The sequence below is a fragment of the Exiguobacterium sp. SH5S4 genome, assembly GCF_004337045.1.
Lineage (GTDB): Bacteria > Bacillota > Bacilli > Exiguobacteriales > Exiguobacteriaceae > Exiguobacterium > Exiguobacterium aurantiacum_A.
Genome location: NZ_SJUQ01000006.1, coordinates 57,068 through 108,050 on the forward strand (window position 1 = coordinate 57,068; position 50,983 = coordinate 108,050).

The 50,983-nt window shown below is 54.3% G+C and carries 48 protein-coding genes, 1 other RNA gene, 1 pseudogene and 1 other annotated feature (1 of these 51 only partly in view); of the genes and pseudogenes, 12 read left to right on the plus strand and 38 right to left on the minus strand.

Going from position 1 to position 50,983, the window contains the following annotated elements; translation table 11 throughout:
* The 12 genes from EVJ32_RS05495 to EVJ32_RS05550 all read right to left on the minus strand — a co-directional run.
* A protein-coding gene (locus EVJ32_RS05495; RefSeq protein WP_131457313.1) for a beta-ketoacyl-ACP synthase III crosses the window boundary here: on the minus strand, window positions 1-350 show its 5' end (the start). The gene continues 610 nt to the left of window position 1, outside the view; the window shows 350 of its 960 coding nt (coding positions 1-350); the start codon lies at window positions 348-350; its stop codon lies off the left edge, out of view.
* Between the two features lie 76 nt (window positions 351-426).
* Window positions 427-1,131: a 5'-methylthioadenosine/S-adenosylhomocysteine nucleosidase gene (gene mtnN, locus EVJ32_RS05500; RefSeq protein ID WP_070327645.1), complete on the minus strand. Its 705-nt coding sequence runs from the start codon at window positions 1,129-1,131 to the stop codon at window positions 427-429.
* Between the two features lie 56 nt (window positions 1,132-1,187).
* Window positions 1,188-1,661: a transcription elongation factor GreA gene (gene greA / locus EVJ32_RS05505; RefSeq protein ID WP_131457315.1), complete on the minus strand. Its 474-nt coding sequence runs from the start codon at window positions 1,659-1,661 to the stop codon at window positions 1,188-1,190.
* A 63-nt stretch (window positions 1,662-1,724) separates the two neighbouring features.
* Window positions 1,725-2,363: a uridine kinase gene (gene udk, locus EVJ32_RS05510; protein WP_131457317.1), complete on the minus strand. Its 639-nt coding sequence runs from the start codon at window positions 2,361-2,363 to the stop codon at window positions 1,725-1,727.
* Between the two features lie 16 nt (window positions 2,364-2,379).
* Window positions 2,380-3,021 carry an O-methyltransferase gene (locus tag EVJ32_RS05515; RefSeq protein ID WP_131457319.1) on the minus strand — a complete coding sequence of 214 codons (642 nt, stop codon included), beginning with the start codon at window positions 3,019-3,021 and terminating at the stop codon, window positions 2,380-2,382.
* Window positions 3,022-3,087: 66 nt separating this feature from the next.
* Window positions 3,088-4,227 carry an endolytic transglycosylase MltG gene (gene mltG / locus EVJ32_RS05520; protein ID WP_131457321.1) on the minus strand — a complete coding sequence of 380 codons (1,140 nt, stop codon included), beginning with the start codon at window positions 4,225-4,227 and terminating at the stop codon, window positions 3,088-3,090.
* A gap of 69 nt (window positions 4,228-4,296) precedes the next feature.
* Window positions 4,297-4,593, minus strand: a complete 297-nt coding sequence (locus tag EVJ32_RS05525) for a DUF1292 domain-containing protein (protein WP_016508787.1) — start codon at window positions 4,591-4,593, stop codon at window positions 4,297-4,299.
* Between the two features lie 13 nt (window positions 4,594-4,606).
* Complete coding sequence (ruvX, locus tag EVJ32_RS05530; protein WP_070327649.1) at window positions 4,607-5,029, minus strand: Holliday junction resolvase RuvX; 423 nt, start codon at window positions 5,027-5,029, stop codon at window positions 4,607-4,609.
* A 1-nt stretch (window position 5,030) separates the two neighbouring features.
* The gene (locus EVJ32_RS05535; protein ID WP_035386073.1) at window positions 5,031-5,297 is read right to left on the minus strand and encodes an IreB family regulatory phosphoprotein; all 267 of its coding nucleotides are present in this window, start codon (window positions 5,295-5,297) and stop codon (window positions 5,031-5,033) included.
* A gap of 37 nt (window positions 5,298-5,334) precedes the next feature.
* Window positions 5,335-7,977 carry an alanine--tRNA ligase gene (gene alaS, locus EVJ32_RS05540; RefSeq protein WP_131457323.1) on the minus strand — a complete coding sequence of 881 codons (2,643 nt, stop codon included), beginning with the start codon at window positions 7,975-7,977 and terminating at the stop codon, window positions 5,335-5,337.
* Between the two features lie 310 nt (window positions 7,978-8,287).
* Window positions 8,288-10,498: an SF1B family DNA helicase RecD2 gene (recD2, locus tag EVJ32_RS05545; RefSeq protein ID WP_201738310.1), complete on the minus strand. Its 2,211-nt coding sequence runs from the start codon at window positions 10,496-10,498 to the stop codon at window positions 8,288-8,290.
* Window positions 10,499-10,565: 67 nt separating this feature from the next.
* A complete protein-coding gene (locus tag EVJ32_RS05550) occupies window positions 10,566-11,252 on the minus strand; it encodes a magnesium and cobalt transport protein CorA (RefSeq protein WP_131457325.1) in 687 nt (228 codons plus the stop codon).
* Window positions 11,253-11,370: 118 nt separating this feature from the next.
* On the opposite strand from EVJ32_RS05550, the gene EVJ32_RS05555 reads away from it, so the two are divergent.
* Both EVJ32_RS05555 and EVJ32_RS05560 read left to right on the plus strand, forming a co-directional pair.
* Window positions 11,371-11,919, plus strand: a complete 549-nt coding sequence (locus tag EVJ32_RS05555) for a VOC family protein (protein WP_236639485.1) — start codon at window positions 11,371-11,373, stop codon at window positions 11,917-11,919.
* A 62-nt stretch (window positions 11,920-11,981) separates the two neighbouring features.
* Window positions 11,982-12,257 carry a hypothetical protein gene (locus EVJ32_RS05560; RefSeq protein ID WP_131457329.1) on the plus strand — a complete coding sequence of 92 codons (276 nt, stop codon included), beginning with the start codon at window positions 11,982-11,984 and terminating at the stop codon, window positions 12,255-12,257.
* Window positions 12,258-12,319: 62 nt separating this feature from the next.
* Here EVJ32_RS05560 and EVJ32_RS05565 read toward each other — a convergent pair whose 3' ends face one another.
* The 4 genes from EVJ32_RS05565 to cymR are packed head-to-tail and all read right to left on the minus strand — an operon-like array spanning window position 12,320 to window position 15,673.
* Entirely contained in the window at window positions 12,320-12,985 is a 666-nt protein-coding gene (locus tag EVJ32_RS05565) for a tetratricopeptide repeat protein (protein ID WP_201740685.1), read from the minus strand.
* A gap of 4 nt (window positions 12,986-12,989) precedes the next feature.
* On the minus strand, window positions 12,990-14,111 hold the full coding sequence (gene mnmA, locus EVJ32_RS05570) for a tRNA 2-thiouridine(34) synthase MnmA (RefSeq protein ID WP_131457333.1): 1,122 nt from the start codon (window positions 14,109-14,111) through the stop codon (window positions 12,990-12,992).
* On the minus strand, window positions 14,112-15,248 hold the full coding sequence (locus EVJ32_RS05575; RefSeq protein ID WP_131457335.1) for a cysteine desulfurase family protein: 1,137 nt from the start codon (window positions 15,246-15,248) through the stop codon (window positions 14,112-14,114).
* A gap of 17 nt (window positions 15,249-15,265) precedes the next feature.
* Window positions 15,266-15,673: a cysteine metabolism transcriptional regulator CymR gene (gene cymR / locus EVJ32_RS05580; protein WP_070327658.1), complete on the minus strand. Its 408-nt coding sequence runs from the start codon at window positions 15,671-15,673 to the stop codon at window positions 15,266-15,268.
* A gap of 60 nt (window positions 15,674-15,733) precedes the next feature.
* On the opposite strand from cymR, the gene EVJ32_RS05585 reads away from it, so the two are divergent.
* The gene (locus EVJ32_RS05585; RefSeq protein ID WP_131457337.1) at window positions 15,734-17,041 is read left to right on the plus strand and encodes a replication-associated recombination protein A; all 1,308 of its coding nucleotides are present in this window, start codon (window positions 15,734-15,736) and stop codon (window positions 17,039-17,041) included.
* A 25-nt stretch (window positions 17,042-17,066) separates the two neighbouring features.
* Here EVJ32_RS05585 and EVJ32_RS05590 read toward each other — a convergent pair whose 3' ends face one another.
* The 3 genes from EVJ32_RS05590 to EVJ32_RS05600 form a co-directional block, all read right to left on the minus strand.
* Entirely contained in the window at window positions 17,067-17,834 is a 768-nt protein-coding gene (locus EVJ32_RS05590) for a tRNA threonylcarbamoyladenosine dehydratase (RefSeq protein ID WP_131457339.1), read from the minus strand.
* A 95-nt stretch (window positions 17,835-17,929) separates the two neighbouring features.
* A non-coding RNA gene (ssrS, locus tag EVJ32_RS05595) (6S RNA) lies at window positions 17,930-18,116 on the minus strand.
* A 75-nt stretch (window positions 18,117-18,191) separates the two neighbouring features.
* Window positions 18,192-19,406, minus strand: coding sequence for a DASH family cryptochrome (locus EVJ32_RS05600; RefSeq protein WP_131457341.1), 1,215 nt, complete (start codon window positions 19,404-19,406; stop codon window positions 18,192-18,194).
* A 344-nt stretch (window positions 19,407-19,750) separates the two neighbouring features.
* Here EVJ32_RS05600 and EVJ32_RS05605 point away from each other — a divergent pair, with 344 nt between their 5' ends.
* Complete coding sequence (locus EVJ32_RS05605) at window positions 19,751-20,398, plus strand: YczE/YyaS/YitT family protein (RefSeq protein ID WP_131457343.1); 648 nt, start codon at window positions 19,751-19,753, stop codon at window positions 20,396-20,398.
* A 50-nt stretch (window positions 20,399-20,448) separates the two neighbouring features.
* On the opposite strand, the gene EVJ32_RS05610 is transcribed toward EVJ32_RS05605, so the two are convergent.
* A complete protein-coding gene (locus tag EVJ32_RS05610) occupies window positions 20,449-21,483 on the minus strand; it encodes a zinc-binding dehydrogenase (protein WP_131457346.1) in 1,035 nt (344 codons plus the stop codon).
* Between the two features lie 98 nt (window positions 21,484-21,581).
* On the minus strand, window positions 21,582-23,294 hold the full coding sequence (locus tag EVJ32_RS05615; protein WP_131457348.1) for an ABC transporter ATP-binding protein: 1,713 nt from the start codon (window positions 23,292-23,294) through the stop codon (window positions 21,582-21,584).
* 118 nt (window positions 23,295-23,412) lie between these two features.
* Between EVJ32_RS05615 and EVJ32_RS05620 the strand changes: the two genes are divergently transcribed.
* Window positions 23,413-23,763: an iron-sulfur cluster biosynthesis family protein gene (locus EVJ32_RS05620; protein ID WP_131457351.1), complete on the plus strand. Its 351-nt coding sequence runs from the start codon at window positions 23,413-23,415 to the stop codon at window positions 23,761-23,763.
* On the plus strand, window positions 23,760-23,951 hold the full coding sequence (locus EVJ32_RS05625) for a hypothetical protein (RefSeq protein WP_070327666.1): 192 nt from the start codon (window positions 23,760-23,762) through the stop codon (window positions 23,949-23,951). Before EVJ32_RS05620 ends, EVJ32_RS05625 begins: the two co-directional genes overlap by 4 nt.
* A 33-nt stretch (window positions 23,952-23,984) precedes the next feature.
* Here the strand turns inward: EVJ32_RS05625 and aspS are convergent, their stop codons facing one another.
* From aspS to secD, 7 genes and pseudogenes are all read right to left on the minus strand, one after another.
* Window positions 23,985-25,763, minus strand: a complete 1,779-nt coding sequence (aspS, locus tag EVJ32_RS05630; protein ID WP_131457353.1) for an aspartate--tRNA ligase — start codon at window positions 25,761-25,763, stop codon at window positions 23,985-23,987.
* Window positions 25,760-27,040, minus strand: a complete 1,281-nt coding sequence (gene hisS, locus EVJ32_RS05635) for a histidine--tRNA ligase (RefSeq protein WP_131443437.1) — start codon at window positions 27,038-27,040, stop codon at window positions 25,760-25,762. Before hisS ends, aspS begins: the two co-directional genes overlap by 4 nt.
* Window positions 27,041-27,079: 39 nt before the next feature.
* Window positions 27,080-27,314: a binding site (T-box leader), on the minus strand.
* A gap of 38 nt (window positions 27,315-27,352) precedes the next feature.
* Window positions 27,353-27,796: a D-aminoacyl-tRNA deacylase gene (dtd, locus tag EVJ32_RS05640; protein WP_131457355.1), complete on the minus strand. Its 444-nt coding sequence runs from the start codon at window positions 27,794-27,796 to the stop codon at window positions 27,353-27,355.
* 17 nt (window positions 27,797-27,813) lie between these two features.
* Window positions 27,814-30,003: a RelA/SpoT family protein gene (locus EVJ32_RS05645; RefSeq protein ID WP_131457357.1), complete on the minus strand. Its 2,190-nt coding sequence runs from the start codon at window positions 30,001-30,003 to the stop codon at window positions 27,814-27,816.
* 187 nt (window positions 30,004-30,190) lie between these two features.
* Window positions 30,191-30,709, minus strand: a complete 519-nt coding sequence (locus EVJ32_RS05650; protein ID WP_016508814.1) for an adenine phosphoribosyltransferase — start codon at window positions 30,707-30,709, stop codon at window positions 30,191-30,193.
* 1 nt (window position 30,710) lies between these two features.
* Window positions 30,711-33,008, minus strand: a complete 2,298-nt coding sequence (recJ, locus tag EVJ32_RS05655) for a single-stranded-DNA-specific exonuclease RecJ (RefSeq protein WP_131457359.1) — start codon at window positions 33,006-33,008, stop codon at window positions 30,711-30,713.
* Between the two features lie 102 nt (window positions 33,009-33,110).
* Window positions 33,111-35,331, minus strand: a pseudogene (gene secD / locus EVJ32_RS16370) (protein translocase subunit SecD).
* Between the two features lie 218 nt (window positions 35,332-35,549).
* Between secD and zupT the strand changes: the two are divergent.
* Window positions 35,550-36,410 carry a zinc transporter ZupT gene (zupT, locus tag EVJ32_RS05665; protein WP_131457361.1) on the plus strand — a complete coding sequence of 287 codons (861 nt, stop codon included), beginning with the start codon at window positions 35,550-35,552 and terminating at the stop codon, window positions 36,408-36,410.
* A gap of 124 nt (window positions 36,411-36,534) precedes the next feature.
* On the opposite strand, the gene EVJ32_RS05670 is transcribed toward zupT, so the two are convergent.
* Both EVJ32_RS05670 and EVJ32_RS05675 read right to left on the minus strand, forming a co-directional pair.
* Entirely contained in the window at window positions 36,535-36,831 is a 297-nt protein-coding gene (locus EVJ32_RS05670) for a hypothetical protein (RefSeq protein WP_131457363.1), read from the minus strand.
* Between the two features lie 14 nt (window positions 36,832-36,845).
* Entirely contained in the window at window positions 36,846-38,618 is a 1,773-nt protein-coding gene (locus EVJ32_RS05675; protein WP_131457365.1) for a methyl-accepting chemotaxis protein, read from the minus strand.
* A gap of 176 nt (window positions 38,619-38,794) precedes the next feature.
* On the opposite strand from EVJ32_RS05675, the gene EVJ32_RS05680 reads away from it, so the two are divergent.
* On the plus strand, window positions 38,795-39,949 hold the full coding sequence (locus EVJ32_RS05680; protein ID WP_131457367.1) for an FAD-dependent oxidoreductase: 1,155 nt from the start codon (window positions 38,795-38,797) through the stop codon (window positions 39,947-39,949).
* Window positions 39,950-39,975: 26 nt separating this feature from the next.
* Here the strand turns inward: EVJ32_RS05680 and yajC are convergent, their stop codons facing one another.
* The 8 genes from yajC to EVJ32_RS05720 all read right to left on the minus strand — a co-directional run bounded on the left by yajC (window position 39,976) and on the right by EVJ32_RS05720 (window position 47,517).
* Entirely contained in the window at window positions 39,976-40,254 is a 279-nt protein-coding gene (gene yajC / locus EVJ32_RS05685; RefSeq protein ID WP_070327676.1) for a preprotein translocase subunit YajC, read from the minus strand.
* A gap of 82 nt (window positions 40,255-40,336) precedes the next feature.
* Entirely contained in the window at window positions 40,337-41,482 is a 1,146-nt protein-coding gene (gene tgt, locus EVJ32_RS05690; RefSeq protein ID WP_070327677.1) for a tRNA guanosine(34) transglycosylase Tgt, read from the minus strand.
* Entirely contained in the window at window positions 41,479-42,522 is a 1,044-nt protein-coding gene (queA, locus tag EVJ32_RS05695; RefSeq protein ID WP_131457389.1) for a tRNA preQ1(34) S-adenosylmethionine ribosyltransferase-isomerase QueA, read from the minus strand. The genes tgt and queA overlap by 4 nt, the downstream gene beginning before the upstream one ends.
* 18 nt (window positions 42,523-42,540) lie before the next feature.
* Complete coding sequence (gene ruvB / locus EVJ32_RS05700; RefSeq protein ID WP_071399448.1) at window positions 42,541-43,536, minus strand: Holliday junction branch migration DNA helicase RuvB; 996 nt, start codon at window positions 43,534-43,536, stop codon at window positions 42,541-42,543.
* A 10-nt stretch (window positions 43,537-43,546) separates the two neighbouring features.
* A complete protein-coding gene (gene ruvA / locus EVJ32_RS05705) occupies window positions 43,547-44,134 on the minus strand; it encodes a Holliday junction branch migration protein RuvA (RefSeq protein ID WP_070327680.1) in 588 nt (195 codons plus the stop codon).
* 84 nt (window positions 44,135-44,218) lie between these two features.
* Window positions 44,219-45,298 carry a quinolinate synthase NadA gene (nadA, locus tag EVJ32_RS05710; RefSeq protein ID WP_131443440.1) on the minus strand — a complete coding sequence of 360 codons (1,080 nt, stop codon included), beginning with the start codon at window positions 45,296-45,298 and terminating at the stop codon, window positions 44,219-44,221.
* Window positions 45,261-46,130, minus strand: a complete 870-nt coding sequence (nadC, locus tag EVJ32_RS05715) for a carboxylating nicotinate-nucleotide diphosphorylase (protein WP_131457369.1) — start codon at window positions 46,128-46,130, stop codon at window positions 45,261-45,263. The genes nadA and nadC overlap by 38 nt, the downstream gene beginning before the upstream one ends.
* Window positions 46,084-47,517 (minus strand): L-aspartate oxidase, encoded by a 1,434-nt coding sequence (locus tag EVJ32_RS05720; RefSeq protein ID WP_236639486.1) that lies wholly within the window; start codon window positions 47,515-47,517, stop codon window positions 46,084-46,086. Before EVJ32_RS05720 ends, nadC begins: the two co-directional genes overlap by 47 nt.
* Window positions 47,518-47,612: 95 nt before the next feature.
* On the opposite strand from EVJ32_RS05720, the gene EVJ32_RS05725 reads away from it, so the two are divergent.
* From EVJ32_RS05725 to EVJ32_RS05740, 4 genes are all read left to right on the plus strand, one after another.
* Window positions 47,613-48,743, plus strand: a complete 1,131-nt coding sequence (locus tag EVJ32_RS05725) for a cysteine desulfurase family protein (protein WP_236639487.1) — start codon at window positions 47,613-47,615, stop codon at window positions 48,741-48,743.
* Window positions 48,721-49,260, plus strand: a complete 540-nt coding sequence (locus EVJ32_RS05730; RefSeq protein ID WP_070327684.1) for a transcription repressor NadR — start codon at window positions 48,721-48,723, stop codon at window positions 49,258-49,260. Before EVJ32_RS05725 ends, EVJ32_RS05730 begins: the two co-directional genes overlap by 23 nt.
* A 106-nt stretch (window positions 49,261-49,366) precedes the next feature.
* Window positions 49,367-49,948 (plus strand): DedA family protein, encoded by a 582-nt coding sequence (locus tag EVJ32_RS05735; protein ID WP_131457373.1) that lies wholly within the window; start codon window positions 49,367-49,369, stop codon window positions 49,946-49,948.
* A 125-nt stretch (window positions 49,949-50,073) separates the two neighbouring features.
* On the plus strand, window positions 50,074-50,850 hold the full coding sequence (locus EVJ32_RS05740; RefSeq protein WP_070327686.1) for an NUDIX domain-containing protein: 777 nt from the start codon (window positions 50,074-50,076) through the stop codon (window positions 50,848-50,850).
* The last annotated feature ends 133 nt before the right edge of the window (window positions 50,851-50,983 follow it).

Below are 50,983 nucleotides of genomic sequence, written 5' to 3' on the forward strand. Positions count from 1 at the left end.
GCGAAGATGAAGCCGCTACAGGCGGCGCTGACGTCAAATGCGACGGCACGTTTCGCGCCTAAGTTCGCTTGGACGAGACAAGCTGTCGCCGGGAATGATGGTGCCGTCGCCGTCGCGCAGACGATCGCGTCGATGTCCTCGATCACAACCCCTGCGCTCGCAAGCGCCCGTTTAGCGGCCCGAGTCGCCATGTCTGCTACCGACATGTCCGCATCGGCCAAATGACGCGCCTCGATCCCGGTCCGGGTCCGAATCCATTCGTCGCTCGTATCCATACGTTTTTCCAAATCGACGTTCGTGACCCGGTTATCCGGAAGGAATGAACCGATGCCGATGATTCCAATGTTCATAGCTATAACCCCTATTCTTAGTATCTGGTACTAATATAAGGGAATGAAAAAGGGATGTCAACGCATCCCTCTCGAATTATTCACTTTGTCCGAGCCGTTTCGTGACCGCCATGACCATTTTCGCCGAGTTGATCGATGCCGTCTCTAAAAATTCATCGAACGACAAGTTCGCCTCTTCGTCGGCGCTGTCTGAGATTGAACGTGTGACGACGAACGGTACTCCGAACTGGTGGCACGTCTGGGCGATCGGGGCCGCTTCCATTTCAACGGCTGCGACACCATCAAAATGTCCTAAAATTTCCGCGACTCGTTTTGAATCGTTGATGAATGAGTCACCTGTGACGATCAGCCCGGTGTGGACGTTCACATCGTGCAAGCTCTCAATGACTTCCTTACAGACGTCCATCAAGTGCGCGTCCGCTTTATAGGCAGCAGGCATGCCCGGAACTTGGCCGTACTCATAGCCGAACGCTGTCACGTCGACATCGTGGTGGCGGACTTCCGTCGAGACGACGACGTCGCCGACTTTCATCCCTTTCTTGAAGCCACCGGCAGAACCGGTGTTGATAACGACATCTGGTTTGAACTTGTCGAGCAAGAGCGTCGTCCCGATGGCCGCGTTCACTTTTCCAATCCCTGACTTTAAGATGACGACCTGGACGTTGCCAAGGTATCCTTCATAGAAGTGATAGTTCGCAATCTCTGTATCCGTCCGTTCTGTCAATTCGTTACGAAGCAAGTTCACTTCTTCTTCCATCGCCCCGATGATTCCGATTTTCATGTGATAGCCTCCTCAGAAAGAGAGCGACCTCCAATTGGATGCCGCTCTTTTAGTCATTATTTGATTTCTTTAATTTCGACGACCATGTCGCCACCAGGTGTTTGCACGTTCACGATGTCTCCGACGGTACGACCGAGAAGCGCTTTCGCGATCGGTGATTCGTTCGAGATTTTCCCTGTGAACGGGTCAGCCTCGGCACTACCGACGATTGTATATGTTTCGTCTTCATTGTCTGCTTGAATGAAGAACGTCACCGTCTTCCCGATTGCGACCATTGAATTGTCCGCGACATCACCTTTGATGATGACGGCGTTACGAAGCATCTCTTCAAGTTGTGCGATACGTCCTTCGACCATAGCCTGCTCTTCTTTCGCTGCATCGTACTCAGCGTTCTCAGACAAGTCTCCGAAGTCACGGGCAATCTTAATGCTTTCAACGACTTCTTTACGGCGTACCGTCTTCAGTTCATTCAATTCATGTTCAATCTTTTCTTGTCCTTCTAACGTCATGTAATGTTGCTTTTCAGCCATATCCGTCACTCCTTCATTGTCTCCTAGTATATTACAGCAAATCAGAATTGAAAACGATTTATTTTAGTAGGCCCGATTGCGTTCCGTAAGCACCCAGCGGATCTTCGTCACGAGCAGATCGATGGCGACAAAATTCTCGCCGCCTTCAGGGACGATGATGTCTGCGTAACGCTTCGTCGGCTCGCAAAATTGCAAGTGCATCGGACGGACAACGTTCGTATATTGGGCGACGACCGAATCAATCGAGCGTCCCCGCTCGTTAAGATCGCGTTGCATCCGGCGTAAAATTCGGACGTCGGCGTCTGTGTCGACGAACACTTTAATATCCATCAACTCACGAAGACGGTCGTCCTCGAGTGCTAAAATCCCTTCGACGATGACGACGTCGACCGGTTGGATCGAAATCGTCTCGTCCGAACGTGTATGGGCGGCATAATCGTAAACCGGCTTCTCGATCGCTTGATGATTTTGCAACTGCTTGATCTGTTCAATCAACAAATCGTTGTCGAATGCGAACGGGTGGTCATAGTTCGTCTTATACCGCTCTTCCATCGTCATTTCTGACTGGTCTTTATAGTAGGCGTCTTGCTCGATCATGACGACCGATTGTCCTTTGAACGCATCCACGAGTGCACGGGCGACGGTCGTCTTTCCAGATCCAGTCCCACCGGCCACGCCGATAATGACGGGTTTATGTTGCATCAAAGTTAAATCCTCCTCATCGTAATTTACGACTGATTGCTAGGCCATCACCGAGAGGCAAAATCGCGGTGTGATAATCGGTCCGTGCCATCAATTGCTCAGTAAACTGTTTTACGAGACGGACGAGCCGGCGTCTCCGACGGTCAAGAACTGACACGTCTTCGAGCAGGACGTCTCCTCTCAAAAACAAATTATCGCTGTAAATAGTACCACCAATTGGTACTAAAGCGCCATACCCATCAAAGAATTTTTGATATTGGCCTTTGGCTGCATCGATGAAAACCGCATCAAACGATCCTTCAATCGATCCAATCAGTTCGACCGCATCGCCGTGAATGACGGTGATCCGGTCCGAGACGCCCGACCGTCCGATAAAGCCGAGCGCTTCCTCGTAACGACGTGCGTTGCGTTCGATTGTAACGATCTCGGCCTCTGGCAACAGCTCAGCCATGCGGATCGCACTGTATCCGATCGCCGTCCCGACTTCAAGTATACGCTGCGGCCGTTGCATCGCGAGCAACGATAATAACACCTCTGAGCCGGTCAAGTCCATGATCGGCACGTGATGAACGCGCGCGAACTCTTCCATCTCCGCTAAGAGCGGTGACCGGTTTAAAATCAAGTCCTCCACGTATCCTTCATAGGATGAATGTTCCACGTCTTACACCTCTTACTCTCTATTCATTCAAACGACCGGAAGCCAAGGCCTCCGGTCGCATATCTATCAGTTGTTTGCTTCTTCGAACGCTTCCCATTCGGGGCGATATTTGTTGACGTTCTGTTGATGTGCCTCATATGTCACTTCAAACAGAACTTCTCCGCTCGGGAAACCTTCGCGAGGCGGCCGTGCGTAGAAATAAACGTTGTCTGTATCGTTCGGGTTGAGCGTCGCTACGAACGCATCACGACTGACCGAGGCGATCGGACCAATCGGGATCCCAGGGTAACGGTATGTGTTATACAGTGAATCGTTTTGCAAATCATTGAACGACGTGAAAATTGACGTCTCGCCCGTTCCGTACCAAACGGTCGGGTCGGATTGCAACTTCATCCCGTCCGCAAGCCGGTTCTCAAATACGCCGGCAATCTCTTGACGGTCTTCTGTCGATACTGCTTCTTTTTCGATGACGGAAGCGAGGGCGAGCGTCTCGTGGAACGTACGTCCTGACGCCTCGACAGTATCAGCATACTCGAGATAAAGCTGTTCGGTCGGCTTGAGCATCTCATCGATGATTTGTGTGAGCGTGACACCTTTGTCGAACTCATACGTGGCCGGGAACAAGTAGCCTTCGAGCGGGTGATAAATCCCTTCTGCTAACACTTCTTCGGTCAACATCTCGTGTTCGGCGACGAGTGAACGGATATATTCCTGATCGCTCAGCTGTGCCGAAATCTCTTCTTTCGGAATTTCAGCCACGTTGGCGAGCCGCGCGATGACTTGATCGATTGTGAATCCTTCTGGAATGACGAGTTTGATGTCAGGTACGACGATCACTTTACCCGTCTTCAGCGTGGCGATCAACTCGTCAAGTGACTGTGACGGAGACAGCGTATACGTCCCCGCTTGGAACGATGACTCATTTTTAAACCGTGTGTATAAACGGAAAATCGTGCTACTCCTCACAAGTCCATTCTCTTCGAGCAGTTCGCCAATATAACCTGAGCCTGCACCGAGCGGAACCTCGACTTCGACTGTTTCGGACGAAGCGGGATCGATCGGCTCAAGTGACCGCTTTACGAATGCATACGAGACAGCGGCGCCCGTGGCGATGACAAGAAGAAAGACAGCAAGAATAATAACCGTGATGCGGCGAACGATCCGGCTACGTGCACGCTTCTCATCAGGCATCGATGGATGGTTCATGCGTGTTCTCCCCTGTTCTTCTGTATGAAGATGGGCGACGAGGGTTCACCCTAGCCGCCCGTCCACTTATTAGTCTAATCCGACTTCGTCGTTGACGATGTCGAACGCTTCCATCACTTCTTCAAAGTCGTCATCATCTTCGACGAGTTTCAAGATGAACTCACCATCTTCAAGTTCTTCGATTTCAAACGCGTAAACTTCGATTGTATCTTCATCTTCCGATTCTGGGTTACCGACTGGTTCGAGGACGACAAACGTCTTTTTCGAACGGTCGCTCGTCATACGGAAAATTTCTGCAAATAAATGCTCGTCTCCATTTTCATCTGGAATACGGTACATTTCTTCTTCACGACGGATTTCTGCCATGCGTAGTTCCTCCTTATTTCCCTGGACGATCCAGGTAATTTTGTAAAATCATGACGGCTGCCATCTTATCGATGACGGCCTTTCTCTTTTTACGGCTGACGTCTGCTGAAATGAGCATCCGCTCCGCTTGCATCGTCGTTAAACGTTCGTCGACGAGAACTGTCGGCAAACCAGTCGCCTCGGTGAGGGCGGCGGCAAACGCCTGTGACGCCTCACCCCGAGGACCGATCGTTGCGTTCATATTCTTCGGAAGACCAACGACGACTTCTTTCACATCGTACTGCTCGATAATCGGTCGAAGCAAACGAACAGCCTGTTCAAAGTCGGGTTCCGTCCAATAGACCGTCTCCACACCTTGCGCCGTCCAACCCATGAGATCGCTCACTGCGACCCCAATCGTCTTCGAACCGACATCAAGCCCCATAACTCGCTTCATATTAGTCCTCTTTCCGATCGTTCAAATACGATTTGACCAACTCTTCGAGCAGTTCATCTCGCTCAATTTTGCGAATCAAGTTTCGCGCATCGTTATGACGCGGAATGTAGGCAGGGTCACCTGACAACAAGTATCCGACGATTTGATTGATCGGTTGGTAGCCTTTTTCCTCGAGTGCTTGATACACCGTGATCAGTGTCTCCCGAGTATTGGCTCGATTATCATCTTCTGGAAAATTGAATTGCATCGTGCGATCCATTTGGCTCACAAGAATCCACCTCTTTCCGTTTGCACTTCACATTCTATTATGCCAGTGATTGAACGTAATGTGAAGCAAACTTCAATGCTTCGTCCAGTTTTGTCGCATCACGACCTCCGGCTTGCGCCATATCAGGACGGCCGCCGCCGCCTCCACCGCAACGAGTCGCGACTTCTTTAATCAATTTCCCGGCGTGGAAACCGCGGTCGTTCAAGTCTTTTGTCACACCTGCGACGAGGTTGACCTTGTCGCCGTTCGCTGATCCGAGAATAATGACGGCTGATCCAAGTTTTCCTTTCAACTCGTCGACCATGCCCCGGAGCGCATCCATATCTTGTCCGTCGACACGTTTAGCGATCAATTGGACGTCGCCGTACGTCTCGATCGAATCTGTGAGCGTTGACGCCTCGATGTTCGCAAGTTTGGCTTTCAACGACTCGGTCGCCCGTTCCGTCTCTTTCATTTCAACTTGAAGCGCTTGGACGCGAGTAGGCACTTCGAACGGTTTCGTCTTCAACAGTTTCGCAGCCGCTTCAAGCGTCTCGATATGTTGGTTCATGACTTCATACGCGCCAGCGCCTGTGACTGCCTCGATCCGGCGAGTCCCGGCCCCGATACCTGACTCAGACAAAATTTTGAACAACCCGATTTCAGCCGTGTTGGCGACGTGGCAACCTCCGCATAGCTCGACCGAGTAATCACCGGCCGCGACGACGCGGACGACGTCCCCGTACTTCTCTCCGAACAGCGCCATCGCTCCCTTCGCTTTTGCGTCGGCGATGTTCATCTCTTCGATATCGACACTGATCGATGCCCAAATCTTCTCGTTCACTTGACGTTCGATCGACTGGAGTTCTTCCGCTGTCACTTGACCGAAGTGCGAGAAGTCGAAGCGGAGACGGTCCGGTGTCACGAGGGATCCGGCTTGATTGACGTGCTCACCGAGCGTGTCTTTCAAAGCGCGGTGCAACAAGTGCGTCGCCGTATGGTTCTTGATGATCGCTTGGCGCTCGTCTTTATCGACCGTAGCTGTCACCGCGACCTCAGCCTTGGCGATTCCTGAATCGACGACGACCGCATGCAAGTTTTGACCGTTCGGTGCTTTTGATACACCCGTGACGCGCAAGACGAAGTCCGTCCCGACGATTCGGCCTTTGTCACCGACTTGACCGCCGCTCTCGGCGTAGAACGGGGTGTGGTCAAGGATGACTTGCGCCTCTTCTCCTGCCGCGACGACGTCCGCAAGCTCGCCGTTATGAATCAAGCTGACGATTTTCGCTTCAGACTCAAGGTCCGTGTACCCGACGAATGATGACGGGAGCTTGATGTCAGCGAGGACACCGGATTGAATTTGCATCGACTCGACGTCAGCACGCGCCGTACGGGCCCGTTCACGTTGTGCGTTCATCGCTTGCTTAAATCCATCCTCATCGACCGTCAACTTGTGATCTTCTGCGTATTCGATCGTCAACTCGAGCGGGAAGCCGTACGTGTCGTATAGACGGAACGCGTCTTCTCCACTGATCACGTTCGATCCAGTTGCTTTTTGTGCTTTCGCGACTTCGTTCAAGATCGCAAGGCCGTCGTGAAGCGTCTCGTGGAAGCGCTCCTCTTCGTTCTTGATGACTTTTTTGATGAAGTCCTTTTTCTCACTCACTTCTGGATAGAAGTCGACCATGATGTCGCCGACGACGTCGACGAGTTCAAACATGAACGGACGTTCGATCCCAAGCATCTTCGCGTAACGGACGGCACGACGGAGCAGACGGCGCAACACGTAGCCGCGGCCTTCGTTTGACGGGAGTGCCCCGTCCCCGATCGCGAACGATACGGTCCGGATGTGGTCGGCGATGACTTTGAACGCCACGTCTTTACTGTTGTTAGCCCGGTACGTCTCACCGCTGATTTTTTCTGTCTCGCGAATGATCGGCATGAACAAGTCGGTGTCGAAGTTCGTCGGCACGTCTTGAAGCACACTCGCCATTCGCTCGAGTCCCATCCCTGTATCAATGTTTTTACGCGGGAGCTCGGTATAGTTACCGTGACCGTCATGGTTGAACTGGCTGAAGACGATGTTCCAAATTTCAAGGTAACGCTCGTTTTCGCCGCCTGGATAAAGTTCCGGGTCGGTCGGGTCGTCACCGAACGCCGGGCCGCGATCGAAGAAGATCTCCGTATTCGGGCCAGACGGGCCTTCGCCGATCTCCCAGAAGTTTTCTTTGAGCGGGATGATCCGGTCAGCAGGAACACCTAACTCGAGCCAAATTTGTTTCGCTTCCTCGTCGTCCGGGTGAATCGTTACCGACAAAAAGTCCGGGTCAAGCCCGTACCAGTCGTCGCTCGTGAGTAGTTCCCAACCCCATTTGATGGCGTCTTCGCGGAAATATTCACCGACCGAGAAGTTCCCGAGCATCTCGAAGAACGTATGGTGACGCGCCGTCTTCCCGACGTTCTCGATATCGTTCGTCCGAATCGACTTCTGGGCGTTGACGATACGCGGGTTTGCCGGAATGACGCGGCCGTCAAAATATTTTTTAAGCGTCGCGACGCCTGAGTTGATCCAAAGAAGTGTCGGGTCCTCGACCGGTACGAGTGAGGCACTCGGCTCGACCGCGTGTCCTTTTGACTTAAAGAAATCTAAATACATTTGGCGAATCTCGGCGCCAGTTAATGGTTTGAGCGGTTTCATCAACAATTCCTCCTTATTCTGAACGAAACGAAAAAAAAGCGATGCCCATCCCTGTGGAAAGGGACGAAAGCATCGCTTCGTGGTACCACCCTCGTTCGCACGGATTTACCGTGCCTCGAAACATCCGATAACGCGGATGAGACGCCCAGGGTGAGTGGGGACTCCAGACTAGCTTCGGTCGACCGACCCCCATCTTCTCACAGCCTAGGAAGATGTCTCTGGTGAGGCGGTTACGACGTACTCATTTCCTTCATCGTCTTTAATCGTTTCAGTTTTCTATTGGTCATTATCACATGTCAGAAACCAGACGTCAAGACTTGCCGCCAAGCCGTTCGACGAGTTTTGTCCGCCGCACCGGCTCTTCTTCCCGCGTCGCCGCCTCGAGCGCCCGGACGTCGCCGAACAAGAGCAAACTCTTCTTCGCCCGCGTGACGGCCGTATAGATCAAGTTGCGCGACGAGCGGAACCCGCCGTTGAAGAAGACGGGCATGAGTACGATCGGAAACTCGGAGCCTTGCGACTTATGGATCGTGATCGCATAGGCGTGGGTGAACTGGTCCCATTCGCTGCGGTTGTATTCGACCTCAGTCTGGTCGAAGCGGATGTAAATCTTATCGACTTTGTCGACGTTCTCTTTGGCGAAGAAGATGTTCGTGATCTCGCCGATGTCACCGTTATAGACGTTCTCTTCGGCGTTGTTGACGAGTTGGAGCACTTTGTCGCCGCTCCGGTACGTCCGATTGCCGTGTTTTACTTCCCTTGCCGCCGACTTCGGATTGAACACGTTTTGGAGCGCCTCGTTCAACCCATCGATGCCGCACACCCCCCGATACGTCGGGGCGAGCACTTGGATATCGAACGGCGAATAGCCTTTTCGCAGTGCGGCGCCGGCCATCTGACAGATCGCCTGCAGCGCCGTCTCTTGGTTCGCTGTATAGAAGCGGCGGTCCGGCAACGCCGCGAGCAAGTCGTCCGGCATTTGTTTCGCGTTGAGCGCGTGCGCCAGGCGCAGGATGCTCGATTCGGACGCCTGGCGATGGACGACGTCGAGCCGGACGACAGGGATGCCGCCGGTCGCCATCAAGTCGGCGAGCACTTGGCCCGGTCCGACCGACGGGAGTTGATCACGGTCACCGACGAACAAGATTTTCATCCCGTTCGGCACGGCCCGCAATAGGCTGCGGAACAAGAAGATATCGATCATCGACGCCTCGTCGACGATCAACACTTTGCCGACGAGCGGGTTCGTGTCATCGACTTGGAACGAGCTACCGTCAAACTTGAGCAACCGATGAATCGTCGAGGCCGGCAGCCCGGTCGATTCACTGAGCCGCTTGGCAGCGCGTCCGGTCGGTGCGGCGAGAACGAACGGGAACGGTTGGTTCGGTACCGGCTCGAGTTTCCAATCGAACACGTCGCTGAGCGCGTGGATGATGCCGCGGACGACGGTCGTCTTCCCTGTTCCCGGTCCGCCGGTGAGCACCATGAGCGGGGACTTCAAGGCGAGCTCGATCGCTTCGCGCTGTTGTTTGGCGTACTCGATCGAGAACATCTCCTCGACCCGGCCGACCGCATCAAAGATCGTCGTCATATCGACGTCTTCCGTCGTCGATGTCGACATGATCCGGGCCAGTTCTTCGGCTGCTTTGCGTTCAGCCCGGTAGATGCGCGGATGATAGACGACGCCGTCCTCGACGATGATCCGTTCGTCCTTGACGAGCGTCTCGAGCGCGCCGTTGAGCGCCTCGCCCGGGTCGCCGCCGATGATGCGCGGCATCTCGTTCGCGAGTTGATCGGCCGTGACGAACAAGTGTCCGTTCCCTTGCTCGAGTTCGAGCACATACAATACCGCCGCCGCGATCCGCTCCGGATGGATGCCTTGAATCCCGAAGTGGGCGGCGATGGCGTCGGCCGTCTTGAAGCCGATGCCTTGCACGTCATACATGAGCGCGTATGGATTCTTTTCAATCGTCTCCATGGCCCGACCTTCATACTCTTTATGAATCTTCGAGGCGAGTCGCGGTGTCACGTCGAACGGGGCTAAAAACAGCAACAGCTGGTCGACCCCATATAAGACGTTCAACCGCTCGGTGATGACGCGGGCTTGTTTTTCTTTCAACCCTTCGACTTTCGATAAGACATCGGGATGCTTGACGATCTGGTCGATACAATCGTCACCGAGCGTGTCCGCGATTTTTTGTGCCGTCTTTTGGCCGATCCCCGGAAACGATCCGTTCGTCAAAAAACGGACAGCAGCTCGCTTCGTCATCGGGACGACGCGGCGGATCCAATCCGCTTTCATCTGTTTGCCAAACCGTGGATGGTCGACGAGACGGCCGTGCGCTTTGTACGTCTCGCCTTTCTCAATGCCGACACCGACGCCGGCGATGACCATTTCGGTCTCGTCTGTCTCAAAATTTTTCTCTTTTATACGTACGAGCGCAATGGTATGCGCTTCTTCTTCCGATTGAAACAGGACGCGGATGACTTTTCCTGTCAACTCGTAAGGTGCTGCTATCATTCGAGCCACCTCCAGCTAGTTTTCCATTCCCCATTATAGCCCGAGTTCGAACGGTAGAACAAATCGACTAACTGAATAGATTCAAGATTTGCTCGAGTTGATCGAGATTGAGCCGCTCGAGCAGCCGAATCAATTGGTCGATATCGACCCGATTTAAGATGCGTTCGAGTTGTTCCAAGTCGACGGTCTCCAGCAACCGCTCGAATCGTTCGAGTTCACCTGAGTTGACGTATCCTTCGAGCCGGTCAAATAGCTCGGTCCGCTCGATGCGGAACAGCTGCTCGAGTGACGGTCGTTGAATGAAGAAGACGAGCCCGGCGGCCGCTACGTGGACACCCCAGTTGAGAACGACGTGACCGAGCCGTACCGTCTGTCCGACGAACGGGATGAGCGGGATGAACGAGAGTTGCAAGACGATGATGACGAGTTGAACGTACGGGTTCGGGATGAACCAGGCGGTGAGCGCGAGCAGTGCTGGGACGACCCACGCCACCCCGACCGTCCCGAGCGTCTTGGTCCACGACCGGTTTGATGACAACAGCCAATGCATGAGGATCCCGACGACGAGGAACGTCACAAACAATAACAAAAGCGTCGACGTCGCCCGCTCTGACTCGACGACGACCCGGTACAGCGCGTTGTTCGTCCACTCCCCGCTGGCAAGCCGTTCATCGACCGCTGTAAATAAACGTCCGAGCATGAACCATTCGACAATGAAAAATACGACGACACTAAATAAACTAAGTATGCGCATGATGTCTCCCCTTTCTAGCGTTCCCCTTCTTTTCCCCGAACCTGAAACAAGCTATGCACGTTTTTCGGTGAATCAAAGCGGGAACTGTCGAAGTGAAACCATGAAGGAGGAAACAATGATGACGAAACGGCTACCAATCAGTGGACTATGTGAACTCGTCTTAGAAGTGACCGACATGACGGAGGCAATCGATTTTTGGCACGGAAAGCTCGGTCTGCCGGTCGTCGAGCAATGGGTCGGCGATGACGCCGAACCGAGTGCGTCGCAAGAAGGGGCGAACGAACCATGGGCGACATGGCTGTACGTCGGCGGCAATACGCGGCTCGGTCTATGGCTGAAGCGTGACTTTACGACAGACGAGGAAGAAAATCGCCAGCAGCAAGTGACCGAATGGGACACACTGTATGACGAAGGCGGCACCCACGTCCATTGCGCCTTTTTCGTGCCGATGAACTCGTTCGATCAAGCGCTCGAGGTGCTCGAGGCGTCAGCGATCCCGACGAAGCTGCGGACGTGGGACGAGGACGAGACGGTCAACGGCAAAGAGCGCTCGGCCTACTTTAAAGACCCGAGCAAGAACGTCATCGAATTGTATACGAAAAATATGGACGAGGCGTACGGCGAGTTTGCCGGCGAACCGGTGAAGATCACGACGAAACAGCTATGATTCAAATTAAGTTGAAGTAAACCACGTGATAAGATGAGAGAAACTGGAAAAGGACGTGACTTATGAAAGCTGTCTCGCTTCTTACTGCGGCTTGCCTCGGCTTGTTGACGTATTTGCTTTACTTTGTGATTGATGCGTTTCCCACGCTCGATCGACCGACCTCTTTTTTCACACTTACCTTGTTATCATTCGTGGCGATATTCGTGATCTTGATCGACGGTGTGCGTAAGTCTAAATCGGGTGGCCCGGTCATGTGGAGCTATATCGCTCTCGCCTGCACACTCCTGCTCGCGGCTGGGAATCTTTTCATCTGGTTCATCGGACGATTGGCCATCTAGACAATTCGTACGTCAAAAAAGTGCCTTCGCATGTCGCGAAGGCACTTTTGTTTAGTGTCGATTCAATTCCCGAGCAACGCATCCATCTTCGCTTTCGCGTCACGCGCGAGCTCATGGTCCGGTTGCAGTTCGAGTACGCGTTCAAGTTCGGCGTACGTCTTGTCCTGCTCTCCGAGGAACGCATAGGCGATCGCCAAGTTGTAGCGGGCGTCGGTATGCGACGCATCCAAGTCGAGCGTGTCTTCGAGTGCTTCGACCGCCATGTCGAGCTGCTCGTTTTGCGCGAGCGCGAGACCGTATTGGAACGTGATCTCGACGTCTTCCGGCGCTTGCGCTTTCGCTTCACGAAGTCGCGGCAACGCGCGGACGAAGTCGCCCATCGCCTTGTACGTCAAGCCGAGCATAAAGTGCAAGTCTGCATCATTCATGCCGGAAAGGAGCGCTTGTCGAAGCGACGCTTCGGCCAAGTCGACTTGTTCGAGCTCATAGGCGAGCGCGCCTTTCGCGTAATGGGCCGCACCGAACGCACTGTCGAGTTCGAGCGCCTTGTCGTAAAAGACGACCGCCCGTTCATGGTCACCGATCGCTTGAAGCAGTGTGCCCATGTTGACGTAACCGGTCGGGTCCGTCGGGTTCGCCTCGATGGCGTCGTTGAAATGTTTGGCCGCTTGTTCAAATTCACCTTGCTGCATCGCTTGGATGCCTTGTTCGTTTGCGTTCACTGTCATCACCTCATCCGATATAGTCGAGTTGTTTCCCGTTAATATACGCTTTGTCGATCGTCGCCCCGCCTAGACAGATATCGCCGTCATAAAAGACGACGGCTTGTCCTGGCGTGATGGCACGTTGTGGCTCATCAAATTTGACGAGTACTTCGCCACCTTCGAGCGGCGCGATCGTTACCGGCACGTCTTGTTGACGATAGCGGAACTTCGCCGTCGCCCGGAATTCCGCCTCAGGAGCCGAGCCGGTCCACGATAATTGTGACGCGAAGAGCTCGTCTGAATAGAGCGCGTCGTGATGGAAGCCTTGGCCGACGTAGAGGATGTTCTTCTCGACGTCTTTCCCGACGACGAACCACGGCTCTCCGTCTCCACCGATGCCGAGACCATGCCGCTGACCGAGCGTGTAATACATGAGCCCGTCGTGGCGTCCTTTCACAACCCCGTCGAGCGTCTGCATCTCACCTGGTTGTGACGGCAAATATTGACCGAGGAACTCTTTGAAGTTCCGTTCACCGATGAAGCAGATGCCGGTCGAATCTTTCTTCTTCGCCGTCGCGAGTCCAGCAGTCTCGGCGATGACACGGACGTCTTTTTTGTCCATGTGCCCGATCGGGAACATCGTCCGCGCGAGTTGGTCTTGCGACAATTGGTTCAAGAAGTACGTTTGATCCTTGTTGTCATCTTTCCCACGCAACAGGCGGTGCTCGCCGTCGACGAACTCGACGCGGGCGTAATGCCCTGTCGCGACGAAGTCGGCCCCGAGTCGGAGCGCATGATCAAGGAACGCCTTAAACTTGATCTCTTTGTTACACATGACGTCCGGGTTTGGCGTCCGCCCGAGGCGATACTCGGCTAAGAAATATTCAAAGACGCGGTCCCAATATTCTTTCTCGAAGTTGACCGCGTAGTACGGGATCCCGATTTGGTTGGCGACCGCGATGACGTCCTCATAGTCTTCTGTCGCCGTGCAGAATCCAGACTCATCCGTATCATCCCAGTTTTTCATAAAGATCCCGATGACGTTATACCCTTGCTCTTTTAACAGATGGGCCGTCACCGAAGAATCGACGCCGCCTGACATCCCGACGACGACCGTCGTGTCTCCAGGGGCTTTTGTTCGTAAGTTCATCTATCTCACTCCGTTCATAAATGTCGAGACGACCTCATGTAGTCGTTCGGCGAGCCGTGTCACGTCATCGACCGTGTTGCCCAGTCCAAAACTGATGCGGACCGATTGTTTCGTCCGGTCAGATTGACCGTACATGGCCGTCAGCACGTGCGACGGCTCAATCGTTCCAGCCGTGCAGGCACTGCCGCTCGAAATGGCATAACCACGCATATCCATCATGATCAGGAACGGCTCAAGCTCGATGCCCGGCAGGTACAAGTTGACGATGTGCGGCAAGCGGTTCGCCCCGTTCACTTCGTACTCGACGCCAAGTTCATCAAGCGTGTGTAGCAACGTGTCAGCCATCTCTCGGTAAGCTGTCACCCGCTCGTTCCGTTCGGCCATGACCAGTTCGGCCGCTCGGCTAAATCCGACGGCACCCGGAACGTTTTCCGTGCCGGCTCGACGTTTCCGTTCTTGTTGTCCTCCAAAAGAACGCGTCGCTAATTTTACACCTGTTTTTATAAAAAGAAAACCGATACCTTTCGGACCGTTCACTTTATGTGCCGACGCCGACAACAAGTCGACGCCGAGCGCGTGCACGTCGATCGTTTCTGTGCCGAGCGCCTGGACCGCGTCCGTATGGAACAACGTATCCCGGTCGGCTAGCAAGCCCCCGATGTCAGCAATCGGTTGGATTGTCCCGACCTCGTTATTGCCGTACATGACCGAGACGAGGATCGTATCGTCACGGAGCGCGTCTTTGAGCGCAGCGACCGATACGGCACCGGACTCGTCGACGTCTAAGTACGTCACGTCGAACCCTTCACGCTCGAGTTGCTCCATCGCATGCAAGACGGCGTGGTGCTCGACTTTCGTCGTGATCACATGCTTCCCTTTGTGTTGGTTCGCATAAGCCGCGCCGAACAAGGCGTAATTGTCTGACTCGGTCCCGCCCGACGTGAAGACGATCTCGTTTGGCGTCGCACCGATCCATGTCGCGAGCGTCCGGCGTGACGCGTCGAGTGCCGCCCGAGCTTTCCGGCCGACACCATGTATGCTCGACGGATTGCCGTACTGCTCTAAAAAATAGGGAGTCATCGTCTCGAGCACCTCAGGACGCATCGGCGTCGTGGCCGCGTGGTCAAAATAGTTCATATCCGTTCACCTCATCATTAAATATAGAACATGTAGCCTTCTGAATCTTCTTCCGCGAGATCGGCGAGTGTCGTTTCTTCTAACACCGTCTCGATCGCCGCTTTGATCTTGTCCCAAAGTTTTCGCTTCACGGCGTCGTCCGTCTCCGAGTCTTCGACGATCGTCAGCGGGCCTTCGAGCAATCGAATGATCTCACCGGCCGTGATGTCGCGCGGTGCTTTGACGAGCTGATAACCGCCGTAGGCACCGCGGACACTTTTGACGAGACCGCCGTTACGGAGCGGGCCGATCAATTGTTCCAAGTAATGTTCTGGCAGTTCATGGCGCGCCGCGATTTTCTTCAAACTGAGCGGTTTGCTGTCCGTCTCACGGGCAAGCGCGATCATGATCGTTAAACCATAACGGCCTTTAGTAGATATTTTCATATTGGTTTCTCCTTCTGTTATACTGTTCGAACAAACGTTTGTCGAAAGGAACGTGTCCGTATGAGTGATTTATTTCAACAATCGAATAGCGGGCCGCTCGCCAACCGGATGCGCCCGGAGACATTAGACGAAGTCATCGGTCAACGCCACATCATCGGTGAAGGCAAGCTGTTGCGCCGCGCCATCGAGGCCGACCGGCTCGGCACCATTATTCTTTATGGTCCGCCCGGCACTGGCAAGACGACGCTCGCTCGCGTCATTTCAAACTATACGAAAGCGACGTTTGTTCAATTGAACGCCGTCACGGCAAAACTAGATGAGCTGCGGAGCGTCATCCGTGCAGCCGAATCTCGTTTTGATTTCGAGCAAGAGCGGACGATTTTATTTTTAGACGAGATCCATCGTTTCAATAAACTGCAACAAGATGCGTTGCTCCCGGCGCTAGAGGCCGGCAAGCTCGTCTTGATCGGGGCGACGACCGAAAATCCAAGTTTCGAGGTCAATGCGGCGCTATTGTCGCGCGCGACCGTGTTTCGGCTCGAGCCGCCTGGACAAGACGAGCTCCGGGTCGTGCTTGAGCGTGCGCTCGCCGACAAGAAAGGGCTCGGCAACTACCCGGTTGAAATCGAAGACGCGGCCGTTGACCATTATATCAAAATGGCGGACGGTGACTACCGTGTCTTGTTGAACGCGCTCGAACTGGCCGTCTTGACGACGCCGGAAGTCGACGGCAAGATCCAAATCACGCTCGACGTCGCCGAAGAGTCGATCCAACAAAAAGCCATCAAATACGATAAGACGGGCGACCGACACTATGACGTCATCTCGGCGTTCATCAAGTCGATCCGCGGCTCGGACCCGGACGCCGCCCTGTACTGGCTCGCCGTCATGATCGAGGCGGGCGAATCGCCGCGCTTTATCATGCGCCGGCTGTACGTTCACGCGGCCGAAGATATCGGTCTCAGTGACCCGAACGCGCTCGTCATCGTCGACGCGGCCGCACGGGCGAGCGAACATATCGGGTTCCCGGAGGCACGCATCCCGATGGCCGAGGCCGTCCTCTATCTGGCGACGGCACCGAAGTCGAACGCCGTCATCACCGCGATCGACAAGGCGATCCATCACGTCCGGACGGTCGAAGGTGGTCCCGTCCCGGTCCATCTCCGTGACGCGCATAGCCCTGGGGCACGCGAGCTCGGTAATGGCGCCGGCTACAAATATCCACATGACGAGAAAGACGGGTACGTCCCGCAAAACTACTGGCCGGAAAACTTGGCCCGGAAACGTCCTAAATATTATACACCGACGAGCCGTGGCTTCGAGCAACAACTCCAAAAACGGCTCGACTATTGGGAAAAACGACGCTGACTCTTCCAGAGTCGGCGTCGTTTTCTCAGTTCTGGATGCGATTGATCTCGACACCAGCCGTCTCGAGCATTTGATTGACGACGTACCCGGCGGCGACGAGTCCTGCGACCGACGGCACGAACGCGTTCGAGCTCGGTGGCATCTTCGCTTTACGGATCGGGGCGTCTTTCTTACCGACGACCTCGTTCACGTCCTCGCGCGTCACGATCGGTGACTCGTCCGAGAACACGACCGGCACGCCTTTATAGATGTTATGTTTACGCAAACGCGTCCGCACCATCTTCGCGATCGGATCGTATGACGTGTCTTTAATGTCGATGACTTGAATCCGGGTCGGGTCCATCTTGTTGGCCATCCCCATGCTCGAGATGACCGGGATACCGCGACGTTTACACTCGACGATCAAATGGATCTTATAGATGATCGTATCTGACGCGTCGATGACGAAATCGACGTTTTGAGCGAAGAACTCTTCGAACGTCTCTTCGGTATAAAACATCTTCAACTGGACGAGTTCGACGTCCGGATTGATGTCGAGCAGACGCGCCCCCATCGCCTCGACTTTCGGTTGTCCGACTGTCGACAAGAGCGCGTGGATTTGACGATTGACGTTCGTGATGTCAATATCGTCCTTGTCGACGAGCACGATCCGACCGACCCCGCTCCGGGCAAGCGCTTCGGCCGCGAACGAGCCGACACCGCCGACGCCAAGAATGGCGACCGTCTTCCCTTTCAACGTTTCAATACCTTCTTGACCGATAGCCAACTCATTACGTGAAAACTGGTGTAACATAAGCTTCCTCCAAATTAATACTATTTTTTCACACTATTTTACTCGGAATTATAATCAAAAAAAAGACGTCTAGCGACGTTTTTACAATAAAATCGATGGGGCCCGGAGTGCCGTGACGATGCCCTGCTTTTGAACCTGCTTAAGCAGGTGGGTGATCTAGCGTCCCCTTCACAAGTCCTCCTGCACGTGATGAGGCAGTTGATCCGGCTGGCAGTTCGATCTCCCGTATTCAAAGTGTTGGCTCAAAATAACGAAGGCGGCTCTCGTACACCTCAGGTATCCCATCTGTTGTCCTTACTATAGCACTACCTGTAAAAAGAAGTCAATCAGAAACCACGATTTCTAGTGACGGTTTCGTCACATCCACGTGTCACGAAACGCACGCGTCGGGTCATACGTATCTTGTTGGCGTGAGACGTTGAAACGCCGGTCGCGTGAATCGTTGCCGACACCGGCCTGATACGCCCAATTGCCATAATTGCTGGCGACGTCATAGTCGATGAGCATCGCTTCGAAGTAGGCCGCACCATAGCGCCAATCTTGTCCGAGCTCTTTGGCGAAGTAGCTCGCGACGATTTGCCGGCCCCGGTTCGACATCCATCCCGTCGTGTTCAATTCGCGCATGAACGCGTCGACGAACGCGACGCCCGTCTCGCCTTTCTGCCACCGATGAATCACGTCCTCGTCCACTTTCCACGCCTTGTCCTTCGAACGTATCCCTTGGCGACGGAACAACCGCTTCCCTTGCTCGAGCGCGATCCATTGGAAAAACTCGCGCCACAACAGTTCAAAATAGAGCCAATATGTCGACTCGTTCGCCCCGTGCTGTCGTTCATGAAGCTCTAGTTCATGGAGCACACGCCGCGGCGAGAGCGACCCGTTGGCAAGAAAAGCCGACAACTTGGATGAGTCGTCGACCCCAAAGCCGTTCCGCGTCTCTTTATACGTACGGACGGGACCTGCCAAATAGTCGCTCAGACGTTTCCGCCCCGACGTCTCGCCGCCTTGAAACGGGAATGCGGACCGGGTGTCAAGCGTCGGACGCTCGAACGGGACAGGAAACGGGAGCGGACGCGACTGACCTGTACTCGTCCGCTCGATCAGCTGTTCAGGACGGGCATCGTCCTCGACCGCTTTTCGGAACTCGGTGAACAAAAACGGCATCTTTTTAAACGGGATTTCGGTGCGTGGATACAGTGTGAATCCGTCGAACGATTGCCACTCCCCTTGCCAACGTGCGATGACGTCTTTTTCAAGCAAGCGTTCGTTCAATCCGATCGACCGTTGAAACAACAGCCGGTCTGTCGGGTCGAGGATGTCGAGCGGATGACCGACATGGATATGGAGCGGGATCCCAAGCGCGTCGAGCGATCCGGCCAAGTCTTCTAGCGACTCTTTTAAAAATTGAAGCCGTCTGGCCCCGAGCGGGATGACGCCGAACTGATTTTCGTTCAGCTCGTCCTCCCTTATAAAGTAATGCCCCTCGATCGCTTCATCATGTTTTTGCGCCTCTTCGAGCGGCCGATGGTCATCGATTCGTAAATCGTTCTGATACCAAATAATCGTCTTCATATTCTTCGCCTCCTGGCTCTATTATGCGTGATGCATCTGCCATCAATCGTGTCGAACCTGTTCGAAATATGTTTTCATTTCCGCAACGTGTGGAATATAACTCTTTAGAGAAGAGAAAGGGGTGCAACAATATGGCTAGAAAAGGAAAATTCGGTACACTCATCAAAGTCGCGACGGCGGTCGCTCCGTTCGTCTACAATTATTATAAAAAGAACAAAGCAAAAAAAGCAGAAACACCTAAAAAATAATCAATGACGTCTCAGCCAAGCTGAGGCGTTTTTTTCTTGCCTTGAAACCAATTATGATATGATGATGGAACATTTTAGGGAATCGAGGCGACTAACATGCAGGCGGTATGGATACAGTCTTTACGAATCAGTTTGAAGTGGGCGTTGTTCATGGGTGGTTTGTTCCTGCTCGCTCTCGGATCGTCGATGATGATCACGGCCGACCTCGGCGTCTCGACGTGGGACGTGCTCCATCTCGGGCTCGCCCGGCACACGCCGCTCTCGGTCGGGACGATCATCCTCCTCGTCGGCCTGTGGCTCGTCTTATGCAAGTACATATTGGACCGCATCCGACCCCAGTTCGGGACGCTCGTCAACGCCGTCTTCGTCGGCGTGTTCATGAACTTGATCCTCGACCACCACTTGCTGCCGACGCTCGACGGCACCGCACTCAATATCGCCTGGCTCGTCCTCGGCATCTTCGTCATCGGCATGGGCGCCGGTCTTTATGTCGCCATCGGTTACGGCGCCGGCCCGCGTGACGGACTGACGCTCGCCTTGGCCGACCGTTTCAATACGTCGGTCCGCATGATGCGGACGTGGATGGAGCTTTCCGCTTGCTTGATCGGCTGGGTGCTCGGCGGTCCTGTCTTTTTCGGGACGGTGCTGTCGATTTTCTTGATCGGTCCGTTCTTCCAGTTTTGGCTCGAACAGTTTCGCCGGCTCGTCTCGGTCATCGACCGGGCGAAAGCTGATATCGCCTGAATTTAAGAGAGGAAATCGGACTCAAGGGGTCCGATTTCCTCTCTTTGCTGTTACGGGACGAGGACGATCTTACCGACCTTGCCTTGCTGTTTGAAATACGTTTGCGCCGCCCGGGCCTCTTCTAACGGGAATGTGCGGTCGACGACAGGCTTGATTTGACCGCTCGAAATCGCTTGGAGCATCGCTTTGAATTCCGCTCGTGTCCCGAGCACCGATCCATACATCGTAATGTGCTTCAAGTAGAGCGTACGGAAATCGAGATCGGTCCGTTGTCCCCCGGCCGATCCGGATATGCAAAACTTACCGCCGTTCTTCAATACATCGAGCGACGTTGCGAACAACGCATCCCCGACGACGTCGAGCACGGCATCGACCGGTCCACCGTTCGCTGCTAAAATCTCGTCCGCGAGCGTCTTCGACCGATAGGAAACGACGTGGCTCGCCCCGAGCGCTTTCAGTTTCGGTGCGTCTTTCAAATCGCCTATGATGGCGATGACGTTCGCTCCGAACACGTGCGCTGCAATCTGCACGTTCAACGAGCCGACACCGCCGCTCGCACCGGTGACGACGACCGTCTCACCAGGACGGATTTGAATTTGCTCGTTCATGTGCCACGCCGTCAACCCGCTCACCGAGAAGACGGCGCTGTCGACGAAACTGTCGAGCGGCATGTCATAACAAAGCTCGGCCGGCCAGACGACATATTCCGCATAACCACCGTCATATTCCGAGCCGATGAACGACATGTCGGGAGCGATATGCTCCGCACCGTCCGCCCCACTCGACGTGAACGGGAACAAGACGACACGCCGGCCGATCATCCCTTCATCCACTTGATTCCCGACCCCGACAATTTCTCCGGTAATATCTGATCCTGGAATCCGGGGAAACTGGACTCCCTCCGGACGCCAGCCCGACTCCTGATCCGTCCCGTACGCCCCTTCTCGCATCCATATCTCCGTATTGTTGATGCCGCACGCCTGTACGCGAACGAGCACCTCATCGTCTTTCGGTGTCGGGACCGGAACGTCGACGACCTGTAATTGATCGACGTCACCGTATCCGATAACTTGAACTGCTTTCATCAATTCATTTCCTCCTCACACATACACTGATGCTTGTTTATACCCATTTTACGCAAAACAGCCACCAAGACTTGAATCACTGGTGGCTGCCCGACTAGTTAGAGCTGCTGCCGTCTGAGCAGCCCGGCGAAGACGCCGCCTTTGGCACTCAACTCGTCGTGCGTGCCGTCCTCGACGATGCCGTCGGCGGTGACGACGAGGATGCGGTCGGCATTCTTCACGGTCGCAAGACGGTGCGCGATGATGAGCGTCGTCCGGTCGGCCGCGAGTTCCGTAAGCGACTCTTGGATGATCGCTTCCGTCTCGGTGTCGAGGGCGGACGTCGCTTCATCTAAGATCAAGACCGGCGGGTTTTTCAAGAACATGCGGGCGATGGCGATCCGTTGTTTCTGTCCGCCCGACAGTTTCAGTCCCCGCTCTCCGATCTGCGTGTCGAGCCCGTGCTCGAGTTCGTCGACGAGCGAATTCAAATGTGCCTTCTCGACCGCGTGCATGACTTCCGCGTCGCTCGCCTCGAGCTTGCCGTAGGCGATGTTCTCGCGAAGTGTCCCGGCGAACAAGAACACGTCCTGCTGCACGATCCCGATCTGGCGACGCAGACTCTCTTTCGTCATGTCACGGATGTCGATCCCGTCGATCGTGATGGCCCCAGCCGTCACGTCATAAAAGCGTGGGATGAGCGAGCAGATCGTCGTCTTGCCGGCACCGCTCGTCCCGACGAGGGCGACCGTCGACCCGGTCGTGATGTCGAGGTCGATATGCGTCAACACTTCTCGGTAGTCCGAGTAGCCGAACGAGACATCGTGGAAAGCGATGTTCCCTTTCAGTGAACTGACCTCGACCGCATCCGGACGGTTCTCGATGTCCGGTGCCTCATCGATCAGTTCTGTGAACCGTTTGAAGCCGGCCATCCCTTTCGGATACATCTCGAGGAGCGCCGTGATCTTCTCGACCGGTTTGATGAGCAAGTTCATATACAAGATGAAACCGACGAGCTCACCGTATGTCAATTCGTTTTCATACGTCAAGTACGCCCCGTAGACGAGGACGAGCAACGTCATGAGCCGTGTCGTGATATAGATCCCGGCGAGCGACTTACTCATGACCCGATACGCTTCGATCTTCGAACCGCGATAGAAGTTGTTGTCTTGTTGGAACCGGTTGATCTCGAACGTCTCGTTCGTGAACGACTGGACGACACGCGCGCCAGAGACGCTGTCTTCGACGCGGGCGTTCACTTCACTGATGTTGCCGTACATCTTTTGCCACGCCTTGTTCATGTTTTTATTGGCGTACGTGATCATGATGACGAGGAACGGAACGGCGATGACCGTCACGAGCGCAAGTTGCGGATTGATCGAGAACATGATCCCGAACGCGCCGAGCAACGTCATGATGGCGATGAAGAAGTCTTCCGGGCCGTGGTGTGCCACTTCGCCGATGTCGAACAAGTCGTTCGTGACCCGGCTCATCAAGTGACCGGTCTTATGGTTGTCGAAGAAGCGGAACGATTGCTTATGGATGTGCGTGAACAGTTCTTCGCGCATATCAGTCTCGATATTGATCCCGAGCTTATGTCCCCAATAGTTGACGACGTACTGCATCATCATGGCGAGTATGTACAGAATAAGCAAACCGATACTGATGATAATGATCCAGTTCCATTCCCCGCCTGGTAACAGAACGTCGATGAACCATTTCACTGCGAGCGGGAACCCGAGCTCGAGCAGGCCGACGAGGAGGGCGAACGTGAAATCAAGGATGAATAACTTCTTATGTGGACGGTAATAACTAAAAAAACGTGAGATCATTTCCTTTCCCCCTTCTAAACAAATAGTTTACGCTTTTTTGCAGGAAGTGGAAAATGGGAAGCACGTCTTTTTCAATCTTTTTTCAGACGATGTATAATGGACGTAAGGAGTGATAACAATGAACGTACAGATTACAGACCGCGCGAACGAGCGCATTAACGCCTTAAAAGGCGACCGTGACGGACAGATGCATTTGTTTTATGAGACGGAAGGCTGCGGTTGCGGCAATAGCGGCATCTTCGAGATCCGTTACGTGACCGAGACGACACCGGAAGACGTCGAGATCGACTCGAACGTCGGGCCAATCCTCATCAAGAACTGGACGAAAGTGTTTCTCGATGAGGACATGATCATCGACTTTCGCGACGACAAACGGTCGCTCGTCTTGAAGAGCAACGGCCAAGTGTTCAACTCGAACCTGCTCGTGACCGACGGGACCGGTTGCCAGCTGAACGTGCCGAGCGCATGAAACAAGCGCTCCAGGAGCACCCGAAGTTGATGCTTTGGTTCCTCCTCAGCTTCGGCCTCGGTTTGTTCGGTATCTATCTCGCTTTCACGGACTCCGTCTATACGATGACGGCCGTGATCGCATCGCTGTTCGCTTTCGGGTTCGCGCTTCAACGGACCGCAAAAAAGATGGAACAGCAGAATGACTAAAAAGGAGGTTCGCCGCGGCGAACCTCCTTTCGTTTATCCTTGTTTCTTCTCTTTCACCGCTGTCCGGATTGACAACTCTTCGAGTTGCGCGTCCGCGACCGGGCTTGGTGCTTGCGTCAATAGACAGCTCGCCGACGCCGTTTTCGGGAAGGCGATCGTGTCACGGAGGTTCGAACGACCCGCGAGGATCATGACGAGGCGGTCGAGACCGAGCGCGATACCCGCGTGCGGCGGTGTGCCGTATTCGAACGCTTCGAGCAAGAAGCCGAACTGGTCGACCGCTTCTTCTTCTGTGAAGCCGAGCAGTTTGAACATGCGCTCTTGAATGTCACGTTCATAAATCCGCTGCGATCCGCCACCGAGCTCATAACCGTTCAAGACGAGGTCATAGGCGAGCGCGCGCACGCTTGCTGGGTCCGTCTCGAGAAGATGGAGGTCGTCACGGTTTGGCATCGTGAACGGGTGGTGGTTGGCGTAGAAGCGGCCGTCTTCTTCTTCGAACGTGACGAGCGGGAAGTCCGTCACCCAAAGGAAGTTGAACTTCGACTCGTCGATGAGACCGAGCTCATGACCGAGCTTGACGCGAAGAGCGCCGAGGCTGTCGGCGACGACAGTTGGTTTTGCCGCCACGAACAAGAGCAGGTCGCCCGCTTCCGCGTTCGTCGCTTCAATCAACTTCTGTGCGTACGTCTCGTCGAAGAACTTCGCGATCGGTCCATTCAAGCCTTCAGCCGTCACTTTAAGCCAAGCGAGGCCTTTCGCGCCGTAGACGGCCGTGAACTCTTGAAGCTTGTCGATGTCTTTACGCGAGAACTTGTCGGCCTCGCCTTTGACGTTGATCGCTTTGACGTGTCCGTTCGACTCGAGCGCCATATCGAACACTTTGAAGCCTGCGCCTGTGACAGCGTCGGCGACGTCGATGAGTTCGAGACCGAAACGTGTGTCCGGCTTATCCGAACCGAAGCGACGCATCGCTTCCTCGTGCGTCATCCGCTCGAACTTGGACGGTGTGTCGGTGCGACCGAGCGTCGCTTCCATCACTTGCCCCATCATCGCTTCCATCATCGCCATCAAGTCTTCGACGTCCATGAAGCTCGTCTCGATGTCGACTTGTGTGAATTCCGGTTGACGGTCGGCCCGGAGGTCTTCGTCACGGAAACAGCGGGCGATTTGGAAGTAACGGTCGAACCCAGCGACCATGAGCAACTGTTTGAACAGCTGCGGTGATTGTGGGAGCGCGTAGAACTCGCCACCGTGGACACGGCTCGGGACGAGATAGTCACGGGCGCCTTCCGGTGTCGACTTCGTCAAGATCGGCGTCTCGACTTCGAGGAACTCTTCTTCTGTCAAGAAGTTACGGATCGTGTTCGACGCCTTCGAGCGGAGACGGAACGTCTCTTGGAGTGCCGGACGACGCAGGTCGAGGTAACGGTATTTGAGGCGAAGGTCTTCTGAGACGTTTTCCGCTTCGTCGCCGATCGGGATCGGTGTCATCTTCGCCGCGTTCAAGATGTTGATCTCTGAAGCGATGACTTCGATGTTCCCTGTCGGCATGTTCGGGTTTTTGTTTTCACGTTCGAGGACGGTCCCTTTGATGTCTAAGACGTACTCGCTACGGATTGATTCCGCGAGCTTGTGCACCGCTTCGTTCTCAGGGCGCACGACGACTTGGACGATGCCTGTGCGGTCACGAAGGTCGATGAAGATGAGTCCTCCGAGGTCGCGTCGTTTTTGAACCCAACCTTTCAATTGTACTTCTTGGCCGATCAGTGACTCTGTCACGCGGCCGTTCATATGTGTGCGTCCGATCATTGTCCTGCTCCTTCCGATAGTTCACGAATTTTGTCTGCGACGGCCGAGAGCGGCACGTCGACTTGTTCTCCAGTTGCCATGACTTTGAGCGAGGCCGAGCCGCGTTCGACTTCATCGTCTCCGAGGATGACGGTGAATGCCGCATTTAAGCGGTCGGCTTGTTTGAATTGTCCTTTGAACTTACGTCCGAGGTAATCGCGGTCGGCTTTGAACCCTTCCATGCGGAGGAGTTGCAACAGGCGCGTCGCCGTCGTCTCGACGTCTTTTCCGCCTTGGGCGACGACGAAGACATCAAGCCCGGTCGCAAGCTCAGGGAGCACGTTCTCGTTCTCGAGCGCGAGGATGAGCCGTTCAAGCCCGATCCCGAAGCCGATACCTGGCATATCCGGACCGCCGATATCTTGGACGAGACCGTTGTAGCGTCCACCGCCGCAAAGCGTCGTGATAGCGCCGAAACCTTCTGCTTCCGACATGATCTCAAACGCCGTGTGCGTGTAGTAATCGAGGCCACGGACGAGTGTCGGGTCGACAACGTATGCGACACCGAGCGCGTCCAAGTGCTCGAGCACTTTGTCGAAATACGCTTTCGACTCTTCGTTCAAAAAGTCGAGGATCGACGGTGCCGACTTCATCGCCGGGTGATCGCGATCGACTTTACAGTCGAGGACGCGGAGCGGGTTTTGGTGCAGGCGCGTCTGACAGTCTTGGCATAGTTCGTCTTGGACCGGCTCGAAGTGACGGATGAGCGCTTCGCGGTGGGCGTTGCGGCTTTCCGCGTCACCGAGCGAGTTGACGACGACTTTGATTTTTTGTAAGCCGAACGATTTGTAGATCGTGTAGGCGAGGCTGATCACTTCGGCGTCGACGGCCGGGTCACTGCTGCCGATCGCCTCGACACCGTACTGGTGCAATTGGCGGAAACGGCCTTTTTGCGGACGCTCGTAACGGAACATCGGTCCCATGTAGTACAGCTTTGTCGGTTGATCGGGACTGCCGAACAGTTTGTTCGTGACGAAAGCGCGAACGACCGAGGCCGTCCCTTCCGGACGGAGCGTGTACTCGTCCTTGCCTTTTTTGACGAGCGTGAACATCTCTTTTTGGACGATGTCCGTCGTCTCGCCGACGCTGCGTGTGAACAGGTCCGTCGTTTCAAAAATCGGTGTGCGAATCTCTTTATAGTTGTAGCGGGCACTAATGTCGCGTAACTTGTCTTCGACATACTGCCACGTCTCGACCGTGCCTGGGAGCAGGTCTTGTGTACCGCGTGGTGCTTTCATCAAAATTCCCTCCTTAGAATACAAAAAGGCCCTCGTCCGCAAAGGGACGAGAGCCTGTTAAAGTTTCCCGTGGTACCACCCTCGTTGCAGAGCCAAAATCGATACTCTGCCACTCGAAATCGGTTAACGCCCGATGAAACGGCTTCCCCTACTAAACGTTCAAGGAAGCACCTCCAAAGTGTCGTTCGGGTCATCATCCAGTCGATGCTTTCAGCCTCGGCATCGCTCTCTTTGCTGGTGGGGTGACCGTACTTCTCTTTATCATAGGTGTTAGGTTATATGGTTCATGATGCCGAATTTTGGCGCCTTCTGTCAAGCGTTTTTTTCGAGCATGAGCGTGACCGGACCGTCGTTGACGAGCCCGACGTCCATCATCGCCCCGAACTTTCCGGTCTCGACGACGAGTCCGTGCGTCCGCAAACGGTCGTTGAACTGTTCGTAAAGACGTTCGGCGATGTCGGGTTTCGCCGCCTGCGTGAACGCGGGACGGCGGCCTTTCGACGTATCGCCGTACAGCGTGAACTGCGACACTGACAACACTTTGCCGGCGACGTCTTGAATCGACAAGTTCATCTTCTCGTCCGCGTCTTCGAACACACGGAGCCCCGCCACTTTATCGGCGAGCCAGTTCACTTCCTGCTCGGTATCCTCATGGGTCACCCCGACGAGAAGCAGATAGCCGGCGTCGATTTGTCCGACCGTCTGTTCATCGACTTTGACAGATGCTTCCTTCACTCGTTGCAACAATACACGCACTTAAAATCTTCCTTTCGTCACGTCATCATGACTCGGCTGACCGAGTATACGTCCGAGATCTGTTTGATCCGGTCGACGACTTTTTGCAAATGGTTCACGTTCGGAATCGAGATCGTCATCGAGATGCGGGCTTGTTTGTTTTGGTCCCCACGCCCGCTGACGGCGATGATGTTCGTGTTCGTCGCTGAGACGGCTTGGAGCACGTCGTTCAACAGTCCCGACCGGTCATAACCGGTGATCTCGATATCGACGTTGTAGTTCTTCTCTTTCGCCTGGCCCGCTTCCCACTCGACGGTCAAGAGGCGTTCCGGGTGTTGCTCGTTGATGATGTTCAAGCAGTCTTTCCGGTGGATCGAGACGCCGCGACCGCGGGTGATATATCCGACGATTTCGTCGCCCGGCACCGGGTTACAGCACCGGCTCATCCGGATGAGCATATTGTCGATCCCTTTGACCGAGACGCCGGCCTCGGCCGTCTTCTTCTTCGGTGACTGGCTGACTTTTAGTTCGTTGATCGCGTCAGACAGTTCGAGTTTCGGCTCTTTCCGTTGCTTCTCCGTCAACTTGTGCGCGACTTGGGCCGCGGTGATGCCGTGATAGCCGACGGCGGCGTACATCTCTTCTTCGTTCCCGAAGTTGAACTTCTCGACGACGATGCTGATCGACTGGTCATCGATGACTTCTTTCGGTTCGAAGCCGAGCTTCTTGATCTCGACATCGACGAGTTCTTTGCCTTTCTCGACGTTCTCTTCACGTTGTTGGCGTTTGAACCATTGGCGGATCTTATTCTTCGCCTGACTCGAGACGGCGAGTTTGAGCCAGTCCTTGCTCGGTCCATAACTATGTTTCGACGTGATGATCTCGATGATGTCACCCGTCTCGAGTTTATGGTCGAGCGGCACCATGCGTCCGTTCACTTTCGCACCGGTCATCCGATGACCGATCTCGGTATGGATGCGGTACGCATAGTCGATCGGGACCGAGCCTTTCGGCAACTCAAACACGTCACCTTTCGGCGTAAAGACGTACAACATGTCGCTGAAGAAGTCGACTTTGAGCGACTCCATGAACTCTTCGGCGTCGGTCGTATCTTTTTGCAGCTCTAAAATTTCACGAAGATGGGCGATCTTTTCATCGAACCCGTTCGTCGCGACGTTTTTGCCTTCTTTATAAGCCCAGTGCGCGGCAATCCCGAACTCGGCGATGAAGTGCATGTCCTTCGTCCGGATCTGCACCTCGAGCGGCTCACCCTTCGGTCCGATCACCGTCGTGTGAAGCGATTGATACATGTTCGGTTTCGGCATGGCGATATAGTCCTTGAAACGACCCGGCATCGGCTTGTACTGCGTATGAATGATCCCGAGGACAGCGTAGCAATCACGGATCGAATCGACGATGATCCGGACCGCCATCAAGTCGTAAATTTCATTGAACTCTTTATTATGTTTCACGATCTTATTGTAAATCGAGTAAATATGTTTCGGTCGACCGTTGACATCGGCTTCAATACTCACTTCATCGAGCACGGCGTTCACTTCAGTGATGACCGACGTGACGAGCGCTTCACGCTCTGTCCGTTTCTGTTTCATCATCGAGACGATCTTATAGTATTGCTGCGGGTTGATATAGCGTAACGAAATATCTTCGAGCTCCCACTTGATCGTCGAGATCCCCATTCGGTGCGCGAGCGGCGCAAAGATTTCAAGCGTCTCCTCGGCTTTTTGGACTTGCTTCTCTTTTGGCATATGCTGCAACGTCCGCATGTTGTGCAAGCGGTCGGCGAGTTTGATCAAGATGACACGCACGTCTTCAGCCATCGCGATAATCATCTTACGGTGATTCTCCGCGAGTTCTTCTTTCTTCGACTTATATTTGATCTTCCCGAGCTTCGTCACACCATCGACAAGCATGGCGACTTCAACCCCAAATTCGTCAGTCAGTTCTTTGAGCGTGACATCCGTGTCCTCGACAACGTCGTGCAACAAGGCACCGACAATCGTCGTCGCATCTAAGCCGATGTCGACGAGAATACCGGCCACTTGTACCGGGTGCAGGATGTAGGGTTCACCTGAACGTCTGAACTGACCGGTATGATGAAGTTTTGCGTATTCGTAAGCGCGTTTCACTTCGGCAACATCATGCTCATCCATATACTTCCCGAGCGCGTCGAGAAGATCCTCAATACTTACGATTTGTTTTTTGGTCATAACATTCGACACCCTTTTTCTTACCGCTCCCAACGTCTCGGATTCGTCGCAGCATGGTAGTAGTTTGCGTTCAAGTTGTTCTATTTTTTATTACCATTATCAAAAAAATCTGACGACCTGTCAAAGGTTGTAGGTTGTTTTCCTCAAAAACTATTCAAAAAACGGGAAGCATGAGCTTCCCGTTTCCTCAGTCTTCGTAGCGGATGAGTGAGAACACGTCGTATCCTTCGAGACGTTCGCGTCCACCGAGGCCGTCGAGTTCGATTAAGAACCCGATTCCAGCAACGACACCACCGAGTTGTTCGATCATTTTGATCGTCGCTTCGATCGTGCCACCCGTCGCCAGTAAATCGTCGAGGATGACGACTTGCTGACCTGGCTTGATTGAATCTTTGTGCATCGTCAAAATGTCCGTGCCGTATTCAAGACCGTACGATACGCGAACCGTCTCGCGCGGTAACTTGCCTTCTTTACGTACCGGGACGAAGCCGAGTTCGAGGGCGTAAGCCGCCGGGCATCCGACGACGAATCCGCGTGCTTCTGGTCCGGCGATGAGTTCAGCGCCACGTTCCTGCGCGTAGACGATCAATTCGTCGACCGCTTTCTTATAGGCAGGTCCGTCTTGCATAAGCGACGTGATGTCTTTAAAGCTGATCCCTTCTTTCGGGTAATCCGCTACTTCTTTAATATGCTGTTTGAAATCCATTTTATGTGTAAGCCTCCTGCATCTTGTTCGATCGCAATGATTGTAATCGCTCTTTCAGCTCTGCCAACGACGCATAGACGAAACGTTCTTCGAGTTGTTCTCGTCCGACGCGACGTTTGTAACAAGGCGCTTCGGTCAAATCACGTTTCGGTGCTTCTGGATTCACTCCAGGCAGTCCGTCTTCCATTGTAACAAGAAATTCGAGTTCAGAGAATACTTGATGCATAAATTGAATCGTATTTTTTGTCCATTTTCGTTCGATTGACAAACGAATCAAGTTTTCACGCAGGTGTTTCCGTTCGCACGTGGCCATATGGACGTAATACGTTCGGAAATCTTCCCGGCTCGGCAATTTCTCGAAAAACGAATTACCCGCTTGGCCGAACGCGCAATAGACGCGCTCGACGTCTTCGTTGAGCAGGTCGGACAGCGCCGTCTCGTCGTCCGGTAAATCGAGCAAGACGACGAACCGTTTGACCGGCGTTTTGAAATCGTGGAGGGAAAACTCGTTCGACTCGCCTCTGAACGACACGTACGATGTCGCGTCACTCGGAAGCTGTCTCAATTCATCAATCGAGTTTTTCTTGCCTCGATAATCGAACACTTGGAACCCATCGACACGGATGTCTTGAATCATGAGTTGCGGCTTGCGCATCCCGTTCCATTCGTTCACTTGGAGACTCCCCATGACCGAGATGTGTGCCATCTTCGAGATTTCCGAGACGACGTGACCGAACCCGAAGCCGATGCCGTCGAGTTCGCGCTTGTCTCCAGCAAGCTGGACTTTAAGGTGCGTGTTGTCGCGCCCGATTTGACGGATATCGCGCAGTTTCGCGTCCGCGACGACGACCCGCGGTGACGGGTTGCCCATCCCAAACGGGGCGAGCTTGCCGATTTCTGCGATCAAGTCGAGCGATACGTCACTGACGTCGAGCTTCAAATCGACGTTCACGCGGGCGACGAACGTCTCGTCCGGAATCGATTCCGCTTGCTCGTTCAAGCGTCGTCTCAGCTCAGCCACATTCTCTGACATGAGCGTCATCCCGGCCGCTGCCGGGTGTCCTCCGAAGTGCGGGAGAATATCTTCGTTTTTAGAAAGCTCTTTAAATAAGTCAAAACCATCGATCGAGCGGCCCGAACCCTTAGCTTTCCCCGTCTTCGGATCGTGGCAGAGCAGGATGACCGGTCGATAGTACGCCTCGACGAGACGTGAGGCGACGATTCCGACGACGCCCGGATTCCAACGTTCGCTCGCGACGACGAGGACACGGTCGTCCGTCATCGATGCTTCGACGAGTTCGGTCGCTTCTTTCGCGATCGTCTTGACGATGTCTTGACGCTCTTTGTTTTGTTTATCGAGTTGATTCGCTAAGACGAGTGCTTCTTCGACACTTTCGGCGAGCAGCATCTGGAGGGCTGGCATCGCCGAGTCAAGTCGTCCGGCCGCATTGATGCGGGGACCGAACGCGAACCCGACCGACTCTTCGTTGAGCGTGCTGTCCGTCAAGGCACACACTTCGCGCAGCGCTAAAATCCCGGGCCGCTTCGATTCATCGAGCGCCTTTAGACCAAGCTTCGCGAGCAGACGGTTTTCTCCGTCGAGCGGGACGAGATCGGCGATTGTCCCGAGGACAGCCAAGTCGAGCAGCTCGTCAGGCATCCGCCCGAGCACGGCGTGTGCCACTTTAAGGGCGACTCCGGCTCCGGCGAGCTTGTCGTATGGATACGACGGATCGATGTGTGGATGAATGATCGCAAACGCGTCAGGTAGCGTCGCTTTCGGCTCGTGGTGGTCGGTGATGATCAAGTCGACGTTCAGTTCTTTCAACAGCGCCGCTTCTTCGATCCCCGAGATCCCGCAGTCGACCGTGATGACGAGCGTGAACCCTTCACTTGCCGCCCAACTGAACGCTTCTTTGTTCGGCCCGTATCCTTCCGTGAACCGGTTCGGGATATAGCACTCGGCCATGACCCCGATCTCAGTCAACGCATGCCACATGACGGCCGAAGCACTGACCCCATCGACGTCGTAATCCCCGTAGATGAGCACCATCTCGCCTTCGTCAGCCGCTCGCTTCAGGCGTTCGACGACTTTCGGCATCTGCTCGAACAAGTTCGGGTCGTGGAACTCGAGTTCGTCCTCGATCTGGAGGAACGCCTTCGCTGCGTCAGGCTCTCGATGGCCCCGTTGCGTGAGCAACGTCGCGAGTTGTTCCGATATATTTAGTTCTGTCTGTAGTTGTTCGATCGCGGTCGCATCCGTCTCCGGATACACCCACCGTTTCTTTGCATGATACATATCCTTCACTCCAATCAACTGTTGATTATATCAGAACAGAGACGTGTTTTGCCGTCTTGACATATGAAAAAGGTCCTCCGAACGAATCGGAAGACCTTGTCATCACGCCTCAGGGGCGGGTGTGGCTTGTTTCTTTTTATTGATCGTTAATTTTTTGAGCATGAGCCAGAGGTATGACGCGATGAAGAGCGACGAGTACATCCCCATGACAAGTCCGATGAGAAGTGCGACCGCGAAGCCGCGAATCGATTCGGCTCCGAAGATGTACAAAGCGAGCGCCGTCACGAGCACGGTGATGACGGTGTTGACCGAACGGACGATCGTCTCTTGAATCGACGTGTTGACGATGTCGCGGTATACGTCCATCGACTTGATCTTCCGCTCTTTTTCGTACGCTTGAATATTCTCGCGCAATCGGTCGAACGTGACGATCGTATCGTTGACCGAGTACCCGATGATCGTCAAGATCGCAGCGACGAAGTACAAGTTGACTTCGATCCCAAAAATCGAGAACGCGACGATCATGAAGAACGCATCATGCAACATCGCGACGACGGTCGCGACCGCATACGAGAATTGGAACCGGAACGTGATGTAGAGAATGATCCCGAGCGACGCGAGAGCGACCGCATAGATGGCGTTACGGGCGATGTCGCGGCCGACTTCGGCTGAAACGGTACTAATATTCGGATCACTTCCAAACGTTTCCGTGAATACAGTCTTGACTGAAGCGACTTCATCCTGGCCGAGCTGACCGACGAACGTCACGTTCGCGAGCGCCCCTCCATCGGCGTACTGAATCGAAGAAATCGACTCGTCGACGCCCGCTTCGGTAAAGGCGGCTTCAAGTTCTTGTTGTGACACTTGTGTCTCCGTCTGCACTTCGACACGCGTCCCTGACGCGAAGTCGATTCCAAGGTTTAACCCTCGGAAGAACAAAATACCGAGACCGATGATAACGACGGCACACGAGATGATGAACAGCGTGCGCATATGTTTCACATAGTTTAATTCAGTGAGCTTAAAGTTCACGGATTTCACTCTCCTTCACACCAAACCAGCCTTTACGTTTGTCGAACAAGCGACTAGCGACGAGGAGGTGCATCAAATAACGTGAGATGAAGACGTTCGAGATGAACGTCATCGCAATTGAGATCATGAGCATGATGGCGAACCCTCGGACCGAGCTTGTCCCGAAGTAGAACAACACAGCGGCTGAGATGAGCGTCGTCAAGTTGGCATCGATGATCGTACTGAGCGAACGGCGGTTACCGGCGCGGAACGCCGACAGTACCGACTTGCCTGAACGAAGCTCGTCTTTAATCCGCTCGGCCGTGATGATGTTCGCGTCAACTGCCATACCAACCCCGAGGACGAGAGCGGCAATCCCTGGCAACGTCAAGACGGCGTTGATTCCATTAAAGAATAACATGATCAAATTGATATACAAGACGAGCGTAATGATCGAGACAAGTCCAGGTAAACGATAGAAGAACAGCATGAACAATAAGACAGCTGCAATCCCGATGAGCGAAGCAAAGACGGTCTTATCAAGCGCGTCTTGTCCGAACTGGGCCGATACCGACGTCGAGTAAATCTCTTCAAGCTTGACTGGAAGCGCCCCGGCGTTCAAAATGTCGGCTAAGCGTTGTCCGCTCTCGGCATCGATGTCACCGCCCGAGATGATCGCTTTGTCAGATAGAATTGGTCCAGTGACCGAAGCATCTGAGACGATTTTCGAGTTCTCCTTTTGAATCTCTTCTTCATATGAATCGCCTTCTTCAAAGTCTAACCAGATGACGAGACGGTTCTCCGGCGCCGGACGCTGTGCGATTTGCGACGTCACTTCGCCGAACTTATCGGCTGACTGGAGCGTCAACTCGACGACCGGGTTTCCTTGTGGGTCATAACTGATGGCAGCGCCTCGCGGTGCGAGGTCTTTCCCATCGAGCAAGACGTTGTCATCGATATCACGGAACGTGAGTTGTGCTGTCGATGACAGCACTTCCCGCGCATCGTTCTGGTTCGAGACGCCAGCTAACTGGACGCGGATGCGATTCTCGTCTTCAATCCGGATATCCGGTTCAGAGACACCTAAGACGTTGACACGGTTGTTGATAGCGCGAACCGTTGCATTCATCGCTGATTGGTCGATGACATCGCCGTCCTCGAGCGGCTGGACTTCGTACAGCACTTCAAACCCGCCTTTTAAGTCGAGTCCAAGGTTCGTGTTCTTGACGACCCATGGCGTCGTGAAGACGGCGAGCAAGATCGTCGCGATCATGATGACCGCAAAAATCGCGATATTCCCTTTTTTGTACATACGGCTATTTCCTTTCTAGATACGTGTTCTATATAAAACTTCTCCCGTTAACATTACAAATATTCTAAACATTTATCAATCATTTTCCTAAAATTGTAACACCACCCTCGATATTTTCTGGTTTTTTTGCCCGAACGACTAAAAGTTGCGTTAGGGCAAAACTTACGTTATGCTATGATTATCGAAAATATATTACGTTTGCAAAGGAGTCCTCTACAATGGATAGTACAATTATTTTCGCCTTTTTGTTGACACTATTCGCTGGGCTCGCGACCGGGATTGGAAGCATGATCGCCTTCTTCGCGAAGCGGACCAACACAGCCTTTCTGTCAATCTCGCTCGGCTTCTCGGCTGGGGTCATGATTTACGTCTCGTTCATTGAGATCTTCCCGAAAGCGCTTGTCGAACTCGTCGGTGCCCACGGGGAAAAGGCCGGCACAATTTATACCGTGCTCGCATTTTTTGGGGGGATGCTCCTGATCGCGTTAATCGATAAGTTGATCCCTTCCCCTGAAAACCCGCATGAAGTCAAGTTCGTCGAGACGATGCAAAACGACCCATCGTCTCAAGAGCTAGCCACGACCGCAACTAAGGATGAGCCCGCTCCGCTAAATCAGGAGACGAAGCAACGGCTTCACAAAATGGGTCTGTTCATGGCGCTCGCCATCACGATTCATAACTTCCCTGAAGGACTGGCCACGTTCATCTCCGCGCTCGATGATCCGGCCGTCGGTATCGCCATCGCGATTGCCATCGCCTTGCACAATATTCCGGAAGGGATTGCCGTGTCGGTGCCGATTTACTACGCGACCGGCTCGCGGAAGAAAGCGTTAAAACTCTCGTTCCTGTCAGGTCTAGCGGAACCGGTCGGTGCCATCGTCGGCTTCTTGATTTTGATGCCATTCTTGAACGATACGATTTTCGGTTTGTTGTTCGCAGCCGTCGGTGGGATCATGGTATTCATCTCGCTCGACGAACTGTTACCGGCCGCCCGTGAATACGGCCGGGCCCATCACTCGATTTACGGCATGGTCGCCGGAATGATGGTCATGGCAGCGAGCCTCGTCCTTTTAATGTAACGAAGACATGTGTCAATCTATGCACCTATCAATAAAGAGGTCGTTGAAACGGATTATCCGTCTCAATGACCTCTTTTCATTTCATAGATAGTAGTTCACTTAAGATGATTTTGTTCTCTACTCATCATTCAGAGTTTTTCTTCTTAAAAATTTCTAGCGCTTCAAAAAAAGCGATTCCTGTCAGCAATGAAATGTTTTTAAGGTTTAATACATTATTTTCAATCCAAATTTGTGCTAAAGATTCTCCACAACTTGCTCGAATCATCTCATCCGTGCCTTCATCATTTGCGACGGTCAACAATGCAATCTCTACTGCTTCGTTTTTTGAAATAAAACCCAAATCGATAGCAGCATCGTCTCTTTCTGCATCACTTGCTGTCTTGTCTACTAATATCCCGATTAAATCGCTCGTATTGTCCACACTTAAACCCCTTTTCAATGCGGTGTAGAAGTCTTGAACAAATGGACGAGATCTTTCAACTCAACCGACATATGGCTCATCGTCTCGGCGATGCCATTGATTTCTTGAATCGCGGCGAGCTGTTCTTCCACGTTCGCCCCCGCTTCTTCGACACTGCGTTGCGTCGAAACCGCGTTCGTCGACATGTCCTCGACCGAGACCGCGACTTCGGTCGTATTCGCACTGACTTCCTCTGTCGCTGCGGCAATTTCACTCATCTGACGCGATGTCTCTTGAATGACCGACACGATTTCACGGAACGCCCCGGCGACTTCACCCATTTGGGCGACGCCGTTCGTCACATGCCCGCTCGTCACGTCAAACGCCGCCTCAACTTGTTTCGTGTCCCGTTGGATATCGACAACGACCGCTTGAATCTGCTTAGCCGATTGTTTCGACTCTTCGGCGAGTTTTCGGACTTCGGCGGCGACGACCGCGAATCCTTTTCCATGCTCGCCAGCCCGCGCTGCCTCGATGGCGGCGTTCAAAGCGAGCAAGTTCGTCTGTTCGGTGATGGCCGTGATCGACCGGGTAATCTTTTCAATCTCAAGCGATTGGTTCGAAAGACGTTCGACCATCTGTTGGGTCAAATCGTTGGCCCGTTGAATTTCTTGCATCTGACTCTCGGCCAACTGAATCGTCTCAAGTCCGCCGCTCGCAGCCTCAAGTGTATGAATCGTCTGTTCATTCACACCTTGGGAGGCGGCAGCGATTTGATTCAAGCCGGTGACGGCCTGATTGACGCCAGACGTCCCTTCCTCGGCGCGCTTGGCCGACACTTGGGCCGCGATATTCATGTCTTCGAACAGTCCAGCCACGCCTTGGGTCGTCGTCGCGACATGGTCCGTGCTCGCGTATAGCTCTTCCGAATACGCCGTCACTTTATCCGAGGCCGCGCCGACCTGGCGGATCAACCCGACGAGGTTGCGTTTCATCTCGTTAAAAGCCGTCACGAGATCACCAAGCTCATCATTCGATTTGACGACGATGTCTTCCCCGGTCAAATCTCCTTCCGCGACGACTCGTGCTTCACGGACGAGACGGTTGATCGGTGTTAAGAACAGTTTTTGGAGCGCATAGAGCGACAATAGCCCGATGGCGACACCGATGATACTGATGATGATCATCCAGACGATCGAGGTGCCAGCGTTTGCTTGTACCGCCGCCGTCTCTTCGTCCAACATCTCCGCTTGATGAGCGACGAGATCGGTGACCGTCATCCGGACCCGATCGGTCGTCGGGGTCACGCTCGTGTTGAGTACCGTCTTGTACCCGATCTCATCTTGTTGTTGGCGCAGTTCGATGGCACGTGCCATCTCAGTGTCGAGCAGTTGATTAAACTTCTCTAGATCCCCAAGCCAGTTGAGCACTTTGTCGTCAGATGAAGACGCATTGAGGGCGTCCATCAATTCGTCGCGCTTTTGTTGCGACGCTTCTAAACTGATCAGCGTCTTCGGGTTCGAGACGAGTAAATAATAATTCAAGTAGCGCTCGGCATCAGTGACGGTCAACGCCAAATCTTCGGCGATCAACATGTCACGGAGACCTTCGTTCAACACCCGATCGTACTCAGCAGTAGCCTTTTGCAATTGATAAGAACCGAGCGCACCGACGAGGAGCAAGGCAATGATTGTCGGCACGAGCGCGATCGCCATCTTCCGTCGCATCGATGAACGGCCTTTCGTTTGTTTGACGCGAGCCCAACCTTGCCAATTTTTGATTGGTTGTAATAATCGTTTAACGTCCATGTCCGTTTCCTCATTTCCAATTTCTTCTCAACTTGACATTAATGCAAACGTTTTCACTAATCAATTTGATTTTTGGAAATGAGGTCGATGATTCGACAGATTGACGAAGTTTGACAAAAAGCAGACACTTACTCTATGATACAAATCGTAACTATTACTATTTAAGAGGTGGAAGCATGACTGATCTGTCAACACGGGTATTAATCATCGGCGCCGGCGTTCACGGTATGACCCTCGCTGTATCTTATTTAGAACAAGGCGGTGCGTTAGAAGAGCTTCTGCTAATTGACGCTCACGATCAACTACTCAAGAATTGGAAGTCCCAAACCGCTCATATTGAAATGTCACATTTGCGCTCGACGCGCGTCCATCATATATCGTCTAATCCATACGCGTTGAAACAGTTCGCGGCGACGAACGACTATGGCTCTCATCATTTCAAGGATACGTTCGGCCGACCGTCTTTAGCGTTGTTCAACGATCACTGTGATCAAGTGATTGCGGACTTTAATCTTCGTTCTCGCTTTTTAGGCAATCAACCTGTCTCCTCGATTAAACGGTCCGGCAACGTCTACGAAGTGACGACATCAACTCGACGGATTACCGCCGAGACGGTCATCGTTTCGACCGGTCAATCGAGCTCGATGCATCTACCGGGCTTTGCGGACATCCCGACATGCCGACACGTCTTTTCAGCTAACGATCAGCCGGAACAATCGAACGTTACCGTCGTCGGCGGCGGGATCACGGCGTTACATTATACGGTATCGCGTCATAGTAAAGGCCATGACGTCACGCTCGTGACGAAGCGCCCGCTCGAGGTGAGCCAGTTCGACGCCGACCGCAGTTTTATGGGTCCAAAGGGGTTACGCGCTTTTCATCAGTTGGAAGAAAATTGGATTGAGAAACGTGACTTCGTCAAGCAAGAACGAAAGCCGGGGACATCCCCGAACGACCTCGTCTTGAAAGTGAAGCGGCTCGTGCAACTTGGTGAAATTCGGCACATCATTGGAGAAGCGGTCCGTGACGGTGACCAGTTAGTCGTCGATGGGATTGCGTTACCGTCTGACGAGATCGTCTGCTGCACGGGGATCCGCCCGCTCCATCCGAAAGAGACGTTTTTACGGCCGCTCATGGAGCAGCTCGACTTACCGCTCACCCCGTGTGGCACACCGGTACTCGATGCCTCACTCGCTTGGACGGACAACTTCTACATGACTGGCGCTTACGCCGACTTGATCGTCGGTCCGTTCGCTCGTGCCATCTACGGCGGTCAAGAAGGGGCTCGTCGTATCCTCCCTCGCCTATTACCCGCACGAAAAAACGCCTGACCATATACTGGTCAGGCGTCATTTGCTTACTCAGCGAATGAAGAGTTTCCTTTTTTCGTCACTTCAGCAATCGCACTGCGATTGAACTTGAGAAGTGCTTGGTCGCATTTCAATGTGACTTCTGTGTCTTCGATCTGATGGACGACACCGTGAAGGCCGCCAATCGTCACGACATGATCGCCACGCTCAAGCGCATTTTGCATCGTTTGTACTTGCTTTTGTCGCTTCGTCTGTGGACGGATCAACAAGAAGTAGAACACGACGAAAATAAGGATCATCGGTAATAGTGCTACGAGAGTTTCCATTTGTAGAATTCACCCTTTCCTTCAATATCAGGTTCATTATACCGTGAAACCGATTCGTTGTCACATAATCGCTGTCAGAGAATTAGAAATTCTTGGCGTTCGGTTTGTTATATCCATATTCTTCGAAGTACTCTTCTTTGAAATCGAGCAGACGGTCTTCGCGGATCGCTTGACGGACTTGTTCCATCAAATTCACGAGGAAATGAAGGTTATGCGTCGAGCAAAGGTGGAGACCGAACATCTCATCGGCACGGATCAAATGGTGCACGTAGGCCCGTGAATAGTTCTTACACGTATAGCAATCGCACTTCTCATCGATCGGGCCAAAGTCCGTCTTATGTTTGGCGTGTTTGATCGTCACGCGACCTTTAGACGTCATGAGCGTGCCGTTACGGGCGATCCGTGTCGGCAAGACGCAGTCGAACATGTCGATCCCGCGAATCGAACCTTCGATCAACGCATCCGGTGATCCGACGCCCATCAAGTAGCGCGGCTTATCTTCCGGCATGAACGGTGTCGTGAACTCGAGCGCCCGATACATGACGTCTTTCGGTTCGCCGACTGACAAACCGCCGACCGCATAACCCGGGAAATCGAGTGAGACGAGGTCTTCGGCGCTCTGACGGCGAAGGTCTTCGTACTCGCCACCTTGGATGATGCCGAACAGCGCTTGGTCCTCCGGACGTTCGTGCGCCGCGAGGCAACGTTCGGCCCAACGGCTCGTCCGCTCGACCGACTTCTTCATGTATTCATGCGTCGCCGGGAACGGCGGGCACTCATCGAACGCCATCATGATGTCCGCACCGAGCGCGTTTTGGATTTCCATCGCCTTCTCTGGCGACAAGAACAACTTGTCCCCGTTCAAATGGTTACGGAAATGGACGCCTTCTTCTTGAATGTTACGCAGGTCAGCGAGTGAGAACACTTGGAAGCCGCCTGAGTCCGTCAAGATCGCGCCGTCCCAGTTCATGAACTTGTGAAGTCCGCCCGCTTGCTTGACGACTTCATGTCCGGGACGAATCCATAGGTGGTACGTGTTCGATAAGATGATGTTCGCACCCATCGCTTTCACTTGTTCAGGTGCCATCGTCTTGACGCTCGCCTGCGTGCCGACCGGCATGAAGACAGGCGTCTCGAACGAGCCGTGCGGCGTATGGACGATCCCGTGCCGCGCTCCTGATTGTTTACACGTATGGATGTGTTCGTATGTGACTGCATGTTTGGTCATTTGTTTTCTTCCTTCCTCGTAATGAGCATCGCGTCTCCAAAGCTGAAGAAGCGGTATTCGTTTTCCACCGCGGTCCGGTAGGCGTGTAAGATGATGTCGCGTGACGCGAACGCCGAGACGAGCATGACGAGCGTTGACTTCGGCAGATGGAAGTTCGTGATCAGTCCATCGATCGCCTTCAACTCGACGCCCGGGTAAATAAAGATGTCCGTCCAGCCCGATGACTCGACGAAATCCCCGTGATCGCGCATGATCGTCTCGAGCGTCCGTGTCGACGTCGTCCCGACCGCGAAGACGCGGCCGCCGCTCGCGCGGACGTCACGGAGCGCCCGTGCCGATTGCTCGGACAGTTCAAAGTACTCGCTATGCATCGTATGCTCTTCAATCGTATCGGCCGTGACCGGGCGGAACGTCCCGAGCCCGACGTGAAGCGTGAGCGGGATCAAGTTGACCCCTTTCGCCTGCGCAGCCTCGAGCAATTCTTCTGTGAAATGAAGACCTGCCGTCGGTGCGGCCGCACTGCCGCGTTCGCGGGCGTAGACGGTCTGGTAGCGGTCTTGATCGTCAAGCTGTTCGCGGATGTAAGGCGGGAGCGGCATCGTACCGAGCTCGTCTAAAATCTCATAGAAGATCCCGTCATACTCGAACTTGAAGCGGCGTCCGCCTTCCGGGAGCTCTTCGACGCATTCGGCCCGGAGCAATCCGTTCCCGAATTCGACGATGGCGCCGACGCGGACTTTCTTCGCCGGTTTGACGAGCGCTTCCCAGACGTCATCTTCGGTCTGCTTCAAGAGCAGCAGCTCGACTTTGCCGCCCGTCTCTTGCTTCGCCCCGAACAGACGGGCCGGCAAGACACGTGAATCGTTGACGACGAGCGCGTCGTCTGCTTGTAAATAGTCGAGCACGTCACGGAAGTGGCGGTGCTCGATGTCACCTGTGTCCCGGTCGAGGACGAGCAAACGTGAGCTCGTCCGATCAAGGAGCGGGACTTGGGCGATCAGTTCTTCTGGCAAGTCAAAATCATAGTCGTTTACGTTCAATTGAATATCTTGCATCATTTACTCCTCTTCGTATCCAAAATGCGTCTTAGCGTATTGTGTGATCATGCGTCCTCGCGGTGTCCGCTGGAGGAAGCCTTGTTGTAACAAGTATGGTTCGTAGACGTCCTCGATCGTCTGGGCGTCTTCACCGATTGTCGCGGCGAGCGTCTCGAGCCCGACCGGACCACCGCCGAACCGTTCGACCATGGCCCGCAAGAGCCGATGATCGACCTCGTCGAGCCCGAGGGCGTCGACGTGCAGGCGATCGAGCGCACTCGATGCCATGGCTGGATCGATTTCTTTCGTCCCTTCCACTTGCGCGAAGTCGCGGACCCGACGCAACAGCCGGTTGGCGATCCGTGGCGTCCCGCGCGCGCGTTTGGCGATCGCGCCGCTCGCTTCCGGTGAGATCGACAGTCGGAACAGTTGGGCCGTCCGGCTGACGATGGCCGCGAGTTCGTGCGCTTCGTAATACTCGAGCTTGAGCGTCACCCCGAAACGGTCACGGAGCGGGGCCGACAACATACCGGCCCGTGTCGTCGCGCCGACGAGCGTGAACGGTGGCAAGTCGATGCGGACGCTGCGTGCCATCTCGCCTTGTCCGTAGACGATATCAAGGCAATAGTCTTCCATCGCCGGATACAGGATCTCTTCAATCGTCCGGCTGAGCCGATGGATCTCGTCAATAAACAGGACGTCTCCCGGCTCGAGCGTCGACAAGATCGCTGCTAAGTCGCCTGGGCGTTCGATGGCGGGACCGGCTGTCGTCTTGATGCCGACACCCATCTCGTTGGCGATAATTTGCGCGAGCGTCGTCTTCCCTAGACCAGGTGGCCCGTAAAGGAGGACGTGGTCGAGCGTCTCGCTTCGCATTTTTGCCGCTTGGATAAAGACGGATAAGTTCCCTTTCGCCTTCTCTTGTCCGATATACTGCTCGAACCGTTGCGGACGCAGGCTCCACTCTTCAGAGTCTTCATACTGTTGGTGGGATTGTGACAACAATCGTTCGTCCATAGGTTCCTCCTTATTTCAACAACAATTGCAGGGCGCGCTTTATGTAAGCGTCTGTCGTCAATATTTCTGAATTCAGTTCTTTGCGGACACGTGTGATCTCACGTTCCGAATAACCGAGGGCGGCGAGCGCTTCACACGCTTCGTCAAGTTCTGACGAGCCTTGTGCGAACAGGCCTGTGTTCGGCACATAGTCCGGTGCGAGCTCTGACAACTTCCCTTTTAAATCGAGCGCCATTTGTTTGGCCGTCTTCTTGCCGACGCCCGGGAACTTCATCAAGTACTTCTCGTTCTCGGTCTCGATCGCGTCAATCAACGCGTCCATGTCGCCCGAGGCGACGATGGCGAGCGCGCCTTTCGGTCCGATGCCGTTGACGCCGAGCAGTTTATTGAACAGTTCCCGCTCCCGGCGTGACCGGAAGCCGTACAGCGTCTGTTGATCTTCTCTGACGTAATGGTGCGTAAACACGATTACATGTTCGTCTTGTTCACGATAAAAAAACGGGTTAGGCACATGTACTTTGTAGCCGACGCCCGAAACATCCAACGTTATATATTCCGCACACACGTAGGCGACGGATCCTTTTACGAATTCAATCACTTTGTTATCTCCTCTTCATAGGAAAACTGCATTCATTGTACCATAGAAAACGCCGTGAAAAAAGGACAGGCGATCGCCTGTCCGTTATCTCGCTAACATCCGCTCGAGGGCGAGCGTTGCCCATTTCGTCGTTTCCTCATCGACACGAATGATGTTGACCGGATCCGTCTCGAGCGACTCGAGCGCCCACAACAGATGCGGCAAATCGATGCGGTTCATCGTCAAACACGGACACATGTACGGGTTGAGGGAGACGATGTCTTGCTCGGGGTGTGTCATTGCTAGTCGATTGACCAAGTTCATCTCCGTCCCGACGGCCCACTTCGTCCCCGGAGCGCTCGCCTCGATCTGGTCGATGATATACGACGTCGACCCGGCCTCGTCCGCCGCCTGCACGACGTCAAACGTACACTCGGGATGGACGATGATGCGTCGTTCCGGGTCATGCTTCCGCAACGCCTCGATTTGGGCGACATTGAACTTCTCGTGGACCGAACAATGCCCTTTCCAGAGGATGACCCGTACGTCTTCGATGTCGCCCTCGTAGTCGAGACGCTCACGAAGCGGGTCCCAGACGGCCATCGCCGCCAGCGGTACACCGAGATCAAACGCCGTGTTGCGCCCTAAGTGTTGATCTGGTAAGAACATAATCCGTTCGCCAGTCTCGAGCGCCCAACGGACGATGTCGTGTGCGTTTGACGACGTGACGGTCGCACCGCCGTTCTTTCCGACGAACGCCTTGATGGCTGCCGTCGAATTGACATACGTGATCGGGATGATGTCGTCACCGAACAAGTCGGTCAATTCCTCCCAAGCAATCTCGGTCTGGTCGATATCGGCCATATCCGCCATCGAACAACCGGCCCGCATGTCCGGCAAGATGACGAGTTGGTCGTCGCGTGTCAGCATGTCGGCCGTCTCGGCCATGAAATGGACGCCGCAAAAGACGATAAACTCGGCCCCATTCATTTGTTCGGCGAGTCGTGCGAGCTGGAGCGAATCTCCGGTCGCGTCCGCGAACTGGACGACCTCATCCTTTTGATAGTGATGTGCCGGTAGAAACAGCCGGCTGCCGAGCCGTGCTTTAATGGCTTCGATCCGTGCTTCCATCTGTTCGATCGTCATATTAGCGTATTGTGCTGGCATCGTTCCGAGTAACTGCATATTTGACCCCTCCTTTAAGATTTAAGCTGCAATCGAGAGCCGTCACCGAATTCGTCAACTGTCCGACCGAGATGACGTCGACGCCCGTACCGCGGTAGGCGGCGATTGTGTCGACAGTGATCCCGCCCGATGCTTCCGTCATGATGTGGGACGGCACGAGCGCAACCCACGCCTTCAACTCTTCCGGTGACCGGTTATCGAGCATGATGATGTCAGGACTTGCCGCGATCGCCTCACGCAACTGCTCGATCGTCTCGACCTCGACTTCGATCGGTGTCGTATGCCCGTTTTGAGTTCTCGCCGTTTCGATGGCCTGCGTGATGCCCCCGAGTGCCGCAATATGGTTGTCTTTGATCATGACGGCGTCGTCGAGACGCAGCCGATGGTTGTATCCCCCACCACATCGGACGGCGTATTTTTCAAGCATCCGCAGTCCCGGCGTCGTCTTCCGTGTGTCGGTGACCCGGATCGATGGGTCGGCGAGCGCCTCGACACAGCGCCTTGTCAGCGTGGCGATGCCGCACATATGTTGCACAAGGTTGAGCAGTATCCGTTCCGTCTCGAGGATCGTCCGCGTCTTGCCGCGCAAAGCGAACATGACGTCCCCTTTTTTCAAATCCGTCCCATCGTCACGGCACTGTTCGACGACGAGCCGTTGCATCGCCGCGAGTTCCATCACGACGTCAACACCGGAGAAGACCCCGTCCGCCTTGGCGGTGACGACGGCTGTCGCCACGTCGATCGGGTCGATGAGCGCGCTCGAGGCGTCTCCAAATCCGATATCCTCATTTAGAAATTGTGTGAGCTGTTCGCGCAGTAACGTTCTGTTCATGGAACTCCTCCGTTCTCATAAAGGCGCGTGCTAAAATCCGGCCCGCCTCAAGTTGTAATGTTCGTTCTGCCAATTGTCTTGTCACGTGTTTCGTCCGTGCCAGTTGTTGGGTATTTTCTAAGAAACTTCTCATTTCTCCAAACTCAGGCGAGATTGTCAGCCAGTTGCCTAATCGCCGACGATACGCTTGAAACGTCTCCTTCGATAACTCATAAGCGGTCACTTCAGTCACCGTGAACGGCCTTTCTTCGAGTCGCACCGATGCAGCGACCCGTTTTCCGAACACCCAGCATTCGAGTAGTGAATTCGACGCCAAGCGGTTCATCCCGTGAACACCCGTGTCGGCGACTTCACCGACCGCGTAAAGCCCGGCCACACCCGTCGAACCGGTTTCATCGACCCGCACCCCGCCCATATGAAAATGCAGACCCGGCCGGACCGGGATGCGAGCGACGTCGATCCGTTCGGCCTGACACGTCGCCCACAATTTCGGGAACCGGGCCGCAATGTCTTTGACGCGACTCGTATCGAGATAGACCGGGCCGCAGTGACGTGTGAGCACGGCCGCCACTTCATCACGGGGCGCCAGACTGCCTAGCGGATGGTGCCGCATCATCGCGTTTCCGTCCTCATCGACGAGTTCCGCGCCCGCACCTCGCAGCGCCTCGGTCACGAGGTGCGGCGTTTCGACCGCTAGCAGCGTCGGATGAAACTGGATCTCGGTCAAGTTGGATAGTTCGGCACCGACAGCGCTCGCCAAGACGAGTCCATCCCCCGTCACGGCTTGACAGTTCGACGTCCAATCGACGAGCCCGCCGATGCCACCTGTCGCCAAGACGACCGCACCCGCTTGAATATGGATTCGTTCGTCGCCTTGGAAGCCGGTCGCACCGACGACTCGTCCGCCCGTTTTTGTCAGTCCGTCGATCAAGACGTGCTCCATCACTTCAACGTTTTGCGGGAGCCGTTCCCGTAACGCGGTCATCACATGACGTCCGGTCTCGTCACCACCGACGTGGTAGATCCGATGTTTCCCGTGGGCGCCTTCTCGGCCGATCTTATACCCGGACTCGTCCCGGTCGAACGCGACACCGAACCGCTCCATCTCTGAAACGACACCACGGCCGTCCTCGACGAGCGTGACGACCCGATCCGCTTGCGCCGTCATCTTGGAAGCGACGAGCGTATCGTGTGCGTGATCGAGACTCGACGGCTCCAAATATGAACTCGCGATCCCGCCTTGGGCGAGGTCAGAGTTCGAGGAGGTCACGTCACGTTTTGAGACGAGGAGGACGCGGTACGTCTCCGGCAAATGGAGCGCCACCGTGACCCCGGCCAACCCCGCCCCGATAATCAAAACATCAACTTGTTTTAACTGTAAAGACATCTGTATATCACCTGTATTTCATATGTAATGTTGACTTGTAAACTAGTTTCGCATAATTTTGTGAAGAAGACAACATGAGAAAAGGGGATACTTCGATGAACGGTTACTTTGACTACGCGGCGACACATCCGATGACCCAAGCCGCCCTTGACCATTACGTCGCCATGGCCAAAGGCGTCCCCGGCAATCCCTCGTCGCTTCATACGCATGGGTTCATAGCCGAGGACTATTTGACAGAGGCGCGCCGGCTCGTCAAGCAGGCGCTCGGTCTCGATATGCTGAGAGGGAAGCTGTTGTTTACCGGGAGCGGCTCGGAAAGCAATTACATCGCGCTGACGAGTCTGCGCAAACGCATGAAAGGCAGCGAGGTCATCACGTCCTGGCAAGAGCACGACTCGGTCTCGCTCCTCCTCGACGAATGGGAAGCTGAAGGTGTGATCGTCCATCGCCTCAAGCTGAAAGACGGCCAGTTCGACCACGACAAGTTCCTCCACTTGCTCGATCGTGATATCGGACTCGTCACGTTTCAGCACGTCAACTCGGACACCGGCTGGGTTTTGCCGCTCCATAACATCCTCTGTAAACTTAAATATAAGAAAGTACTGCTCCATATCGACGGAGTACAAGCGCTCGGAAAAATACCGGTCTCTGTCGACGGGATCGACGCTTACTCGTTCAGCGCCCATAAAGTCGGCGGGCCGAAAGGGGTCGGCGGTCTCTATATGGAACGTCTATTGCCTCCCCCCTACTACCCGGGTCACCATCAGTACGGCATCCGTCCCGGGACGATCGACGTGCCCGGCATCTCTGCGTTCGTCAAGGCGTTCACCAATCGGCACGAGAATCGGACACGTCACGAAAGAAATTTCTTAGCGTTTCGTGCTATCTTGAAAGAGAAGACATCGTCACATGTTGACTGGCTCGAGTTCGACGACCAAAGTCCGGCCATCCTCTCATTCGTCTCGGACAAACGGGACGGCCAATGGTGGATGACCGAACTCGACGCACTCGGCTTCCAAGTGTCAGCCGGTTCGGCTTGCCGGGCCGGTCAAAACGGACCGAACCGCATGCTCGAATCACTCGGCTATGAGACGAGCGCCTGCCACGGGCTCGTCCGGATTTCCTTCGGCGAACAGACAACCGCCGAAGCCACGGCGGCACTCGCCGATGCCATCGCCACTTTAGCAAGGAGAGTTGAACACCATGAACAAACGTTTAGCCGGTGAAGAACGCCGGCGCACTTTATTGGAATTGATTGAAGCGAGTACGGAACCGATCACCGGTTCCGAGCTCGCCCGCCGTGTCGCCGTCAGCCGCCAAGTCATCGTCCAAGACTTGTCGCTCTTGAAGGCGAAAGGCCACCAAATCGTCGCGACCGCCCGCGGCTACGTCTATCTACCCGGCGAGGCGTCACCGTCCGCCTACACACGAAAAGTCGTCTGTCGGCACGAAGCCGAGGACATGGAAGCCGAGATGAACGCCATCGTCGACGAAGGTGTCACGATTCGTGACGTCATCATCGACCACCCCGTCTACGGGTCGCTGACTGGTCAGTTGATGGTGAAGAGCCGGCGCGACGTCCGGGCCTTCCTCGAACGCGTCGAGGCCAACCAGGCTGCCCCACTGTCCCATTTGACGGGTGGGCTGCACATTCACACGCTCGAAGCCGACAGTGCGGACGCGATTGATGCCGCCGTCTCCGAACTTGAGCGCCTCGGCGTGCTCGTTTCCGAACTCGACTAAAAGATGTCACGCCTTTGTGACATCTTTTCTTTTGCTTTCCTAGTTTGTCCGTTATACTGATGGATGGAACAAATTCCCTACTACGTATTGAAAGGAGTGATCTGTCATGTGGCACTTCCTCGAGCAACTCTTGGCCGGATGCGGCGTCTTCAGTATCCCGCTCGGCATCTTCATCCAAGTCATCCCAAACGAGCTCGTCCTCGCATACGGCGGTTATCTCGTCGATTCCCTTGACGCGTCATTCCTGTTCATCTTTTTGCTCGCTTGGTCGGCTTTCGTCGTGACCCAGGTCGCATTGTATGGGATTGGCCGCTACGGCGGACGACCGGTCGCCCTGCGATTGTATCGCTCGTTTCGGATCAAGCAGGAGAAACAGCTTCAAGCCGAGTCGTGGTTTGAGAAGTACGGGGCGTGGATCGTCTGCCTCAGCGTGATTTGGCGTCAATTGTTCGCCATCAGCGCCGGCGTGATGCGGTTGTCGTTCCGTAAATTCCTGACGATGACAACGATCGTCTTCGCGGTCTGGTCGTTCGTCTTCGTCAAAGTCGGCATGATGCTTGGCAGTAATTGGCGATATATCGGCGAATACACACACGGCCTGTTTCCTTATATCGGTCTCGGCATCGGCATCTTCTTTGTCGCCCGCTATGTCCGCTCACATCCGAACTTCATGAAAAAGTCAGCCTGAACAAAAGTTCGGGCTGACTTTTTTTAAATAGAGGGTAAACTGATACGTATGGCGAATACGTCATAGTGAGGAAATCAATCTATTTCTAAAGCACAGAGACAGCAACCGTCAAAGGAGGAATTTTCATGTTCCATCGTCGAAAAACGTATACGATCCGTCCCGAACGCTTGCAAGAATTCACTGAGTTTTTCCATACATACCTGTATCCGATTCAGGTATCGCACGGCGCACGGCTCGTCGGCCGTTGGGTGACCGAGGACCAAACCGAGGTCATGGCACTTTGGGAATACCGCGACCGTGAGCACTACGAACAAGTCGAACGCGATTACCGCTCGAGCGCACTCCGTCGCGAGGCGATGAAGAAGCGGGCCCGTCTCGGGAAAGACTTGTACATCAAGTCGAGCGAAGAGTTCATGATGCCGACCGGGCACTACACCCCGCCGCGCACGATCGTCTCCGTGACCGCCTACATCACGAACGATGACGGCGAGGTGCTGCTCGTCAAAAACACGCACCGGAGCGACACGTACGAGATGCCGGGCGGACAGGTCGAAGAACACGAATCGATCATCGATGCGATCCATCGTGAAGTGAAAGAAGAGACCGGGGCCGACATCGAGATCGACGGCATCATCGGGATCTATCAAAACGTGTCGTCACGCGTCCTCTGCGTCTCGTTCCATGGGCGTTACGTCTCGGGCGACCTTCGTCCGCAAGCAGGCGAGACACATGAGGTCGGATTCTTCCCGATCGATGCGTCGAACGTGTCGGACTACATCAAACGTGACCACTTCCAGATGCGTCTCATTGATGCGATCGACCCGACGTACATCCCGCACGCAATCTACAAGGTTCGTCCTTACGAGTTGCTCGAGCGCGTCGAGCGCCACCATACCGTCTAAACAAAAGAGGCTGGGACATAACTCAGTAGATTTATAAGAAAGAGGCCACCGGGAGCGACTTGTTCGCTAACGGTGGCCTCTTCTCATTTTTATGGGTTCGTTCACGCATTTCGGACTAAACAGATAGGGGCGA

Excerpts from the sequence above, each read along its gene's own strand:
- EVJ32_RS05610 (WP_131457346.1), bottom strand. The coding sequence starts at position 21,483 with ATGAAAGCAGTTCAAGTTATCGGATACGGTGACGTCGATCAATTACAG.
- mnmA (WP_131457333.1), bottom strand. The coding sequence starts at position 14,111 with ATGAACTTACGAACAAAAGCCCCTGGAGACACGACGGTCGTCGTCGGG.
- recJ (WP_131457359.1), bottom strand. The coding sequence starts at position 33,008 with ATGTATCATGCAAAGAAACGGTGGGTGTATCCGGAGACGGATGCGACC.
- nadC (WP_131457369.1), bottom strand. The coding sequence starts at position 46,130 with ATGAACAGAACGTTACTGCGCGAACAGCTCACACAATTTCTAAATGAG.
- EVJ32_RS05605 (WP_131457343.1), top strand. The coding sequence starts at position 19,751 with ATGCAGGCGGTATGGATACAGTCTTTACGAATCAGTTTGAAGTGGGCG.
- EVJ32_RS05620 (WP_131457351.1), top strand. The coding sequence starts at position 23,413 with ATGAACGTACAGATTACAGACCGCGCGAACGAGCGCATTAACGCCTTA.
- mltG (WP_131457321.1), bottom strand. The coding sequence starts at position 4,227 with ATGAACCATCCATCGATGCCTGATGAGAAGCGTGCACGTAGCCGGATC.
- EVJ32_RS05740 (WP_070327686.1), top strand. The coding sequence starts at position 50,074 with ATGTTCCATCGTCGAAAAACGTATACGATCCGTCCCGAACGCTTGCAA.
- alaS (WP_131457323.1), bottom strand. The coding sequence starts at position 7,977 with ATGAAACCGCTCAAACCATTAACTGGCGCCGAGATTCGCCAAATGTAT.
- greA (WP_131457315.1), bottom strand. The coding sequence starts at position 1,661 with ATGGCTGAAAAGCAACATTACATGACGTTAGAAGGACAAGAAAAGATT.
- EVJ32_RS05575 (WP_131457335.1), bottom strand. The coding sequence starts at position 15,248 with ATGAACTATTTTGACCACGCGGCCACGACGCCGATGCGTCCTGAGGTG.
- ruvB (WP_071399448.1), bottom strand. The coding sequence starts at position 43,536 with ATGGACGAACGATTGTTGTCACAATCCCACCAACAGTATGAAGACTCT.
- EVJ32_RS05680 (WP_131457367.1), top strand. The coding sequence starts at position 38,795 with ATGACTGATCTGTCAACACGGGTATTAATCATCGGCGCCGGCGTTCAC.
- EVJ32_RS05675 (WP_131457365.1), bottom strand. The coding sequence starts at position 38,618 with ATGGACGTTAAACGATTATTACAACCAATCAAAAATTGGCAAGGTTGG.
- recD2 (WP_201738310.1), bottom strand. The coding sequence starts at position 10,498 with ATGATAGCAGCACCTTACGAGTTGACAGGAAAAGTCATCCGCGTCCTG.
- EVJ32_RS05725 (WP_236639487.1), top strand. The coding sequence starts at position 47,613 with ATGAACGGTTACTTTGACTACGCGGCGACACATCCGATGACCCAAGCC.
- EVJ32_RS05555 (WP_236639485.1), top strand. The coding sequence starts at position 11,371 with ATGACGAAACGGCTACCAATCAGTGGACTATGTGAACTCGTCTTAGAA.
- EVJ32_RS05600 (WP_131457341.1), bottom strand. The coding sequence starts at position 19,406 with ATGAAGACGATTATTTGGTATCAGAACGATTTACGAATCGATGACCAT.
- EVJ32_RS05720 (WP_236639486.1), bottom strand. The coding sequence starts at position 47,517 with ATGTCTTTACAGTTAAAACAAGTTGATGTTTTGATTATCGGGGCGGGG.
- nadA (WP_131443440.1), bottom strand. The coding sequence starts at position 45,298 with ATGCAGTTACTCGGAACGATGCCAGCACAATACGCTAATATGACGATC.
- EVJ32_RS05590 (WP_131457339.1), bottom strand. The coding sequence starts at position 17,834 with ATGTTACACCAGTTTTCACGTAATGAGTTGGCTATCGGTCAAGAAGGT.
- EVJ32_RS05525 (WP_016508787.1), bottom strand. The coding sequence starts at position 4,593 with ATGGCAGAAATCCGTCGTGAAGAAGAAATGTACCGTATTCCAGATGAA.
- EVJ32_RS05730 (WP_070327684.1), top strand. The coding sequence starts at position 48,721 with ATGAACAAACGTTTAGCCGGTGAAGAACGCCGGCGCACTTTATTGGAA.
- tgt (WP_070327677.1), bottom strand. The coding sequence starts at position 41,482 with ATGACCAAACATGCAGTCACATACGAACACATCCATACGTGTAAACAA.
- EVJ32_RS05645 (WP_131457357.1), bottom strand. The coding sequence starts at position 30,003 with ATGACCAAAAAACAAATCGTAAGTATTGAGGATCTTCTCGACGCGCTC.
- EVJ32_RS05565 (WP_201740685.1), bottom strand. The coding sequence starts at position 12,985 with ATGACAGTGAACGCAAACGAACAAGGCATCCAAGCGATGCAGCAAGGT.
- aspS (WP_131457353.1), bottom strand. The coding sequence starts at position 25,763 with ATGATCGGACGCACACATATGAACGGCCGCGTGACAGAGTCACTGATC.
- EVJ32_RS05735 (WP_131457373.1), top strand. The coding sequence starts at position 49,367 with ATGTGGCACTTCCTCGAGCAACTCTTGGCCGGATGCGGCGTCTTCAGT.
- cymR (WP_070327658.1), bottom strand. The coding sequence starts at position 15,673 with ATGAAAATATCTACTAAAGGCCGTTATGGTTTAACGATCATGATCGCG.
- EVJ32_RS05650 (WP_016508814.1), bottom strand. The coding sequence starts at position 30,709 with ATGGATTTCAAACAGCATATTAAAGAAGTAGCGGATTACCCGAAAGAA.
- hisS (WP_131443437.1), bottom strand. The coding sequence starts at position 27,040 with ATGAAAGCACCACGCGGTACACAAGACCTGCTCCCAGGCACGGTCGAG.
- udk (WP_131457317.1), bottom strand. The coding sequence starts at position 2,363 with ATGCAACATAAACCCGTCATTATCGGCGTGGCCGGTGGGACTGGATCT.
- EVJ32_RS05560 (WP_131457329.1), top strand. The coding sequence starts at position 11,982 with ATGAAAGCTGTCTCGCTTCTTACTGCGGCTTGCCTCGGCTTGTTGACG.
- mtnN (WP_070327645.1), bottom strand. The coding sequence starts at position 1,131 with ATGAAAATCGGAATCATCGGGGCGATGGAAGAAGAAGTGAACTTGCTT.
- ruvX (WP_070327649.1), bottom strand. The coding sequence starts at position 5,029 with ATGAAGCGAGTTATGGGGCTTGATGTCGGTTCGAAGACGATTGGGGTC.
- EVJ32_RS05585 (WP_131457337.1), top strand. The coding sequence starts at position 15,734 with ATGAGTGATTTATTTCAACAATCGAATAGCGGGCCGCTCGCCAACCGG.
- zupT (WP_131457361.1), top strand. The coding sequence starts at position 35,550 with ATGGATAGTACAATTATTTTCGCCTTTTTGTTGACACTATTCGCTGGG.
- EVJ32_RS05550 (WP_131457325.1), bottom strand. The coding sequence starts at position 11,252 with ATGCGCATACTTAGTTTATTTAGTGTCGTCGTATTTTTCATTGTCGAA.
- EVJ32_RS05615 (WP_131457348.1), bottom strand. The coding sequence starts at position 23,294 with ATGATCTCACGTTTTTTTAGTTATTACCGTCCACATAAGAAGTTATTC.
- yajC (WP_070327676.1), bottom strand. The coding sequence starts at position 40,254 with ATGGAAACTCTCGTAGCACTATTACCGATGATCCTTATTTTCGTCGTG.
- EVJ32_RS05625 (WP_070327666.1), top strand. The coding sequence starts at position 23,760 with ATGAAACAAGCGCTCCAGGAGCACCCGAAGTTGATGCTTTGGTTCCTC.